The following is a 56,532-nucleotide window of genomic DNA, read 5'->3' as shown; positions in this document are numbered from 1 at the left end:
GTCTGGGCTCCCAGCACCGGCCAGGTGGTCCGCAACCTGGTCACCGACCCGTACTCCACCGCCCTGACCACGGACTCCGCCTACAGCCTGGCCGTGGACCTCGCCGACCCCAAGCTGGCCCCGGCCGGCTGGCGCGAGCTGAAGAAGCCCGCGCCCGTCCCCTTCACCTCCGCGCAGATCCAGGAACTGCACATCCGCGACTTCTCCGTCGCCGACACCACCAGCACCCACCCCGGGCAGTACCTGGCCTTCACCGACACCGCCTCGGCGGGCATGCGCCACCTGCGCGAACTGGCCGCCGCCGGCACCTCGTACGTCCACCTCCTGCCCGCCTTCGACATCGGCACCATCCCCGAGAAGCCCGCGGACCGCACCGAGCCCGCCTGCGACCTGAAGGTCTACGCCCCCGACTCCGAGGAGCAGCAGGCCTGCGTGGCCGCGGCGGCCGCGAAGGACGCGTACAACTGGGGCTACGACCCGCTGCACTACACCGTCCCCGAGGGCTCGTACGCCAGTGACCCCAACGGCACGGCCCGCACGGTGGAGTTCCGCCGCATGGTGCAGTCCCTGAACGGCGCGGGCCTGCGCACCGTCATGGACGTGGTCTACAACCACACCGTGGCCGCCGGCCAGTCCGACAAGTCGGTCCTCGACCGCATCGTCCCCGGCTACTACCAGCGGCTGCTGGCCGACGGCTCCGTCGCCACCTCCACCTGCTGCGCCAACACCGCACCCGAGAACGCCATGATGGGCCGCCTCGTCGTGGACTCGGTGGTCACCTGGGCCAAGCAGTACAAGGTCGACGGCTTCCGCTTCGACCTCATGGGCCACCACCCGAAGGCCAACATCCTGGCCGTGCGCGCCGCCCTCGACGCGCTGACCGTCGCCAAGGACGGGGTCGACGGCAAGAAGATCGTCCTCTACGGGGAGGGCTGGAACTTCGGCGAGGTCGCGAACGACGCCCGCTTCGTGCAGGCCACGCAGCAGAACATGGCCGGCACCGGCATCGCCACCTTCTCCGACCGGGCCCGCGACGCGGTCCGCGGCGGCGGCCCCTTCGACGAGGACCCCCGCGTCCAGGGCTTCGCCTCCGGCCTGTTCACCGCCCCCAACGCCTCCCCGGCGAACGGGACCCCGCAGGAGCAGCGCGCCCGGCTCCTGCACGACCAGGACCTGATCAAGGTCGGGCTGACCGGCAACCTGGCCGCGTACGCCTTCACGGACTCCACCGGCCGCGCGGTCAAGGGCGCCCAGGTGGACTACAACGGAGCCCCCGCCGGATACGCGGCGGCCCCCGGCGACGCCCTCGCCTACGTCGACGCCCACGACAACGAGACGCTCTTCGACGCCCTCGCGTTCAAGCTCCCCGAAGGCACCTCCACGGCCGACCGGTCCCGCGCCCAGGTCCTGGCGATGTCCGTCGCCGCCCTCTCCCAGGGCCCGGCCCTCTCCCAGGCGGGCACCGACCTGCTCCGCTCGAAGTCCCTGGACCGCAACTCCTACGACAGCGGCGACTGGTTCAACGCCGTCCACTGGGACTGCAAGGACGGCAACGGCTTCGGCCGCGGCCTGCCCCCGGCGGCCGACAACCGCCCGAAGTGGACCTATGCGAAGCCCCTGCTGGCAGCGCCCGCACCCGGCTGCGCGGAGATCGGCGGCGCCTCGTCCGCGTACCGGGACCTGCTGAAGATCCGTACGACGGAACCCGCCTTCGCCCTCACCACCGCCGAGGCCGTCCAGGCGGAGCTGGCCTTCCCCCTCTCGGGGGCCGAGGAGACCCCGGGCGTGATCACGATGACCCTGGGCGACCTGGTCGTGGTCTTCAACGCCACCCCCACCGCCCAGACCCAGCGGGTCCCGGCCCTCGCGGGCACGGCCTACGCCCTGCACCCGGTCCAGGCCTCGGGCGCGGACCCGGTGGTCCGGCAGGCGGCGTACGACCCGACGAAGGGAGAGTTCGCCGTCCCGGCCCGCACCGCCGCCGTCTTCAAGCGGGGGTGACGGGGGAGGGGCGGGTCAGGCGGGGTCGACCAGCGTGAGCTGATCGAGCCGCTTCTCCAGCAGGATCACCCCGTACACCCGCCCGTCCTTGCCCTCTTTGTTGGGAAACTCCCCGACCACCCGGTAGCCCGCGGACTGGTAGTACGCGAGCAGCCGGGGGTTGGTGGAGACGCAGTCCAGCCGCGCCCGTTCGCGGCCGGTCCTGGCGATGCGCCGCTCGGAGTGTTCGAGCAGCCGCCGGCCGGTCCCGGCGGGCGCGGCTTCGCGTTCGACCATGAGCCGGTGCACGTAGCCGGCCACGGGCGGCTGGATGCCCCAGGCCTCCTCGTCGGACCACCACAGCTCGTAGGCCCCGACGGTGTGCCCGTCGCCGTCGGAGGCGAGCCACACCTCGCCGCCGCGCATGATCGCCCGGAAGTGCGCGGGGTCCTTGTCCCCGGGCTTCCACTGCTCGATCCCGTGCGCGGCCATCCAGCGGGCGGCCTGGTCGTACAGCGCCACCAGCGTGTCGGCGTCCTTCTCCTCGGCCTGCCGGAACACGATCCCGTCGTCAATGATCACGCGGGCATTATTGCGCGCTATTCGATCAAGAGCAGCTGATCAACGCGGAGCGGGCAGCGAGGGGCCGGACGCCGAGGGGCCGGATCCCGTGGTGCCGGATCCCGTGGTGCCGGATCCGTGGGGGACGAGGGCCGCCAGCCGCCCCACCAGTTCCCCGAACGGCCCGTCGGCCGGCTCGTCCGCGAGGATCCGTACGAGGATCCCCGCCATCTCCGCGTCGTAGGCGGCGCTCACCGCGGCCAGCGCCGCGAAATCGTGCACGAGCTGCAGTTCCAGCTCGGCGCGCGGGATCCGCCGGCCGTCCAGCCAGATCAGCGCCGTCGACTCGGCCAGCGACACCCAGGAGCGCACCACGAGTTCCAGCCGGGCGGGCGGAGCCTCCTGCCCGACGCCCAGGTGCGCGAGGATCTGCTCGTACGCCGCCTGGCGGACCTCGTCGATCATCGCGTTGGCCCGGCTGCTGCCGACCGCCGGACCGCCCCGCATCAGCGCCGAGAACCCGGGCCCGTGGTCGTCGACGAAGGCGAAGAACCGCCCCATGACCCGGAGCAACCGGGCCCCGAGCGGCCCCTCCTGGGGCTCCTCGAAGCGCAGCGCGAGCTCGTCGGCAGCCCGCCGCAGCGCAGCCTCGTAGAGGCTGAGCTTGCCGGGAAAGTAGTGGTAGACCAGCGGCCGCGATATCCCCGCGGCCGCCGCGATCTCGTCGATGGACACATCGTCGGGCGACCGGTGGCTGAACAGCTCCAGCGCCACCCCGATCAGCTGCTGCCGCCGCTCCTCGACACCCATCCTGCGCCGCACCCCGGTTGTCATGCGGACACCCTACTGCGCACCCCCGCAGCGGCCCCTTACAGGTCCAGGACCAGGCGGTCCGAGGCCGCCCGGGACACGCACAGGAGCATGGAGTCCTCGCGTTCGCCGTCCGTGAGGAGGGTGTCGCGGTGGTCGATGTCCCCCGACAGGACCCGGTGTTGGCAGGTGCCGCAGAAGCCCTGCTCGCAGGAGTACGGGGTGTCCGGGAGCTCCCGGCGGACGGCGGTCAGGGCGGACTCCGTCGCCGCCACCTCCACGACCCGCCCCGAGCGGTGGAGTTCCACCGTGAAGGGCTTCGCGTCCCCGCCCGCTGCCGTCGGGGCGAAGCGCTCCAAGTGGACCGGGGTGCCCTCCGCGGCGGCCGCCCCGACCGCCGCCATCAGCGGGGCCGGGCCGCAGCAGTACACCAGCGCGTCCGGTCCGAGCGTGCCGAGCGCGCTCAGGTCGGGGAGGCCCGCCTCGTCCTCGGGGACAACCGTGACCCGGTCCCCGTACCGCTCCAGTTCGGCCAGGAAGGGCATCGAGGCCCGCGAGCGGCCCCCGTAGAGCAGCGTCCAGTCCGCGCCCGCCGCCGTCGCCGCGCGGAGCATCGGCAGGACCGGGGTGATGCCGATCCCGCCCGCGACGAAGGCGTAGGACGGGGCCGGGACGAGGGGGAAGCGGTTGCGGGGCGGGCGGACGGGGAGCTCCGCACCCTCCACCAGCTGGGCGTGCGCCTCGCGCGAGCCGCCGCGGCCGTCCGGTACGAGCCGGACCGCGATCGTGTAGCGGCCCCGGTCTGCGGGATCGCCGCACAGGGAGTACTGGCGGACCAGCCCCGAGGGCAGCTGCACGTCCAGATGCGCGCCCGGGGTCCACTCCGGGAACTCCGCCGATTCCAGGGTCAGGGACAGCACCCCGTCCGCAGGCTCCGTACGGGCGACGATCAGGGCCGGGATCCAGCGGCGCGGCGAGTACCCCGACACCGGATTCTCCAGCGCGGGCAGGGGCCACAGGGGCGATCCGGAGTCGATGCGCCGGCCGATCGCCCGCTTCGCCAGCCAGGCGGCGCCCGCGAGCGCCGTCACCGTGAGGGCACGCTTCATCCGCGGAAACCGCCGTTCGCGCCGGGGGAGGAGGCCAGATAGGCGACGGCCTGCGCCGTGGAGCCCTCCTGCGACGGGTGGTAGGTGCGCGAGAGGTACGTCGGGATCGACTTCAGCATCGCGCCCGTGGACGGCAGGGTCCCCTTGCGGCCCGAGCGGTAGAACTGGCCCACCGAGGCCCTGGACCCGGGCGGGAGCGAGGTGTCGTGCTCCATGAAGTAGCGCGATCCGCGCTGCCACAGGAAGACCAGCGCCGTGAAGGCCGTGGCCCAGGTGCGCGCCCGGCGGCGGTAGCCGCCGTCGAGGTGCATGAACAGGTCGAAGGCCACCGACCGGTGCTCGACCTCCTCCGCGCCGTGCCAGCGCAGCAGGTCCAGCATCATCGGGTCGGCGCCGCGCCGGTCCAGTTCGTCGGCGTTGAGCACCCAGTTGCCGAGGAAGGCCGTGTAGTGCTCGATCGCGGCGATCATCGCCACGCGCTCCATCAGCCACCACTTGCGGGGGGCGCCCGGCGGCAGCGTCCGGTCGCCGAGCAGCTTCTCGAAGAGCCAGTCGATCTGCGCCGTGTAGGGCGTCGGATCCAGGCCCAGCCGCTTGAGGTGGGGGAGCACGTCGTCGTGCGCGCTCGCGTGCATCGCCTCCTGGCCGATGAACCCGACGACGTCCTCGCGCAGTTGCTCGTCCGTGATGTACGGGAGCACCTGCTTGTAGACGTGCACGAACCAGCGCTCGCCCGCCGGGAGCAGCAGGTGGAGCACGTTGATGGTGTGGTTGGCGAAGGGATCGCCGGGCAGCCAGTGGAGCGGGGTGTCCTCCCAGGAGAAGGACACGTTCCGGGCCTTCAGATCTATGTGCTCCGACGCCACGGGGGCGGGCGACGCGGGCGGCGTATTAGACATGGCGTCAATGTACTGATGGGTAGAGGGGAGGGAAACCCCTCTGCGGGGACTTCTGGCACCACACCGCCCACCCCTGTGCGCCGCACCGCCCACCCCTGTGCGCCGCACCGCCCACCCCTATGCGCCGCCCCCGGCCTCCGTGCCCGCCCCTGCCCCCGCCGCCGGGGTGGGCTCCGCCTGCCAGTTGATGGAGCCGGCTCCTCCGAGCGGGAGCCGCCCCGGGGTCAGTCCGGTGGCGTCCTTCACGGCGTGGCTGAAGTGCGCCTGGTCGTGGAAGCCCGCGAGCACCGCCACCTTCGCCAGCGGTACGCCCCGCGACTGGAGCCGGAAGGCGTGCGTCAGCCGCAGCACCCGGGCGATGGCGCCCGGCGGGTGCCCGATCTGCTCGCGGAAGCGCCGCTCCAGATGGCGCCGGCTCCAGAGCAGCTGGGCCGCGAGCCGTCCGATCCGGATCCGCCCCTGGGTGCGGTGCAGTTCGTGCCACGCCAGCATGATCTCCGGGGCGATCCGCACGGCCTGCGCGCCCCGGTGCCCCGCCATCAGCCGGGGCAGCTCCGCGTCGAGGATCGCGGCGCGCCGCTGCGCGTCGGCCTCCTCCAGCATGCGCGGCAGGTGGCGCAGTCCGCGCGGCAGCAGGTCCGAGGGGTCGAGGTCGGTCCGGTGCCACTCCGACATCGGGACGCCGAAGAGCCGGTAGGCGCCCATGGGCCGCATCCGGACGACCACCCCGCGCACGTCGCCCTCGTGGTCGGCGCGCACCGCCACCGTCGCCGGGAGGTCCACCCGGGAGGGGCTCTCGCTGTAGATGCGCTCCCCGGCCATCCCGCGGGTGCGCACGGGTGCGCCGAATCCGAAATTCACGGTGGCCACGGTATTGGGCAGCAGAATGCGTCCGCGGTGCGTGCCGGCCTTGTAGGCGTAGCTCGAATATCCGCACACAAGCCCTTTCAGGCCGTTTCCCGGAAGGAATGCGTGGCTGGAAGCCGAGGCTGGAGCTGTAGGCACGAGTGTCCTCCTTCGGATGATCTTCGGTGACGCATGGTGCCTGGGTTGCGGGTGTGTCGAAAGTCCCCTGTCAGCCATCCTTTGAACCGGACTTGACCGTTCCTTTTCGTGTCGCACATCTACAAGACCGGGCCGGCGGAACACCCCAGGATTTCCCCAGCACGACCGGACCGACTGAATGCCGGAATCCGTGTGGATCCGGAATCGGTCGGGCTGTGGAATGCGCAGAGAAATCACCGATTCAGAGGGGAAAGGTCTCATGGCACCGCGTAGCACCTTCCTGTCGGCCGCACCCGCGAAGGCCGCCGTGGCCCTGGCGATGACGGCGCTCACCCTGTTCGCCGCACCCGGCGTGGCCGGCGCCGCCTCGGCTCCGGACACCGTCCGCTCCGAGTTCGCCGCCCAGGCGCGCACCGCGGGCCTCGACGCCGCCCAGGCCAAGAGCCTCCAGAAGCGCGTCGACTCCTACCTCGGCAAGGAGAAGGGGAAGCAGGTCGCCGTCAACAAGATCACTCTGGACAAGGGGGCGGAGATCCTGCTGACCCTGCCGGGGGAGACGTACGCCCGGGAGGTGGGCGCCCCCAAGATCACATCGGGCGCGGCCGCGTCCGAGTACTGCGCCTACACCTACGTCTGCGCCTTCCAGAACACGTGGTTCCAGGGCGACAAGAAGAGCTTCTTCACCTGCAACACGCTCAACTCGATCCCGTGGGCCGGGACCGGTTCCTGGATCAACAACCAGCGTGCCGCGCTCCGCGCCAAGTTCTACCGGAGCGACAAGACCATCGGGTGGATCTCCCCGGGCGGCTACAGCGAGGACGGACAGGCGCCCTGGGGCTGGGTCTATTGGCTCAGCCCCTGCTGATCCGCCCGGGCCTGAACTGCGCCTGACCCGGGCCTGACCCGGGCCGGGCCGACCGGTGCGCCGCCAGGACCGTCCGCTGAGCCGCGGCCCTGGCGGTGCACGGCCCCGATGGGTGCCGGGGGGCATCCATCGGGGCCCCGGCCCGCCCGCCGGAGCCGGACGTCAGCGCAGCACGCCCGCCTTCGAACCGTCCGTGAGCTTGCCCGTCAGTTCCACCTGCGCCCCCGCCGGGGCCTTCACCGCCAGCCGGTTGCCCACCGCGACCCCGCTCACCTGGCCGCCGCCCACGGTCAGCGAGGCGAACTGCGCGCTGCCCGCCGCCAGTACGTACCACTGCCCGGCCTTGGACTTCCACAGCACCCCGGCCAGCACCCGCGGTTCCCGCGGCCCGCACGCCGGCGTACCCTCCGCCTTCGCCGCCTGCGCCGCCAGCGGCGCGCCCGGGGCCAGGAACTGGGCCTGCACCCGGTCCGCCGTGCCCTGCCAGGTCTCCGCCCGGGTGCACAGCCAGGTCGCCGTGCCGTCGCCCTCGGGCAGCGGCTGCTTCGCGTACGTCCACGCGTTGACCGTGCGCACCCCGTGCGAGCGCACCGAAGGCAGCAGGCAGGCGATCCGCGACCAGTCGCCCAGCTCCGCGCCCTCCGTCACGTTCCGCTCGGCGCCCGGTGCTCCCGAGGTCAGCCGGGCCGGGGTCAGCTCGCCCAGGTCGGTGATCAGCCGGGTCGCGCCGTCACCGGTCACCGCCAAGGCGTTCCAGCTCGTACAGGTGCCCTCCGGGGCGGGGCTCGGCACCGGCGGAGTGATCCCCTCCGGCGTCAGCTCCAGTCCCGTCGGGGCGTCCCCCGGCTTCAGCAGGTCCCGCTGCGTCGCGGCCGTCACCCAGGGGGCCGTCAGATAGCGGACGTTGCCGTCGACCCGGCTGAGCACCAGGGCCGCCGCCGTGTCCGCCGAGGCGCCGTCGGTCCGGGCGAAGTCGAGGGCGGCGATCTCGGTGCCGGAGCGCGGTTCGGCGTACCGCACCACGCGCAGGCCGTCGTACAGCAGGACCACGACGGCCTGGTCCACGGTCCCGGCGAACAGCAGCTGCGGGGGTCCCATCGGCGGCCCCGACGGGGTGCCGGGGGTGGCCGAGACCACGACCGAGCGGCCCGGCCGGGCCCAGACGGCCAGCGCCCGCCGCAGCAGCGCGGCATCGTCGACGCGGTCGCCGCGCGCGGGCCAGCCGGAGTAGTCGGTACGGGAGGCCGTGCGCCAGACCGTGGGCGCGACCCGGAGCAGCTGCCCGGGGTCCAGCGCCTGCTCCGCGGCGGCGTTCTTCGCGTAGAGCGGGGCCGCGGCCCCGTCGGCCCCCCACCCGCCGCCGGGCAGGGAGAGCAGTACCCCGCACGCGGCGAGGGCGATCCCGGCGGCGATCCCGGCCCGCACGAGCCGGCGGCGGCGCAGCAGGTCGGTGGGCCGGGCCTGGAGCACGCAGGGGTCGAACTCGGGGGAGGCGAACAGCTCGTCGGTCGACGGGTCCCCGGACTCCGCGACGGCGGCGGCCGGATTGACCACCCCCGCCTCGGTCAGCACCCGCAGCACCTCCGGCTCGGACAGCCGCTCCAGCGCCCGCAGGACGCACGCCGCCCGGCCGGGCCCGTCGAGGGTGGCCAGCCACTGGTCGAGCGCCAGCTCCTCGGCCCCGCCCGAGCGCGGGAACAGCCGCAGCCCCCACACCTGGGGGAGCAGCGGCGGCAGTTGGGCCCGCCGGGGCAGCGCGCGGAACGTCAGCGGGATCCCTGCCTCCAGGGCGGAGCGCAGCACGCGCAGCCGTACGTACGCGTACCCCGACTCGGGACCCGCCCCGCCCCGCTGCCCCGGCACCCCGCCCTGCACGGCGGCCTGCGCGGCGGCCGACCCGTCCCGCCGGCCGCGCGGCAGGGCGCGCTGGGCCAGCGAGTGGGCGGTGAGGACCCGGCGGTTGCGGCCGAGCGCGGGCGGCAGCACCAGGTAGGCCAGTCGCACCAGCCGGGGATAGTGCTCGACGATGGCGGCCTCGGCCTGCTCGACGTCGGGGGAGAGGGGGCGGGTGGCGGTATCCGGCGCAGTCACGTTCAGCAGAACGAGCGAATGGTCGGATGGTCACCGGGTCCCAGCGCGCATGTTCGGACCGGACCGGCCGCCCGCCCGCCCGGCGGGCCCGGACGATCAGACGGTCAGGCGGGTGCGCAGGGCCTCGACCGTCTCGTCGGGGACGCCGAGTCCCTCGCGCACGTACTTCTCCATCGAGCCGTAGCGCGTGTTCACCTCGTCCAGCCCGGCCTCCAGGTAGGAGGGGAAGACGCCGATCAGCGCCAGCGCGATGTCCGGGTCTCCGCCGGCCGCCGTGAAGCCCTCGATCATCGGGGCGAAGGCGATCCGCACCGCCGGGTTGACCGACAGGTACTCGCTCATCAGCGTCTCGTCGTCGGCGCCGAGCAGCGACAGGATGACGGTCGCGCCCCAGCCCGTACGGTCCTTGCCCGCCGTGCAGTGGAAGAGCAGCGGCCCCGACTGCGGGTCGGCGAGCTCGGTGAGGAGCAGCCGGTACGCGGACTGCGCGGAGGCGGAGCTGACCAGGGAGCGGTAGAGGCTGGTGAACAGGGCCTGCACCTTGCCGCCGCCCAGGTGCTCCTCCGCCACCACCGGGTCGGACAGGATGTCCTTGAGCTGGGCCGCGGGAATCTTCCCCGGGCCGCCGTCGCCGCCGGCGTCGGCCGCCATCTTGTCGGCCAGGGCGTCGGCTATGAGGAGCCGGGCGCCGGCCGGCACCCGGTCGGGGTGCTGGCCGCGCTCCACGCCGGTACGGAAGTCGATGACGGTGCCGATGCCCAGCTCGGCCACCGCCCGGTCGACGTCGAGGTCGAGCCGGTCGAGCTGGCCGGAGCGCAGCACCAGACCCGGGCGGACGCTGCGGCCCCCGGCGAGCGGGGTGCCGCCGAGGTCCCGGAGGTTGGCGACGGTCTTGGCGGTGGTGACGGTCATCGTGGCGGCTCCAACGTGATCAGAGAAACATGATCAGAGAATCGAATGATCAGAGAACTGGATGGCTCGGAATGAAGCGCGCTGGGTGACGCGTGTCATCCGTATGATTTTCGGAGATTTCGCTCCGGAAAGGTAATCGGCCGCCAGCGAGACCCCGAGGCCGAGCCCCAGGGCCACCAGGTGCCCGGCGTCGGTGAAGGTCCGCTCCCGCCGCAGCACCGGCCGGACGGCGAGCGCCAGCAGGCCGGCCCGGGCGGTGGTGCGCACCGGTCCGCGCGGAAGGGCCGCGGTCAGCGCCCCGAGCACGGTGTTGAACCCGTAGCTGGTGCCCACGTCCACGGCCCGCCGGGTCCCGGGGCCGGCCGTCCGGCGGAGCACCCCGTAGACCAGCAGGGTGGCCGTGACGTGCCCGAACAGGAAGGCTGCCGCCGTCCACCAGGCCCCGTAGGCGTACTCGGCGTACCCGAGGACGGCCACCAGCAGGAGCGCGTACGGCAACGGCATCGGCTCCTCGACGAGGAAGGCGCTGGCCGGCAAGGTCTCCCAGCGGCCGGCGTCCAGGTTGTCGGCGTGGGTGGAGAACCGGCGCAGCAGCCGCTCCCGCGCCACCGGATCCAGCCGCTCCAGGGCGTACGCCCCGAGCTGGACCGTGCCCGTGTACACCGCGCTCAGCGGGACCGTCAAGGACAGGGGGCTCATCGGTCCATGATCGGCCACAGGGGTGCCGTACGGCCAGGCGGGGGGCCATGGCACTATGCGCTGGTCATGCCACACAGCCCCGCGCCGATGCGCGCCCTGCGGGCCGCACTCTTCGCGGCGGTGGCCGTCGCACTGGGTGCGACGGGGCATTCGTACATGTCCGGTACGGACCTTCCCGTACTGGCCCTTCTGTCCGCATTCGGGCTGACCGGCGGACTCGCCTGGCTCACCGCCGGGCGCCGCCGCGGACCCCTCGCCATCTCGGCGGCGCTGCTCGCCGTACAGGCGGCCCTGCACCTCGTCTTCTCGGCCTCGGCCGGCGGCGGGCACCGGGCCGGGGCGGACGGGGGCGACGGCATGGACATGGGTGCTGGCACAGGCACGGAGGGCGCGGCCGCGCACGGTGCGCACGCAGTGACCGGCACGCACGGCATGTCCGGCACCCACGGCATGCCGGCCATGGACGGCACGCACGGTATGGCCGGCATGGACGGCGCGGGCGCCCTGGACGGCATGAGTGCCATGGACGGCATGACCGCCATGGCGGGCATGGGTGACATGGCCGCCGGCCACGCCCACGACGGGCTCGGCATGATCGCCGCGCACGTCCTCGCCGGGCTGTTCTGCGCGCTCTGGCTGGCCTGGGGCGAGGCCGCCGTCTTCCGGCTCACCGCCGTCCTCGCCGCCGGGGCGCTGCTCGCCGCCCGGCCGCTCTCCCGGGTCCTCGCCCTGCTCCGCGCGCGCGGCGTCCCCGTACCGCCGGCGCCGGTGTTCCGGCCCGCCCGGTACCCGCGGCCGCGCACCCTGCGCGGGGCCGTGCACGCCCACACCGCAGAGCGGCGCGGGCCGCCCGCGCGCGGACGGATCCGTATCACGGCCCCCGGCCGTCCTGCCCGCGCCTGACCGAACGGCGCGCCCTCCCCGCCGCGGGTGAGGGGGCGAGACCCGGGGCCGCTCACCCCTGTCTTCGCCAACACCTAGGACACCCATGTCTCTCGACGAGGCCGTGGTCCGCGCAACGGACCCCGACGCGCCCGAAAGCCCCGCGCCCGAAAGCCCCGCACCCGCAACCCCCGCGGCCGAACACGCGCCGCCCCGCACGCCCGGCACCTGGGCCGCCCTGCGGCCGCTGCTCCTGCGCCTGCACTTCTACGCCGGGGTGCTCATAGCCCCGCTGCTGCTCGTCGCCGCCACCACCGGCCTGCTCTACGCCGGCTCCTGGCAGGCCGAGAAGATCCTGTACGCCGACGAGCTGACGGTCGACCGAGTCGGCGCGAGCGCGCAGCCGCTGGGCGCCCAGGTGGCCGCGGCCAAGAACGCCGCCCCCCAGGGCGAGGTCACCGGGGTGTGGCCCGCCCCGGAGGCGGACGCCACCACCCGGGTGATCATGGAGAGCCCGGAACTCGCCGAGGGCGAGACGCTCACCGTGTTCGTCGATCCGTATACGGCCGAGGTCCGCGGGAAGCTCACCACCGTCGGCGACGCGCTGCCGCTGCGGGCCTGGCTGAGCGAGTTCCACTCCAGCCTGCAGCTCGGGGAGTTCGGGCGGAACTACAGCGAACTCGCCGCGAGCTGGCTGTGGGTGGTCGCGCTCGGCGGACTCGCGCTGTGGATCGGCCGCAAGCGTGCCCGCAAGGCCGCTCTCGTGGTGCCCGACCGTACGGCGACCGGCCGCCGCAAGACCCTGTCCTGGCACGGCTCCGTCGGCGTCTGGATCGTGCTCGGACTCGTGGGCCTCTCCGCCACCGGCCTGACCTGGTCGCGGTACGCCGGCGAGAACATCGGGGAACTCAAGGACGGCCTCGGCGGGGGCACCCCGGCCGTGGCCGCCAAGCTCCCCGGCGCCCCGGCCGCCGACGCCGGCGGCGAGCACGCCGGGCACGGCGCGGCCGCCGGCGACCAGGCTGCGGCCGTGCCCGCCCCGGTCGACACCATCGGCATCGACGGAGCGGTGGCGGCCGCCCGGTCCGCCGGGGTCACCGAGTCGCTGCGGATCACCCTGCCCGCCCAGGGCAAGGGCTACGTGATCAAGGAGCAGGACAAGCAGGTGCCGGTGCACCTGGACGCGGTCGCCGTGGACCCCGCCGACGGCCGGGTCATGGACGAACTCCGCTTCGCCGACCACCCGCTGCTCGCCCAGCTGACCCGCTTCGGCATCGACCTGCACATGGGCCTGACCTTCGGGCTCGCCAACCAGCTGGCCCTGGCCGTGCTGGCGGTCCTGGTGATGTTCATGGTCGTCTGGGGCTACCGCATGTGGTGGCTGCGCCGCCCGACCAAGGAGCGCACGCTCTCGGTCGGCCGCCCCCAGCCGCGCGGGGCCTGGCGGAAGCTGCCGGTGACGGTGCTGCTGCCGCTGGCCGCGGCGACGGCCGTCGTGGGCTGGTTCGTACCGATGCTGGGCATCAGCCTGCTGGTGTTCCTCGCGGGTGACCTGGTGCTGGGCTTCGCGGCGTCGAGGCGTGCCGCGAAGGCGTAGTCCCGCAGTTGCCGACCGGGCCGGGTCCCCCACCGGGGGCCCGGCCCGACCGGTTTCCGGTCAGCCCTGCCTGCTCCTGCTCAGCCCTTCTTCCAGAGCGTGAGCAAAGTGACGTAGTCGGGCATGGGGCGGAGGGGGTTGTCGGTGTCGGGCACGACCTCGGTGATGCGCAGCATCGCCAGGTTCCCTTCGCTGGTCACTGTGCACAGCACGGTGCCCTTCGTGAGCTCCTTGCCCTTCTCCAGTACGGAAGCGGGCAGCGTGGAGGCCAGCGGGTTGGTGGCGACGGCGTCCTGGCACTCCTCCGGGGTGGTGCCGGGGCTCTTGCCCATGGCTGTCAGGAAGGTCAGGCTGTCGTCGCCCCAGGCTTGGTAGGTGAGTTCCATGCCTTCGGTCTTGCCGATCTTCCCCTTGGGGGTGATCTGCGGAGCGTCCAGGTCGACGTGGGTCCCGGTGCTCATGTAGGGCCCGCGCAGGGTCAGGGGCTTGTCCTGGAAGACCGCCGTGTACGCGGCCTTCGGCGCGGCGGGGGCGGAGGACGAGGCCTTCGGCGAGGAGGGGGCGGAGGGAGCGGTGGAGGCGGGGTCCGGAGCCCCGGCGGCGGGCGCGGCCGGGGTCTCCTGCCGGACGGCGGGTGTCTTCGCGTCGTTCTTGGAGTCGTCCTCGTCCATCAGCCAGACCGCGGCGCCGGCCCCCGCGACGACGGCCAGGACGAGCGAGGCGGCGACGAGCCCGCCGCGGAACCGCTTGGGGCCCGGAGCGGGGGCGGCGGCCGGAGCCGCGGTCGGCGGTGCGGGCTTCGGCGAAGGCTTCGGCGAGGGCGTCGGACGGCCCGGCTGCGGCGGCCCGGCGGGCCGGGGCGGTGCGTACGCGGTGTCCGCGGAGTGGACGCCGGGAGCAGCGCCACCCGCACCGGGGCCCGAGTCGGCCACGGTCGGCACCGGCGGATTCTCCGCGGCCCGTACCCGGCGGGCGATCTCCAGCCCGATCGGCTCCGGGAGCCACTCGTCGAAGTCGTTCAGCGGCCGCCCGGCGAACAGTTCGCACATCGCGGCGAGCTCGTCCGTACCGATCCGCTCCGCCGGATCCGCCGTCAGGCAGCGCTCCAGCAGCGGCTTCAGCTCGGTCGGGTAGCCGCTCAGGTCCGGGGGCGTCCGGTCGGTGTTGGCGATGCGCACGCCGAGGGCCGTGGCCCCGCCCTCCCCGTAGGGATGCCGCCCGGTGGCGGCCACCGCGGCGATGAGGCCGACCGCGAACAGGTCGCTCGCGGTGGTGACCTCGGCGCCCAGTGCGTGTTCGGGGGACATGTACTGCGGCGTGCCGATGACCCCGCCGGTGCGGGTGAGCTGCGTGCTGTCGGCGGCCCGGGCGATCCCGAAGTCGATGACGTACGGTCCGGCCGCTCCGAGCAGGAGGTTGGCGGGCTTCAGGTCCCGGTGCACGACTCCCGCGGCGTGGATGGAGCCGAGGGCCCGCGCCGTGCAGCCGATCAGCTGGAACACGGTGCTCAGCGGGAGCGGACCGTGGGCGCTCAGGGCGTCGTGCAGCGAGATTCCCGGTACGAACACCGAGGCGAGCCAGGGCGAGGCGCCCGTGGTGTCGTGGTCGAGGACCGGTACGAGGTGGTAGCCCTGCACCCGGCGTGCGGCCCGGACCTCCTGCTCGAACCGGCTCCGGAAGTCCCGGTCCTGCCCGAACTCGCGGCGGATCAGCTTCAGTGCGACGGGCTGCCCGCCGCGCGTGTGCGAGAGGTAGACGGTGCCCATGCCTCCCTCGCCGATCCGGGCGATCAGCCGGTAGCCGGCGGTCTCGCGGGGGTCCTGGGGCTCAAGTGGGGCAAGTACGCTGCCGGTTCCGATGGTCACGACGGAAGAGCCTACGTCAGGGACCGGGCCTGATCAGCACGGATGTGCGAGGAAGTCCCCTTTGGGGCGGCCTGAGTTGGGCCCGCCGGGCCCGTGCTCCCCCTCGTGGGCACGGGCCCGGGCGCCGGTCCGGTCAGGGGGCGTACTTGTACCCCACCCGGCGTACGGTCTGGATCGCCCCGCGGTGGGCGGCGCCCAGCTTGCGGCGCAGCCGCGCGACGTGGACGTCGACGGTGCGGCCGTCGCCGACGTGGCCGTAGCCCCAGACGGTGGTCACCAGCTGGTCGCGGCTGTGCACCCGGTGCGGGTGTGCGACCAGGTGGGCAAGCAGCTCGAACTCCAGGTACGTCAGGTCCAGGACCTCGCCGTCCACCTCCGCGGTGCGCTGCCCGGGGTCGATGCGGACCAGGGCGTCACCGGCGTGGGCCGCGGGGCCGGCCGCCGGGCCGGGGGCCGGGGCGGCGGGAACGGCCTGGGGGGAGAAGGCGATCGGCGGCTGCTGGTCGGCCGGTACGAGCACCAGGTACCCGACCATCGGCGGCTGGCCGGGGAGGGCGGGCAGGGTGTGCGCGGGGGCGGGCAGCCACGTGGCGCCCGGCGGCAGGAAGTCCACGACGCGAGCCACCTCGTCGCGGTCCACGGCGCGCAGGCGGTGGCGCGGACTGGGCGGGAAGCTCGGGTAGGCCAGGGACGAGGTCGCGGCGGAGGCGGCAGAAGCGAAGGAACGGGTGTTCGCCATGAGTGGTCAGCTCTTTCACGCGGAGTGGTCGGCAGGAGACGTGCGTAAGGGCGTCGTCTTGTGTCGTACCGCGCAGACCGAAGGCCTGGAGGAGGTCGCTTGGAGGTCCCGGAGGCTTTAGAGGGCCGGCGCGTTCTTCGCGCGGCAACACACCCGGTCGAAATCATGGTCCTGACGGGACGGCCAGAACGGCTCGAGGTCGCTACGACCTGTCGAGGTGTGTGAGTGGCTGGCCATGACCCCATTCAAGCAGACACGGGGACGCCGGGGCAGGCCCCGTCTCACTTCGTGGATAGGAATCTCATATTCCGCGATCATGCCGCGACCGGACCTTCACAACCCCGACAGACCGTCACCCACCCAACCGCTTCCTCCACTCCATGCCCGCCACCCGAACCGCATCACGGGCGGTTCCGTCCCACACCCATGCAAGCCCCACCGCATCCAACGCCCGGACGACCTCCCGCCCCACGGCGACGGTGGGCTCATCACCCTGCGCGAAGCCCCCGTAGAGCAGCCACAGGTCCCCTCCCGCGGCCACACCCTCGGTGCACTGCGAGTGAAAGAAGACGAACCCCCGGGCGTCCTCGCGGCCCGCCGCCCGGATCTCCGCGAGGCCGCAGGAGCGACAGCAGGCGAAGTTCTCCCGCGCGGTGATGCCGGTGGCCTCGAGCGAGGCGAAGGCCCGCGCCAGCCGCTCGGGGTCGGTCTCGCCCACCCAGTCGGCCTGTTCCGCCAGCCGCTCCCGCCAGAGCCGGTCCACCAGGTGCGCGGCCTGCGCACGTGACACCGGCCGGACCCCGTCCGCGACGAGGTACTCCTCGGCGTTCTCGCTCATGGCCGCCCGGTCGTCGTAACCGCACCGCAGCCCGTCCCGTACGTACGCGGTCAGCTCCTCCTCCACCTCCGGGGCGAGCGGAGCCGTCTCCTCCACCGGGAACTCAAGCCGCTCCCAGGACGGTCCGACGGCCCAGCCCTTTTCCTGGCGGGCCCAGCGGGCCATGACGTCCACCACCTCCGCCGTCGTGCGGACGAAGGCCTGGAAGTGCCGGTCGGGGGCGCCGTCGCGGTACTCCAGTTGGTAGTCCCCGCCGGTCTCGTGCCAGACCTGGACGAACACCTCCGGCTCGTCCGGCAGCCGCTCCGCGATGAGGAAGTGGTCGCCGTCGGCGCCGATGCGCCCGACGAGTTCGGACAGCATGGGCAGCGCGGGCCGGCGGTAGGTCTCGCCGGGCTGGGTGCGGAGGGCGACGGGCAGCATGCGCCACACGATGGCAGCCGCCACTGACAGCGCGACGCCCGCCCTCCCCGGGGGGAGGGCGGGCGTCGTGGTGGTGTCAGAGGGGGTCGGCCGGGGTCAGACCAGGCCGTCCTTCTCCAGGGCGGAGCAGCAGGTGTCCGTGATGAGGCGGGTCACCACGTACGGGTCCACGTTCGCGTTCGGGCGGCGGTCCTCGATGTAGCCCTTGCCGTCCTTCTCGACCTGCCACGGGATGCGGACCGAGGCGCCGCGGTCCGAGACGCCGTAGCTGTACTCGTTCCACGGGGCGGTCTCGTGCAGGCCCGTCAGGCGCTCGTCGATGCCGGCGCCGTAGTTCTTGACGTGGTCCAGCGGCTTGCTGCCCTCGCCCAGCGACTCGGCGGCGCAGATGATCGCGCGGTAGTCCTCGCGCATCGCCTTCGTGGAGAAGTTGGTGTGCGCGCCCGCGCCGTTCCAGTCGCCCTTGACCGGCTTCGGGTTCAGCGTCGCGGAGACGTTGAAGTCCTCGGCGGTGCGGTAGAGCAGCCAGCGCGCGATCCACAGCTGGTCGGAGACCTCCAGCGGGCCGACCGGGCCGACCTGGAACTCCCACTGGCCGGGCATGACCTCGGCGTTGATGCCGGAGATGGACAGGCCCGCCGCGAGGCAGTGGTCCAGGTGCTTCTCGACGATGTCGCGGCCGAAGATCTCGTCCGAGCCGACGCCGCAGTAGTAGCCGCCCTGCGCGGCCGGGAAGCCGTTGACCGGGAAGCCGAGCGGGCGGGCGCCGTCGAAGAAGGTGTACTCCTGCTCGATGCCGTAGATCGGCGCCTGTGCGGCGAACTTCTCCGCGATCGGACGCAGCAGCGCGCGGGTGTTCGACTCGTGCGGGGTCATGTCGATGTTCAGGACCTCGCACAGGACGAGGACGTTGTCGCCGCCGCGGATCGGGTCCGGGCAGGTGAACACCGGCTGCAGTACGCGGTCGGAGGCGTGGCCCTCGGCTTGGTTGGTGCTCGAACCGTCGAAGCCCCAGATCGGCAGGGCGTCGCCGTCCGCCATGATCTTGGTCTTGGAGCGCAGCTTCGCCGTCGGCTCGGTTCCGTCGATCCAGATGTACTCAGCCTTGTAGCTCACGGGCCCCATCCTTCGGTGCGTCGCTCCGGCGCAGACCCTTCGGGTGCTGCGCTGCGTCCTGCGGATCGCGTACGGCGGTTCACGTCCCTGTGGCTCGCCTACTGCGACATTCGTTCTGCGGTGTAGACCGCAGAGTGCCCGCTTGCGATTTCTCTTCCGTTGCCCGTATGTGAACCCCGTGTTACCGAGGTTTGCGCCGCAGGTGGGCGCGGTCGAGAGGGTTGGCGTCGGAACACCCGTCCGGGTGGGGCAGACTGGGCGGGTGAGCATTTCGTACGATTTGACGTCCGCCGGAGATGCCGCCGCAGAGGCCGCTCCCGGGCCCCGCCCACGCGTCGGGCTGCTCGGCACCGGCCCATGGGCCCGCCGCACGCACGCCCCCGCCCTCGCCGCGCACCCCGGCTCCGAGTTCGCCGGAGTCTGGGGCCGGCGCCCCGAAGCCGCGGCCGAGCTGGCCCGCGAGTACGGGGTGAAGGTGTACGAAGACCCCGACGCGCTCTTCGCCGACTGTGACGCCGTGGCCTTCGCGCTCCCGCCCGACGTCCAGGCCCCGCTCGCCGTGCGTGCGGCCGCCGCCGGCTGCCACCTGCTGCTCGACAAGCCCGTCGCCACGACCCCGGCCGACGCCCGCGCGGTCGCCGCGGCTGTGGCGGAGCACCGGGTCGCCTCCGTCGTCTTCCTCACCCTGCGCTTCGCCGAGCCGACCGCGGGCTGGGTCGCGGAGCAGGCGGAGCGCACGGGCTGGTTCACCGCCGCCGCGCACTGGCTCGGCGCGGTCTTCCCGCCCGACGGAGAGCCCAGCGCCTACGCGGACTCGCCCTGGCGCCAGGCCAAGGGCGGGCTGTGGGACGTGGGTCCGCACGCCCTGTCCGTACTCGTCCCGGTCCTCGGCGACGTCACCGAGGTCAGCGCCACCCGCGGCCCCGCCGACGTGGTCCAGTTGGCCCTGCGGCACACCACGGGCGCGGCCAGCACCGCCGTGCTCAGCCTCAGCTCCCCGCGCGCCGCCGCCGGTGTGGGGCTGGAGCTGCGCGGGACCGCGGGCGTCTTCGGCCTGCCGGAGTGGAGCGACGTCCCGGGGGCCTACGGCCGCGCCCTGGACGCGCTCCTCACCTCTGCCCGCACGGGGGTGCCGGACGTACGGGGGGCGGAGTTCGGAGCCCGGCTGACGGAGATCCTGGCGGAGGCGGAGGGGCAGCTGCCGCAGTGAGCGGGAGCCGTCACTTGATGACCGCGTTGGCCGCGATGATGGCCAGTCCGATCGTGGCGTCGGCGAGGCCGATGAGCAGGGCCGAGCCGAGCTTGTAACCGACCCGGATGGCCACGAAGGCCCCCCAGGCGAACAGCAGCGCGGTGTTCACGCCGAGCCCGACGGCCGTGACCCCGTGCGAGTCCCAGTCGGCGAGTCCGGCGACGAGCAGGAGAAGGACGGTGGGAAGGGTGGCCGCGATCATGGGCCACTCGTTCCACAGCGCCCGCGCGAGGATCCGCCACCGGTGTCCGACGGAGCCGGCCTGGTGGCTGCTCATGTGGTGCGAGTACCCGTGCGCGAGCCCGGCGGTGGCGGCGGTGACGAGCACCCAGCTGGCGTCGTAGAAGGGGGTGTACTCCCCGCCCTTCTGGTCCAGCGCCGCCAGCAGCCCGGACGCGAGGACGGTCCCGTACACCCCGCCGAACATCCAGTCGGCGCCGCGCCGGGGCGGCGGGAGCGGGGGGATCGCGGACGCGGGGAGACCCTGAGGCGTCTCCGGTGTCGGAGGCGCTGCCGGTGCCGGAGACGACGGCGGCACCGGAGGCTCGCCGGGCGTGGTGGGCCGCGGGTGGTGCTGCTCGTTCACGAGGGGTCCTTTGGTGCGGTACGTGCCTTTTGTGCTGGCCCCACCCTACGAGGCGTGAGGTGGGGCCGAGGTGAAGGGCCCGGCGGGAGCGGGGAGCGCGGGGCCTCACCCCGGTGCCGCAGCGGCGGAATACCGTGGACCGCGGGCGACTTGAACCCCGCATGGCAACTCTTGGACTCATCGGAAGCGGCAACATCGGAAGCACCCTCGCGCGGCTCGCCGTGGACGCGGGGCTGGACGTGGTCCTCAGCAATTCCAGGGGACCGCAGACGCTGGACGCCCTGGTCGCCGAACTCGGTCCGCGGGCCCGGGCCGCCACTCCCGCGGAGGCGGCGGCCGCCGGCGACTGGGTCGTGGCCACCATCCCGCTCGGGAGCTACCGAGAGCTCCCCGCCGAGGCACTGGCGGGCAAGGTCGTGCTCGACACGCTCAACTACTACCCCCAGCGGGACGGGCTCTTCCCCGCCCTGGAGGCGGAGGAGGCCACCACCAGCGGGCTCGTCCAGGAACACCTGGCCGGGGCGCAGGTGGTCAAGGCGTTCAACAACATCTACTTCAAGCACCTGCTCGCCCTCGCCCGCCCGGCCGGCTCCCCCGACCGCTCGGCCCTGCCGATCGCCGGCGAGGACCCGGCCGCCCGCGCGTCCGCCACCCGCCTCCTCGACCTCCTCGGCTACGACGCGGTCGACGCGGGGGAGTTGGCCGAGAGCTGGCGCTTCCAGCGGGACACGCCCGTGTACGTCCTCCCGTACGCCGAGGACCCGGCCCGTCCGGGGGGCCTTGCCGAGGACCCCGGGACCGTTGCCGGCGCCGCGGCCGTCCGCACCGCCCTGGCCGAGGCCGTCCGGCCGGCGGGCTCCGCCGGATGAGGATCCCGACGGCCGGAGCCGCTGCCGCGGGCCCGGCCTGATCCGGAAGGGCCGGGGGTCCGCGCGACCGGCCTCGGGGCCGGCCTCGGGGCGGGTCGAACGGGTTCCTTCGGGGTGGCCTCGGGGTCTGGTCAGGGTGATCACCGATGGGCAACGCGCTCTGGACGGAGGAGCGTTGGTGTCAGAGCCCACCGAGTCGCCTTCTCCAGGAGCCAGCGATGAACGCACGCCCCCGCACCCTCCGCCGGATCGCCGTCACCGGCATCGCGCTGGCGGCCCTCGTGGTGAGTGCGGGCGCCCCGGCCGCACTGGCCGCGACCGCGGCCCACGCCGAGCGGGGTGCCGCCCACGACCCCGCCGCGCTGCGGGGCCTGTTGGCCTCACTGCCCGACGAGGTCTCCACGGGTGCCCTGGTGCGGCTGTCCGGCGCGGGGCTGCGCACACCATGGACCGGAACGGGCGGGCCGGTCGCCGCCGACGCGGACGTCCCGATCGGCAGCGTCACCAAGCTGTTCACGAACGTCCTGGTGCTGCGGCTCGCAGCCGAGCACCGGATCGGGATGGACGCGCCGGTGCGCCGCTACCTGCCCGACCTGATACCCGATGCCTACGCCGCGGTGACCGTGCGCCAGCTCATGGACCACACCGCCGACCTGCCGATGCTCACCAGTGAGTCCGCGGATCCGCGCACCATGGTGCTCGACACGTTCGCGGCGGACGCGGCCGCCCGCCCGGGCCGCACACCCGCACCGGGCACGGTCCAGCAGTACAACGGGACGAACACCTTCGTCGCCGGCCTGCTCGTGAAGCGGATATCCGGCCGGAGCTACGGGGAGGAGCTGCAGCGCCGCATCGTGCACCCCCTGGGGCTGCGCTCGACCCGGATGTCGGCGGACCCGCGGATGGCCAGGTTCTGGGCGGAGGGAGGCCTGGACTCCACCGCGGCCGACCTGGACCGCTTCATGGCGGCCCTGCTGGGCGGCCGGCTGCTGCCGCCCGCCCAGCAGCGGCACCTGTACGAGGTTCCGGACGTGCCCAACGCCAAGGGGAACAGCTGCCTGTCGCCGAGGGCCTGCTTCAGCGCGGCCGGCCTGATGCGCCACGAGACGGCCGGCGGCACGGTGGTCTGGGGCAAGACGGGCTCCGGCCCCGGCTGGTCGACCGGGGTGTTCGCCACGGAGAACGCCGGGCGGCGGCTGGTCTACGCCCACAACCCGAAGCCCGGCACCTCCAAGGACCAGCAGACAGGACGCGTGGTGGAGTTCGTGAACGCGGGCTTCACCGGCTTCACGGGCTCCGCAGGCTAGGGGGGTGTCCCTCAGGCCGTGCGGGAGAGGGCGTCGCGGACGGCCTCCTCGGAGCGGGCCACCACTGCCGTGCCGTCCTCGGCCGTGATGATCGGGCGCTGGATCAGCTTCGGGTGGGCCGCCAGGTGGCTGATCCAGGCCCCGCGGGCCTCCTCGGTCTCCTCGCGCGGCAGGTCCCGTACGCCGGTCTCCTTGGCCAGCGGGTCCGAGGTGCGGGTGATGTCCCAGGGCTCCAGACCCAGCCGGCCCAGCACCTCGCGGATCTCGGCCTCGGAGGGCACGTCCTCCAGGTAGCGGCGGACGGTGTACTCGGCGCCCTCCGCGTCCAGCAGGGTCAGTGCGCTACGGCACTTCGAGCAGGCGGGGTTGATCCAGATCTCCATGCCCGAAAGCTTAGCGAGGCGCTGCCTGGCCAGGTCCTTTGTCAGTGGTCGCCGGTAAAATTCAAGGAGAAGGACAGGACGCCAACTTGCCTTTGGGAGGCTGTAGATGGCCACTGCCATGACCCTGCACACCATCGGGCCCGTCAAGAAGAAGCCGCTGCCGGCGGGGCTGCCCCGCGAGTGGTACGAGAGCCACAACCGGCGGCTGAAGGCCATGCGGCTGGCCATATCGCTGCTCGACTCGGGCACGTATGACGCTCAGCGCGCCACCAACCGCAAGATCCGCACGATGGCCGTCCGGACGGGCATCCGCCGGCCGTCGAACGTCACCTGCAAGATGGTCCGCTCCTTCATCCGCGACGCCGGGTAACCGGGGAGCCGGGGCGGGCCGGGCCGGCCAGGGCTCAGCCCGCCCCGTGCGTACGGGGCGGCTCCGAGTCCGCCCGGAGCGGGGCGGGGGCCTCGACCTGCTGGTCGCGCGCCGCGCCCGGTGCGGCCTCCGCCTCCGCTCCGGCGAGGCCGAACACGATCGAACCGGTGATCAGGGCGACGGCTCCGGCCGCCGCGATGACCGCGGTGATCCGCTGGTTGTGCTTGTACGGTGCGTGCATCATGTGGGCCTCGGATTCCGTGCTCGAAGGGCTGGAAGACCCGAGCGAAACATGCGAATAGCCCCGAATGGGCGCTTGTCGCCGTTTGGTCATGTGATCAGTACGGCGTGGTCACCGCCCTGCTGGTGCTGTCCCCGTCCTGCTCCGCGGACGGGGACAGCACCAGCAGGGCCACGTCGTCGCGCGGTCCGCCCCCGGTGAAGGACCGCAAGTCCCGCCACACCGCCGGGGCCAGCCCCGCGGGATCGGTCGCCAGGACGGGCACGCGCGCGGCCAGCGGATAGAAGTTCCCGGCCACGTCCCGGGCCTCGGTCACCCCGTCCGTGTACAGCACGAGCCGGTCCCCGGGGGCGACCCGGAGCTCGGCCGGTTCCGCCGGGGTGGGACCGGCCAGGCCCAGGCCCAGGGGAGGCCCCGGGTCCACGTCGACCTCCGAGACCGTGAAACCCCGTAGCAGCAGGGGCGGGGGATGCCCGCACGACACGATGCGCACGAGGTCCAGCCCGGTCGGGAACTCCACCAGCACCACCGTCGCGAAGAGCTCCGCGTGCGCCACCGACTCGGCCGCCGCGTCCGCCAGCAGCCGCCGGTCCAGCCGGGCCGCCACCGTCGTGAGTTCCGCGTCGTCCAGGACCCCCTCCCGGAAGGCGCCGAGCAGCGAGGCCACGGTGCCGACGGCGGCCAGGCCGTGGCCCTGGACGTCGCCGACCAGCGCGCGCACGCCGTAGGGCCCGACCCGTACGTCGTACAGGTCGCCGCCTACCAGGGTGCCGATCTGGGCGGCCCGGTAGAGGCCCGCGCAGCCGACCGCACCGACCCGTTCGGGGACCGGCGGCAGGACCGCGAGCTGCGCCGCCTCCGCGACCGTGCGCACGCTCACCAGCTGGGCGTCGCGGCGTCTTCGGACCCAGGCGACGACCACGCTGAGCAGCCCGATCACCGCGACGGTCGCGAGGTCGGAGCCCTGGGCGTGGGCGATGCCGAGCGAGGGCAGGCCGACGAGGACCAGCACCACCGCGGCGAAGACGGCCGTCCCGGCGGCCCCGTAGGCGAAGGCGGCGACCGGGGGGAGCCCGGCCAGGAAGTAGCCCAGCTCGACGTCGCCCGGGGTGATGCGCTGGACGAACACCAGCACCACGAGGGCCACCGCGGGCGCGAGGCGGGCCCAGCGCGGCGGCGGTGTCCCGCGCAGCCAGCCCGGTTCCTCGCGTCGGCGTCTCACCCCTCCACCCTGATCCCGGCACCGGGGGCGCGCACGCCGGGTGGCTCCTTCCGGCGGTGCCCGCGACAGTGGTGGCGTGACGGAAGCGGATGGCGCGGCGGCGCAGAGCGCGGCGATCAGTACCCGGCTGAACTGGCTGCGCGCGGGGGTGCTCGGCGCGAACGACGGGATCATCTCCACGGCGGGCCTGGTGGTCGGCGTCGCCGGCGCCACGACCTCACGGGCGGCGATCCTGGCGGCGGGCGTCGCCGGGCTGCTGGCGGGCGCGCTGTCGATGGCGGCGGGGGAGTACGTGTCGGTCAGCTCCCAGCGGGACTCGGAGAAGGCGGCGCTGGACCTGGAGCGGCGGGAGCTGGAGGAGTCGCCGGAGGAGGAGCTGGAGGAGCTGACCGGGCTGCTGGTGGGCAGGGGGCTGAGCGAGCCGGTGGCGCGGGAGGCCGCGCAGCAGCTGACGGAGCGGGACGCGCTGCGGGCGCACGCCCGCGTGGAGCTGGGGATCAACCCCGACGAGCTGGCCAACCCCTGGCACGCGGCGGCGGCGAGCCTGGTGGCGTTCACGGTCGGGGCGCTGCTGCCGCTGCTGGCGATCGTGCTGCCGGGGGCGTCGGGGCGGGTCCCGGTGACCGTGGTCGCGGTGCTGCTCTCCCTGACCCTGTGCGGTGTGCTCAGCGCGAAGCTGGGCGGGGCGCCTCCCGCCCGGGCGGTCCTGCGCAACGTCGTCGGCGGCGCCCTGGCCATGGCGGTGACCTACGCGGTCGGCACCTGGCTGGGCGCAGCCACCTGAGGGCCCCGGGCCCGCTCCGCCCCCGCCCCGCCCGGGGCGGAGCCCCCGTGGGGGCCGGGGCGCTGCCAAGATGGGCGCATGCGTATCGCAGTCACCGGTGCCACCGGGCTCATCGGCAGCGCCCTCGGGCGGTCACTGAAGGCCGACGGACACGAGGTCGTGCGCTTCGTGCGGCGCGAACCCGCCGGGCCCGGCGAGGCGCGGTGGGACCCCGCGCGGGGGTACGTGGACCCGGCCGGACTCGCCGGCTGCGGAGCCGTCGTGCACCTCGCCGGCGCCGGGGTCGGCGACCACCGCTGGACGGCCGCCTACAAGCGGGAGATCCGCGACAGCAGGGTGAAGGGCACGGCCGCCGTCGCCGCGGCCGTCGCCGCCATGGAGGAGCCGCCCGCGACGCTCGTCTGCGGTTCCGCCGTCGGGTACTACGGGGACACGGGCGACCGGATGGTCGACGAGGACGCCCCGGCGGGGGAGGGGTTCCTCTCCGAGGTCTGCGTCGCCTGGGAGGCCGCCGCCGCGCCCGCCCGGGAGGCCGGGATCCGGACCGTGTACGCCCGTACCGGACTGGTCGTCTCCGCCGAGGGCGGGGCCTGGGGGAAGCTGTTCCCGATCTTCAAGGCCGGGATCGGCGGCCGCCTCGGCAACGGCCGCCAGTACTGGTCGTACATCTCCATGCACGACGAGATCGCCGCCCTGCGGCACATCCTCGACACGCCCGCCCTGTCGGGGCCGGTGAACCTGACCGCCCCGGAGCCCCTGACCAACCGCGAGGTCACCGCCGCCATGGGCCGCGTCCTGCACCGCCCGGCGGTGTGCGCCGTGCCCGCGCCGGTCATGTGCGCGGTGCTCGGGGAGTTCGCCCAGGACGTGCTGGGCAGTCAGCGGGTGCGCCCCGCCCGGCTGCTGGACTCCGGGTTCGTCTTCCGGTACCCGGGGATCGAGGAGTCGATCAGGGCCGCACTGGAGGCCTGAAACGCCCCGGAGCTCTGGGGGAGCGCCCGGCGCACACTTCGAGGCGCAGTTACGCCGAATGCGACCGTCGTGCGACCGGAGTTGACCGCATCACCCGTAATGGTCCGACCAACTCGGGTTCCGCTGGACTCCGTTGGGGGAAGGAGGTTCCCCACACAGCCGGGCCGACCTCGGGGAGGGGCACGTGCTCAACAGCGCACACGCACACCATGCGGACGTGGTCATCGTAGGAGCGGGAGTCTCCGGACTCGCGGCAGCGCACCACCTGATCGCGGCCGGGGTCACGGTCATCGTCCTGGAGGGCGCGGCCGATGCCGGCGGCCGGATGGCCACCGAGACCGTGGACGGCTTCCGGCTCGACCGGATCGGCCAGCTCCTCAACACCGCCTACACCGAACCGGCCCGCACCCCGGGCCTGGAAGGCCTGGTCCTCAAGACCTTCGCTCCCGGCGCCCTCGTCCACAGCGACGGCAAGGCGCTGCGCGCCGGCGCCCTCACCCCCGCCCGGGCCCTGACCAGCGGCTCCCTCGACCAGGCCCGGATCGGCGCGGCGCTCGCCCGCCTCGCCGCCCTGCCCGAGGAACGCCTGCTGGCCCGCCCCGAGCGCACCGCGCACGCGGCCCTGAGCTCCAGCCGCCTCGGTACGACGCTGCGCCCGCTCCTCGCCGCGCTCCTGCGCGACCCCGGACTCTCCAGCTCCAGCCGGGTCGCCGACCTGGCCCTGCGCACCTTCGCCCGCGGCCGCCTCGCCGTACCCGAGGGCGGCGCCGCCACCCTGCCCGGACTGCTCGCCGCCGCGCTGCCGCCCGGCACCGTACGCACCGGGGTCCGGGTCCGCTCCGTCGCCACCAACCTGGTCACCACCGAGGAACACGGAGACTTCAGCTGCCGCTCCGCGGTCCTGGCCACCGGCGCCCGGGCCGCCGCCGAACTGCTCCCGGGCCTGCGCGTGCCCGCCTTCCACCAGGTGACCGTGATCCACCACGCCACCACCACCCCGCTCCCCTGGGACGGCTCGCTGCTCCTGGACGGGGACCCGGACTGGCCCGTCGCCCACACCGCCGTGATGAGCGCGGTCGACCCGACCCGGGCCCCCGCCGGCCGCAGCCTGGTCACCACCACCGTCCTCGGCCCGCCGCCGCCCACCCGCACGGTCGCCTCGCGGCTGGCCCGGCTCTACGAGACCGCGACCCGGGACTGGCAGCTGCTCGCCGTCCACCACACCCGCGAGGCCGTACCCGCCATGCCGCCGGGGCAGGACACCCGGCGCACCGTCAGGGTCCTGGCCGGGCTGTACGTGTGCGGCGACCACCGGGACACCAACACCGTCGAGGGAGCCCTGCGCTCCGCCCGCCGCGCCGCCGCCGCCGTCCTGCGCGACTTCGGCATCCCCGTCCCGACCGCCCCGCAGGCCACCCTCCCGCTGGCGGCCTGAGGCCCAGGACGCCCGAGGACCCCGGAGGGGCTGGTCCGCCCGCAGGGCGAAGATCAGCCCCTCCGGCGTTCGAGGAGCGGGGTCCGGGGCGGAGCCCCGGGAACGGACCCGCAGGGATTCCACGGCGCGGCCGCCCGCCGGGCCCCGCACCGCAGCCGACCCGCAGGGTCAGGACAGGGCAGCCACGCGGTCCCGGTACCCGCGCACCGCGGACGCGTCCCGGTACGGCTCCAGCCGCCGCTCGAAGTCCCGTACGTACTCCACCGCCCGCACCGACCGCATCTCCATCGCCTGCTGCGCCGCCTCCGCGCCCAGCGCGCACGCCTGGTCCAGCTCGCCCAGCCCCAGCCGCGCCGTGGCCAGCACCACCCGGCAGAACAGCCGCGACCGCGCGTACGAGGGCGCCCGCAACTGCAGGGACCGCTCCGCGTGCTGCGCGGAGGCCCGGTACTGCTGCAGGTCCCGGTGGCAGTGGCCGAACTCGTCCGCGAGCTGCGCCTCGTCGAAGTCGCGTGCCCAGTGCGGCACGTCGTCCCCTGGCCGGGCCGCGCCCAGCGCCCGCTCGGCCCGCACCAGCGAGGCCGTCGACGCCCTGACCTCCCCGAGCACCGCGTGCCCGCGCGCCTCCGCCGCGTGCAGCAGCGCCTGCACCACCGGCGGCGGCCCGGAACCCACGCCCTGCTGCGCCACCCGGGCCAGCTGCACCGCCTCCCGGCCGTGGCCGAGGTAGACCGCCTGCCGGCTCATCGTGATCAGCACGTACGCCCCGTACGGCCGGTCCCCGGCGGCCTGGGCCAGCCGCAGCGCCTGGACGAAGTACCGCTGGGCGAGCCCGTGCGCGGCGATGTCGTACGAGGTCCAGCCCGCGAGCCGGGTCAGATCGGCGGCCGCGGAGAACAGCCGGCGCCCGGTGGTCTCCCCGTAGGTGCCGCGCAGCATCGGCTCGGCCTCGTGCTCCAGGTACCGCACCAGGGCCTGGCGGGCGTGGCCGCCCCCGTAGGCGTGGTCCAGGGTGCGGAACAGCTCGCCCACCGATCTGAGCGCCGCGATGTCACCGCCCGTGACCCGCTGCCCGGGACCGCGGTCGATCTGCCGCTGCCGGGGCACCGAGGCCCGCCCGGGCACGGCACGGCCCTGATCGAGGCGGCCCGGTTCCGGGCGGCCCTGCTCGGGAACGCGCGGGGCGGCCTGCTCCGCGCCCCGGCCGACCCGCTCGTCGGCCCGCCCGATCAGCCAGTCCCGGCTGGGCACGACCAGCCCGGCCGGGGTGAAGGCGATCTTGCGCAGTTCGGCGTGCGAACCGGAGTCCTTGCGCCACAGGCCGCTCGCGATGTCGACGGCCTCCTCGGGGGTGGCCGCGAACTCCAGCCCCGCGTACACCGGGGCGCACGCGTCCAGGCCCAGGTCCTGGGCCGACAGCCGCCGTCCCAGGCGCCGGGTGAACACCTCCGCGATCAGCGCCGGGGTGGTGCCGCGCGGCTGCTGCCCGCGCAGCCAGCGGGTCACGGAGGTCTTGTCGTACCGCAGATCGAGACCGTGCTCCAGCCCGAGCTGGTCGACGCGGCGGGCGAGCCCGGCGTTGGAGAACCCGGCCTCGGCGATCAGCGCCGAGAGCTGCCGGTTGGGGACGCGCTGGGCAGGTCGTTCCGTCATCGGCTCCACGGTCTCCTGACGTGACGGACCGGAGACCCGGCCCTGTGAACGGCGTGAATGTAGCGGCGAACCTCGCCCGTACCGCCCTCTCTGTCCCACATTCATCCGATCGTGTGCAGAACCGGTGGGTCTCTTTACGGACGGACCCCCTCCACCCGCGTACGCTGCGCCCCATGACCCGCCGGCCCACCGGGGACCCGCACCCCGGCAGCTGCGCGCGCCCCGACGGCGACGGCAGCCACGCAGAGTCCACGGCTGCCCCGCACGTGCCCGAGCTGACCGCGCCCGAGCTGACCGAGGCGGAGTGCCGGCGTTGCGGGACCTACATCGCGGGCCTCGACGGGCGCTACGCCTGCGGGGTCTGCGGCTGGGTGAACGACCACACCGAAGGGCACCGCCGGCTGCCCCGGGCGGACGAGGACCCGGACCTGCCCCCGAAGGGCCGCAGGAGGCCGAAACAGCTCCCCGGGACGGGCGGCTGACGGGGCCCGCGGGGGCCGCCGTACCCTTGCCTGGTGCGATAGGTGCACACAGCAAGTTCGTCGGCAGGTTCAACGAGGAGGCGCCGCGGTGGCTGAGCTTGGGTTTGTCCGCATGGGCTTCGGTCCGGAGGCCGTCGAGTACACGGTGGCCTGGGAAGAGCAGCGCCGGGTGCACGCGGCCCGCTTCGCGGACGAGATCGAGGACACCTGCCTGCTGCTGGAGCACCTGCCGGTCTACACGGCCGGCCGGCGCACCGCCGAGAGCGAGCGCCCGCTCGACGGCACGCCCGTCGTGGACGTGGACCGCGGCGGCAAGATCACCTGGCACGGCCCGGGCCAGCTGGTCGGCTACCCGATCATGAAGCTGCCCCGCCCGGTCGACGTGGTCGCCCACGTCCGCCGCCTGGAGGACGCGCTGATCCGCACGGCCGCCGAATTCGGCCTGGAGACCACCCGCGTCGAGGGACGCAGCGGCGTCTGGGTCCTCGGCGACCCGGTGGAGGAGCGCCCGAAGATCGGCGGTCTCTCGCTGGACTTCGACCCGCGGCTGCACGACGAGGAGTTCGACCCCCGGCTGAACGGCCCCGAGTACGCCCCGTCCAACGCCGGCCAGCGCCGCGAGGACCGCAAGCTCGCCGCGATCGGCATCCGGGTCGCCAAGGGCGTCACGATGCACGGCTTCGCGATCAATGTGAACCCCGACAGCACCTGGTTCGACCGGATCATCCCCTGCGGGATCCGGGACGCCGGTGTGACCTCGCTCTCGTACGAACTGGGCCGCGACATCACCATCGCCGAGGTGCTGCCGGTGGTCGAACGGCACCTGAAGGACGTGCTGGAGCAGGCGGAGCTGCGGCCGCGGGAGATAGAGACCGCCGCGACCTGATCCCCGGGGGACGCCGGGGAATGGGTCGGGCCGCCCGCAGGTTGGCCGACGTAAGAGCTATGAAATTACGGGCGTACCCTGGTGGGCGCCGAAGAATCGAAGTCACAGGGAGCCGGTCGTGTCCGCAGTCGCACCCGACGGACGCAAGATGCTGCGCCTAGAGGTCCGTAACGCCCAGACGCCCATCGAGCGCAAGCCCGAGTGGATCAAGACGCGGGCCAAGATGGGTCCCGAGTACACCAAGATGCAGGCCCTGGTGAAGGGCGAAGGACTGCACACGGTGTGCCAGGAAGCCGGCTGTCCGAACATCTACGAATGCTGGGAGGACCGCGAGGCCACCTTCCTCATCGGTGGCGACCAGTGCACCCGGCGCTGCGACTTCTGCCAGATCGACACGGGCAAGCCCGAGGCGCTGGACCGCGACGAGCCCCGCCGCGTCGGCGAGTCCGTCGTCACGATGGACCTGAACTACGCCACCATCACGGGCGTCGCGCGCGACGACCTGGTCGACGGCGGTGCCTGGCTCTACGCGGAGACCGTGCGCCAGATCCACCAGCAGACGGCGGAGCGCGCGGCCGGCCAGACCAAGGTCGAGCTGCTGGCCCCGGACTTCAACGCGGTCCCGGAGCTGCTCGAAGAGGTCTTCGCCTCCCGCCCCGAGGTCTTCGCCCACAACATCGAGACGGTGCCGCGCATCTTCAAGCGCATCCGCCCCGGCTTCCGCTACGAGCGCTCGCTCGACGTCATCCGGCAGGCCCGCGCCTACGGCCTCGTCACCAAGTCCAACCTGATCCTGGGCATGGGCGAGGAGCGCGAAGAGGTCTCGGAGGCGCTGAAGGACCTCCACGAGGCGGGCTGCGAGCTCATCACCATCACCCAGTACCTGCGGCCCTCGCCGCGCCACCACCCCGTCGAGCGCTGGGTGAAGCCGGCCGAGTTCGTGGAGCTGGCGAAGGAGGCCGAGGAGATCGGCTTCTCCGGAGTCATGTCCGGCCCGCTGGTCCGCTCCTCGTACCGCGCCGGACGCCTCTACCAGCAGGCGATGGAGAAGCGCGCGACCGTCTGAGTGACGCGTGGTGCGCAAGGTATGTGAACTCGCGCACAAAGTCTTACTTCCGGGTAACACCGCATCGATGCGGCCCCTAGGCTCTTGCTAGCGAGAGTCCGGTGGGCCGCATCAAGGTTTCATCACTGTTTGACCAGTCGGTCATGCCCTGGTAACACCAGTCAGTGACGATTGTTCGACGCACCGCACACACGCTTGGCCACCCCCGACGTGAGCACCGTGAAAGGGTCGACACCATGCAGGCCGCGCCCGTACGCGCCATCGCCATTCCTTCCTTCACCGACGCCGTCCGCGGCCTGGAATCGCTGCTCATGAGCGGTGCCCGCCGGAACGCCTGGACGGCCGTCCTCGAAGACCGCCGCAGGGCCAAGGACCGGGTCGAAACCGAGCACGTACTCGAGGCCGCGGCGACCCGGACCGAGAAGGCCACGTAAACTTCGCTGCATGGCGAGGAAGTCAAACGCAGAGACTGCTGCGAACCCCGGGCGACTGAAGCAGATCGCCCTGACGTACAAGATGACGCGCAAGGCCGACCCGAAGGTCGGTCTGATCGTCGCGGGCGTGGGAATCGTCACCTTTGGTGTCTTTCTTGCGATCGGCTTCCTGATCGACCACCCGGTCTACCTGGGCATCCTGGGCTTCCTGGTGGCGTTCCTGGCGATGGCGATCATCTTCGGACGGCGAGCCGAGACGGCCGCCTTCGGACAGATGGAGGGACAGCCGGGCGCGGCCGCGGCCGTACTGGACAACGTGGGCCGGGGCTGGACCACCACCCCCGCCGTCGCGATGAGCAAGCAGCAGGACATCGTCCACCGTGCCGTGGGCAAGGCCGGCGTGGTCCTGATCGCCGAGGGCAACCCGAACCGGGTGAAGCCGATGCTCGCGAACGAGAAGAAGAAGCTGGCCCGGATCATGCCCGACATCCCGGTCCACGACTTCATCGTGGGCAAGGGCGAGGGCGAGGTGCCGCTCAAGAAGGTCCGTACGACCCTGATGAAGCTGCCCCGCGTGCTCTCCGGCCCCCAGATCACCCAGGTCAACGACAAGCTGCGGGCCATGGGCGACCTGCTCAGCAACATGCCGATCCCGAAGGGCCCGATGCCCAAGGGGATGCGCATGCCGCGCGGCGGAAAGATGCGCTGATCCGCTTTTCGTATACGACACAGAGGGGCGCCCCGGGCCGATGGCCCGGGGCGCCCCTCTGTGTCGGTCGTGTCGGTTCCTTCTGCCGTCTCAGATCCTGACCTGCACGGCGCCGCTGAGGCGGTCGTGGAGGCCGCGGCCGTCGCGGTCCCAGACCAGGGCCGGGATCAGCAGGGCGAGCAGGGCGGTGCGGAGCAGGACCCGGCCGAATCCGAGCGGGCCGCCGTTCTGCGAGACGACACGGAGGCCCAGAATCCGCTTCCCGGGGGTGAAGCCCACCGTGCCGACCGTCAGGACCACCAGGGTGACGAAGACCGCCAGGGTCCAGTTCCCCGAGCCGTTCCAGTCACGGCCCGTGATCAGGCTGTACGCGATCAGCTGGCAGGCCAGCCAGTCGATGGCCACGGCGCCGAGCCGGCGGCCGAAACGAGCCACCGAGCCGGGCCCGTGCTGCGGCAGGCCGAGCTGCTTGCCGGGGTACCCGAAGTCGGCACCCATCTCCTCCGCGGCCTCGCGGGGGCCGGAGAGCCAGGATCCGATTGCTTGCCTCTTGTCCACGCCAACACGGTACCCGTGCCGTCTGACGCCGTTCCGACGGGACCCTGGTTAACTTGTGCGAAACAAATGGGTCATGCTTGAGAAACCCCGTCTGCTTATGGTCGGGTCAGCGTGCGGCACCGCACTGACGCACCACTAGCTATAAAACCCGCCCCTGCCCCGGGGCCGGGAGTAGGAGGAGTTGGATGTTCAAGAACGCCGACGAAGTGACGCAGTACATCCAGGAGAACGACGTCAAGTTCGTTGACGTCCGCTTCTGCGACCTGCCTGGTGTGATGCAGCACTTCACCATCCCGGGGCGGGCGTTCGACCCGAACGAGGAGCTCGCCTTCGACGGCTCCTCGATCCGCGGCTTCCAGGCGATCCACGAGTCCGACATGGCGCTGCGTGCCGACATCACCACCGCGCGCCTGGACCCGTTCCGCAAGGACAAGACGCTCAACATCAACTTCTTCATCCACGACCCGATCACGGGCGAGGCCTACAGCCGCGACCCGCGCAACGTCGCGAAGAAGGCCGAGGCGTACCTCGCCTCCACCGGCATCGCCGACACCGCGTTCTTCGGCCCCGAGGCCGAGTTCTACGTGTTCGACAGCGTGCGCTTCGCGACCTCCGCGAACGAGAGCTTCTACCACATCGACTCCGAGGCCGGTGCCTGGAACACGGGCTCCGAGGAGAACAACCGTGGTTACAAGGTCCGCTACAAGGGTGGTTACTTCCCCGTAGCCCCGGTCGACCACTTCGCCGACCTGCGCGCCGAGATCTCCCTCGAGCTGGACGCCCAGGGCCTCCAGGTCGAGCGTCAGCACCACGAGGTCGGCACCGGTGGCCAGGCCGAGATCAACTACAAGTTCAACACGCTGCTCGCCGCGGCCGACGACCTGATGCTCTTCAAGTACATCGTGAAGAACGTCGCGTGGAAGAACGGCAAGACCGCGACCTTCATGCCGAAGCCGATCTTCGGCGACAACGGCTCGGGCATGCACGTGCACCAGTCGCTGTGGGCGAACGGCGAGCCGCTGTTCTACGACGAGGCCGGCTACGCGGGCCTGTCGGACACCGCCCGCTACTACATCGGCGGCATCCTCAAGCACGCCCCGTCGCTGCTCGCCTTCACCAACCCGACGGTGAACTCGTACCACCGCCTGGTCCCGGGCTTCGAGGCGCCGGTCAACATGGTGTACTCGCAGCGCAACCGCTCCGCCGCGATGCGCATCCCGATCACCGGCTCGAACCCGAAGGCCAAGCGCGTCGAGTTCCGCGCCCCGGACCCGTCCTCGAACCCGTACCTGGCGTTCGCGGCGCTGCTCCTCGCGGGCCTCGACGGTGTGAAGAACAAGATCGAGCCGATGGAGCCGATCGACAAGGACCTCTACGAGCTCTCCCCGGACGAGCACGCGAGCGTCCCGCAGGTCCCGACCAGCCTCGAGGACGTCCTCAAGGCCCTCGAGGAGGACCACGAGTACCTCCTGGCCGGCGGTGTCTTCACCCCCGACCTGATCGAGACCTGGATCGACTACAAGCGCACCCACGAGATCGCCCCGATCGCGCAGCGCCCGCACCCGCACGAGTTCGAGCTCTACTTCGACCTCTAAGCCGTGCCGTGGTCGTGCTGACGCACTGATCGACCGAAGCCCCGCCCCCTTCCGTGAGAGGGGGGCGGGGCTTCTGCGTTGCGGCGCCGCGGCGCTAGCGTCGGGGCATGGATGACGTGTGGAAGACCATCGGGGCGCTCGCGGCGCGGTTCGACGAGCACGACCGGGAGCGCGGGGTGGCCCGGGAGGAGAGCGCGACCCTGCAGGTCCTCAAGATCGGCGAGGAGTTCGGTGAGGCGGCGCAGGCCGTCATCGGGGCCAGGGGGACCAATCCCCGCAAGGGCGACTCGCACACCTGGAGCGACGTGGAGGCGGAGGTCGCCGACGTCGTCATCACCGCGATGGTGGCCCTGGCGCGGATGCGGCCCGACGCTCCCGCCTTCCTCGCGGAGCACCTGAGGGCGAAGTCCGAGCGGTTCCTCTGAGGGGCGCCGCCGGCCGGGCCGGCGGGGCGGGCGGCTCAGGGCGTCAAGGGCGCCGCGTCAGGGGCATCGCGCCCGTGAGGTCGCGCAGGCAGCGGATCGCGAGTTCTGCGGGGGAGCCGGGGCCGGAGGGCGGGGCGTCCGTGGCCGACCAGAGTTCCAGGGCGATGCGGATCGCGTCCGTGGCCGCCGCGGCGAGGAGGCGTACGGCGAGGGGCTCGGCCTCCGGGCCGGCGAGCCGGGCCACGATCGGGACCAGGCGCTCCTCGGAGTCCTGGTTGACCCGGTACCAGACGGCCCGCAGCGCCTCGTCGGTCGCCGCGGCGCGCAGCAGGCCGCGGGTGACCTCCAGGCCCTCTTCGAGGGCCTGCGGGCCGGTGAGGGAGCGGGTGACGGCGCGTTCCAGGGCCTCGGTGAGCGGGGTGCCGGGGTCCTCCTCGGCGAGCAGGGCGCGCCAGGCGTCGCCCCCGCCGGCGAGCAGGGGGCCGACGGCCTCCTGCTTGTTGCGGAAGTAGCGGTAGAAGGTGCGCAGTGCGACGCCCGCCCGGTGGGCGATGTCCTCGGCGGTGGTGCCGTCGGGGCCGTGCTCGGCGAAGAGTTCGCAGGCGGCGCGGGCGATGTCGAGCTGGGTGGCCGCCTTGCGGCGCTCGTTCAGCGACTGGGCTCCGGGGCCGGCCTGGGGAGAGTACGGACGAGGGGATCTCACCGGGGAAGGATACCTCGGACCCGTGCATCAATTACATGTTTTGACAGTCTGGCAAAACGTGTCATCCCGGGAGTACGCTCGTCCCCATGAACCGTTACGAAGGACGTCGCGTCCTCATCACCGGCGGTGGCTCCGGCATCGGCCAGGCCACCGTCCACCGCATCCTGTCCGAGGGCGGCCGCGTCCACACCGTGGACGTCAACGAGGCCGGTCTCAAGGCCACCGCCGACCAGGCGGCCGCCGACGGGCACGCGGACCGCCTCACCACCGCGGTCCTCGACATATCCGACGAGGCCGCGGTCAAGGCGGGCATCGCCGCCGCCGTGGACTCCCTCACCGGGATCGACGTACTGGTCAACGCCGCGGGCATCCTGCGCTCCGCGCACACCCACGCGACCACGCTCGAATTCTGGAACAAGATCATCTCGGTGAACCTGACCGGTACCTTCCTGGTCATCCGGGAGTCGCTCCCCGCGCTGCTGGCGGGCGACCAGCCGGTCGTCGTCAACTTCAGCTCCACCTCGGCGTCCTTCGCGCACCCCTACATGTCCGCCTACGCGGCCAGCAAGGGCGGCATCCAGTCCATGACCCACGCGCTCGCCGCCGAGTACAGCAAGCAGGGTCTGCGCTTCGTCGCCGTCGCGCCGGGCTCCATCGAGAGCGGCATGACCACCGGCACCGGCCCCGGCCTGCCCGAGGACACCGACTGGAGCCTGTTCGCCAAGCTCGCCCCGGCCCTCGGCCAGGGCTTCGCCGGCCCGCAGACGGTCGCCGGCGTCGTCGCCATGCTGGGCTCCGAGGACGGCGCCTTCATCACCGGTACGGAGATCCGCATCGACGGCGGCACGCACTACTGAGCAGGTGGGGCGTCAGCCCCTGAAGCGGTCCCACAGCCGGGGGAAGCGCTCCGCGAGCACGGCTTCGTTCTCGAAGTCGAGCGCGGCGCCCTCCGGCTCGGCCGCTTGCAGCGGGATCCCCAGATCCGGCGCGACCGCCCCGGTCAGCTGCTCGTACGCCTCGTCCGCGGCGTACCCCAGCTCCTCGCCGTCCCCGTCGATGTCCTCGTCGAACTCGCCGAGGAGCTCCGCCAGCTGGTCGGGATCGTGCACCCCGCCCTCGAAGACCTCCCGCCCCTGGCCGATCAGCCAGCACCGGAAGTAGTCGAACGCGTCGTCGCTGGCCCCGTCGAGCAGCACCCACGCCGCGCCCCACAGGTCCCAGGTGTACGCCCGGTTGTACCGCGACTCGAAGTGCCGGGCGAAGTCCAGGACGGAGTCCGGGTCGAGCTGCGCCAGCCGCTCCACGAGCAGCTCGGCGTGTTCCTCGGGGTCGCCTTCGGCGGCCTCGCGGGTACGGTCGACCATCTCCCAGAACTCCGTCTCGTCCATCACCGCTCAAGCATCACGGGTACGCCCCCGTGCCGCCACCGCGCGTGCCGCGAAAGGCCGGTCCGTGCCCCCGCACGGCCGCATACTCGGACCGGAACCGGCGCACGCGACCGCGCCGGGCCGGGAGAATCCGAGAGGGCCGAGGGAAGGGGCACGCGGATGCGGGGGGAATTACTCGGGGGCCGGTACCGGCTCGGGGAGCGCCTCGGCGGGGGAGGCATGGGCGAGGTCTGGGCCGCCGAGGACGTGAGGATGCGCCGGCCGGTCGCCGCCAAACTCGTCGACGCCGTGCCGGGCCGGTACGCGGACCAGGTCGAGCGGCGCTTCGTCCACGAGGTGCGCTCCGCGGCCAACCTCCCGCACCGGCACACCGTGACCGTCCACGACTGCGGAGAGGACGTCGTGGCGGGCCGCCGGACCCTCTACCTGGTCATGGAGCACGTCGACGGCCGGGACCTGCGGGCCGTCTTCCACTCCGGCCCGCGCCCCGCCTGGTACGAGGTCGTGGACTGGGCCGCCCAGATCGGCTCCGCGCTCGCCGCCGCGCACGGGCGCGGCATCCTGCACCGGGACATCAAGCCGCAGAACGCCATGCTCACCGGCGAGGGCGTCGTCAAGGTGCTGGACTTCGGCCTCGCCAAGATCCTCCGTGAGAGCCTGCGCCTCGGCGAGCTCACCGCCTCCGGCACCGCGCTGGGGACGCTCCCCTACATGTCCCCCGAGCAGTGCCGCGGAGACCGGGGGATCGACCACCGCACCGACCTCTACAGCCTCGGCTGCCTGCTCTACGAGGGCTTCACCGGCCGGCCGCCCTTCACGGACCCGGCCCCGCACGTCCTGCTCCGGCAGCAGCTCTACGAGGCTCCGCCCCCGCTCACCGCCCGGAACGCGCCCGGCGTCCCGCCCGGCATGGCGGACCTGGTGGCGAGCCTGCTCGCCAAGGACCCCGCGCGGCGTCCGCCGGACGCCGCCACCGTGGTGGCCCGGCTGCGCGCGCACCTCCCCGGCGCGGGTGCGGAGCCGGGCACGCAGCCCCGTACGGCCCGGGCCGAGGAGGAGGCCGCGGAGCTGCTGCGCAGGACCGAGCGGGAGGTCGGGGAGGTGCGCGCCCGTATCGAGCGAGACGTCCGGCACGTGCGCGAGCAGGCCGCCGAGGACGTGACCCGGGCCCGGGCGGCCGCCCGGAAACTGCTCGAAGAGACCCGGGCAGCCGCGCGTACCGTGCTGGACGATGCCAAGGCCCGGGCCGACGCCATCGTGCGGGAGGCGGAGGTGGAATCCCGGCGCCTGCTCGACGAGGCCCGGGCGCGCGCCGACGGGCTCGCGCCCGCTCCGGCCCGGCAGGATCCGTAGCAGGAGGAAGGGGCCCGAGGAAAGCGGAAGGCGGCCCGCTCCCGAAGGAGCGGACCGCCTCACGGTCGTTCAGTGCACCGGCCGTCCGGGCCGCCAGGGCCTACAGGCCGTAGCGCTCCCGGGCCTCCTTGATGGAGGACGCCGGGACCTCGCCGCGGCGGGCGAGCTGGGCCAGCGCGGCCACCACGATCGACTGGGCGTCGACACCGAAGTGGCGGCGGGCGCCCTCGCGGGTGTCGGAGAGGCCGAAGCCGTCCGTGCCCAGCGAGGTGTAGTCCTGCTCGACCCACTGGCTGATCTGGTCCGGGACCTGACGCATCCAGTCGGAGACGGCGAGCACCGGGCTGGTGACGCCTTCCAGGGCGCGGGTGACGAACGGGGTGCGCATCTCTCCTCGAAGGAGGGCCTCGTCGCACTCGAGCGCGTCGCGGCGCAGCTCGCCCCAGGAGGTGGCGGACCAGACGTCGGCGGCCACGTTCCAGTCGGCTGCGAGCAGCTTCTGCGCGTCCAGCGCCCAGTGGATGGCCGTACCGGAGGCCATCAGCTGGATCTTCGGGGCGTCGGCGGCCGGGGCCGCCTCCGCCAGGTCCGCCGCCGTGTTGAAGCGGTAGAGGCCCTTGAGGATGCCCTCCTCCACGCCCTCGGGCATGGCCGGCTGCGGCTTCGGCTCGTTGTAGACCGTCAGGTAGTAGAAGACGTCTTCCGGCTTCTCGCCGTACATCCGGCGCAGACCGTCCTTGACGATCACCGCGATCTCGTACGCGAAGGCCGGGTCGTAGTTGAGCGACGCCGGGTTCGTGGACGCGATCAGGTGCGAGTGGCCGTCCGCGTGCTGCAGGCCCTCACCGGTCAGGGTGGTGCGGCCGGCGGTGGCGCCGACGATGAAGCCCTTGCCGAGCTGGTCGGCGAGCTGCCACATCTGGTCGGCGGTGCGCTGCCAGCCGAACATCGAGTAGAAGATGTAGAACGGGATCATCGGCTCGCCGTGCGTCGCGTACGACGTGCAGGCGGCGATGAAGTCGGCCATGGCGCCGGCCTCGGTGATCCCCTCGTTGAGGATCTGGCCGTCCTTGGCTTCCTTGTAGTACATCAGCTGGTCGCGGTCGACCGGCTCGTACGTCTGGCCCAGCGGCGAGTAGATGCCGGCCGACGGGAAGAGGGACTCCATACCGAAGGTGCGGGCCTCGTCGGGGACGATCGGCACCCAGCGCTTGCCGGTCTCCTTGTCCCGCATCAGGTCCTTGACGAGCCGGACGAAGGCCATGGTGGTGGCCATCTCCTGCTTGCCGGAGCCCTTGAGCAGCGGGGCGAAGGAACGGTCCGCGGGGGCGGGCAGGGCCACGTGCTTGACCTTGCGGGCCGGGGCCGGGCCGCCGAGCGCCGCGCGGCGCTCGTTCAGGTACTGGACCTCGGGGCTGTTCGCACCCGGGTGGCCGTACGGGACCTGGCCGTCGGCGAAGGCGCTGTCCGGGATCGGGAGGCCAAGGAGGTCACGCATGTCCTTGAACTCGTCGATCGTCAGCTTCTTCATCTGGTGGTTCGCGTTCTTCGACTCGAACCCGGCGCCCAGCGTGTAGCCCTTGACGGTCTGCGCGAGGATGACCGTCGGAGCACCCTTGTGCTCCAGCGCGGCCTTGTACGCGGCGTAGACCTTGCGGGGCTCGTGGCCGCCGCGGGAGCTGTGGAAGCACTCGGCGATCTTCGCGTCGGAGAGCACGCCGGCCAGCTGCACGAGCTCGGCGTTGGCGCCGAAGAAGTGCTGGCGGATGTAGGCCACGTCGCGGGTCGCGTACGTCTGGAACTGCGCGTCGGGTACCTCGCGCAGGCGGCGTACCAGCGCGCCCGTGGTGTCGAGCTGGAACAGCTCGTCCCAGGCGGAGCCCCACAGCGACTTGATGACGTTCCAGCCGGCGCCGCGGAACTGGGCCTCCAGCTCCTGGACCACGCGGAAGTTGGCGCGGACCGGACCGTCGAGGCGCTGCAGGTTGCAGTTGATGACGAAGGTCAGGTTGTCGAGCTGCTCGCGGGAGGCGAGGGCCAGGGCGGCGGTCGACTCGGGCTCGTCCATCTCGCCGTCGCCCAGGAAGGCCCAGACGTGCGAGTTGGCGGTGTCCTTGATGCTGCGGTTCTGCAGGTAGCGGTTGAAGCGCGCCTGGTAAATCGCGGACAGCGGGCCGAGGCCCATGGACACCGTCGGGAACTCCCACAGCCACGGCAGGCGCCGCGGGTGGGGGTAGGACGGCAGGCCGTTGCCGCCGGACTCCTGGCGGAAGTTGTCGAGCTGCTGCTCGGAGACGCGTCCGTCGAGGAACGCGCGGGCGTAGATGCCGGGGGAGGCGTGGCCCTGGATGTAGAGCTGGTCGCCCGATCCGTCGGCCTCCTTCCCGCGGAAGAAGTGCTGGAAGCCGGTCTCGTACAGCCACGCGGCGGAGGCGAAGGTGGCGATGTGGCCGCCGACGCCGTACTTGGAGCCGCGGGTCACCATGGCGGCCGCGTTCCAGCGGTTCCAGGCGGTGATCTTGGCTTCCATCGCCTCGTCACCGGGGAACTCCGGCTCCGCGGCGGTGGGGATGGTGTTGACGTAGTCCGTCTCGAGCAGCTTCGGCAGCGCGAGGCCGGCGGCCTCGGCGTGCTGGAGCGTACGACGGAGCAGGTACTCGGCGCGGCGCGTACCGGCGGCCTTGGCGACGGCGTCGAGGGAGGCCGCCCATTCGGCGGTCTCCTCGGTGTCGCGGTCCGGGAGCTGGTCGAGCTCGCTCGGAAGCTTTCCTACGGGGTCGGACATCGGTGTGCGCCGCCTTCCGGACAAAGGAGAGGTGGTGAAGAAATCCCTGACGGGCAGGACAGGGTCGTTGGACCCGGGTGGGGTCCGCGGATGACTGTAAGGCGCTGATCGATGATCGATCAAATGAATGTGACGTAGAAACGTCAATCTGACAAAAGTCGGCACCGGGTGCCATGAAAACGGGCACCCGGTGCCGGTCAAAACGGGACGAGACGGGCGCTCGGACGGGTCTCGGGCGGAGTCTCGAAGGGCGAGATCAAGCCCGCGGCGCGCACCCCAGAACATGCCGCTTCACGAGCAGGCCGATGTCGGGGTCCTGGTTGCGGAAGGCGTCCACGAGGGCTTCGTGCTCCTCGGCGTAGGACTTCTGGACGGTTCCCAGCCACCGGATGGACAGGGCCGTGAAGACCTCGATGCCCAGGGACTCCCAGGTGTGCAGCAGCACGCTGTTCCCGGCGGCCCGCACCATCTCCCGATGGAAGCCCACGGTGTGCCGCACCTGGGCCGTGCCGTCCGCGCTGCGGTCGGCCTCCCACAGGGCCGCCACGTGCGGTTCCAGGGCCGTGCAGTCGGCCGCCAGCCGGGGCGCGGCCAGCTCGGCCGCGATCTGCTCCAGGCCGGCCCGGACCGGATAGATCTCCTCCAGGTCCGCCGCCGACAGGTTCCGTACGCGCACGCCCTTGTTCGGCGCGGACTCGATCAGCCGCAGCGTCTCCAGCTCGCGCAGGGCCTCGCGCACGGGCGTCTGGCTGACCTCCAGCTCCACGGCGATCCGGCGCTCCACGATCCGCTCACCGGGCTTCCAGCGCCCGCTGACGATCCCCTCCACGATGTGCTCGCGGATCTGCTCGCGCAGCGAGTGCACGACGGGTGGGGTGATCATCGGGGCTTCATCTCCTGAGGGGTGTGCAGGGGCATGCGGGGCCTTGATGCGTAGACAATACGGCGGAGCCGCTCGTCGCGATGCGTTCCTGGTCAGGGGCGCAGCGTGAGGCTGGTTACAGCGGCCGACCGGAGGGGCCCAGGGTACGACGACGGCGCCCCCGCCCGGGACGTGCATCCCGGGCGGGGGCGCCGTGCGCGACAGCCGTGAACCGCTGCCGCAGAGGCCTTACAGGCCGAGCTCGACCTCGAACTCGCCGGCTTCCAGGATGGCCTTGACGGCCGAGAGGTACCGGGCCGCGTCCGCGCCGTCCACCAGGCGGTGGTCGTAGGACAGGGTCAGGTACGTCATGTCGCGGATGCCGATGTTCGTGCCCTCGGCGGTCTCGATGACCACCGGGCGCTTGACCGTCGCGCCGATGCCCAGGATGGCGACCTGGTTCGGGGGCACGATGACCGTGTCGAACAGCGCACCGCGCGAGCCGGTGTTGCTGATGGTGAAGGTCGCGCCCGACAGCTCGTCCGGCGTGATCTTGTTGCCGCGGACCTTGGAGGCCAGGTCGGCGGTGGCCTTGGAGATGCCCGCCAGGTTGAGGTCACCGGCACCCTTGATGACCGGGGTCATCAGGCCCTTCTCGGAGTCCACGGCGATGCCGATGTTCTCCGAGTCGAAGTAGGTGATGGTGCCCTCGTCCTCGTTGATCCGGGCGTTGACGACCGCGTGGGCCTTCAGCGCCTGGGCCGCGGCCTTGACGAAGAACGGCATCGGGGACAGCTTGACGCCCTCGCGGGCGAGGAAGCCGGCCTTGGCCTTCTCGCGCAGCTTCATGATCTTGGTGATGTCCACCTCGACCACGGAGCTGAGCTGCGCCTGCGAGTGCAGGGCCTTCATCATGTTGTCGCCGATGACCTTGCGCATGCGGGTCATCTTGACGGTCTGACCGCGGAGCTCCGAGACGGCGGCGGCCGCGGGGGCCTTCGCTGCCGGGGTGGCGGCCGGAGCCGGGGCGGCAGCGGCGGCCTTGGCGGCCTCGGCGGCGGCCAGGACGTCCTGCTTGCGGATGCGGCCACCGACACCGGTGCCCGAGACCGCGGACAGGTCGACGCCGGACTCCGTGGCGAGCTTGCGCACCAGCGGGGTCACGTAGGCGCCCTCGTCACCGGCGGAAACCGGGGCGGCGGGGGCGACCGGAGCCGGAGCGGCGACCGGAGCCGGAGCGGCCACGGGAGCCGGAGCGGCAACCGGGGCGGCGACGGGCGCCGGGGCGGCCGCGACCGGAGCCGGGGCAGCCACGGGGGCCGGGGCAGCCACGGGAGCCGGAGCGGCGACCGGAGCCGGAGCGGCGGCGGCCGGAGCGGCCGCGGGAGCCGCGCCCGCCGCACCGATGACGGCCAGACGCGCGCCGACCTCGGCGTTCTCGTCCTCGGCGACCAGGATCTCCAGCAGAACGCCGGCGACCGGGGCGGGGATCTCGGTGTCGACCTTGTCGGTCGAGACCTCCAGCAGCGGCTCGTCGGCCTCGACCGACTCGCCGACCTGCTTCAGCCAGCGGGTGACGGTGCCCTCGGTGACGGACTCGCCCAGGGCGGGGAGTACGACATCGGTACCGGCGGCGGCCGGAGCGGCAGCGGCGGGGGCCTCGGCGACCGGGGCCGGAGCGGCCGGAGCCTCGGCAACCGGAGCCTCGGCGACCGGGGCCGCGGGGGCCTCGGCGGCCGGAGCGGCGGCCGGGGCCGGAGCGCCGGAGCCGTCGTCGATGACGGCCAGCTCGGCGCCGACCTCGACGGTCTCGTCCTCGGCGACCTTGATGGAGGCCAGGATGCCCGACACGGGGGACGGGATCTCGGTGTCGACCTTGTCGGTCGAGACCTCGAGCAACGGCTCGTCGGCCTCGACGCGCTCGCCCTCGGCCTTCAGCCAACGGGTGACAGTGCCCTCGGTGACGCTCTCACCGAGCGCCGGAAGGGTTACGGAAACCGACATGGTTTCAGTTGCTCCTAACGAAAGTGCGGAAGTGGTCGTCGCGCCCAGTGACGATTAGTCGTGTGCGTGCAGGGGCTTGCCGGCGAGCGCCAGGTGCGCCTCGCCCATCGCCTCGTTCTGCGTCGGGTGCGCGTGGATGAGCTGCGCGACCTCGGCCGGCAGTGCTTCCCAGTTGTAGATCAGCTGGGCTTCGCCGACCTGCTCGCCCATCCGGTCACCGACCATGTGGACGCCGACCACGGCACCGTCCTTGACCTGGACGAGCTTGATCTCGCCCGCGGTCTTCAGGATCTTGCTCTTGCCGTTGCCCGCCAGGTTGTACTTGAGGGCCACGACCTTGTCCGCGCCGTAGATCTCCTTGGCCTTGGCCTCGGTGATGCCGACGGACGCGACCTCGGGGTGGCAGTACGTGACGCGCGGCACACCGTCGTAGTCGATCGGGACGGCCTTGAGGCCGGCCAGACGCTCCGCCACCAGGATGCCCTCGGCGAAGCCGACGTGCGCGAGCTGGAGGGTCGGGGCGAGGTCGCCGACGGCCGAGATGGTCGGCACGTTGGTCTGCATGTACTCGTCGACCACGACGTAGCCGCGGTCCATCGCGACGCCCTGCTCCTCGTAGCCCAGGCCCTGGGAGACGGGGCCGCGGCCGATCGCGACCAGCAGCACCTCCGCCTCGAAGGTCTTGCCGTCGGCCAGGGTGACCCGCACACCGTTCTCGGTGTACTCGGCCTTGTCGAAGAAGGTGCCGAGGTTGAACTTGATGCCCCGCTTGCGGAACGCGCGCTCCAGCAGCTTGGAGCTGTTCTCGTCCTCGACCGGCACGAGGTGCTTGAGGCCCTCGACGATGGTGACGTCGGTGCCGAAGGACTTCCACGCCGAGGCGAACTCGACGCCGATGACGCCGCCGCCCAGGACGATGGCGGACTCGGGCACGCGGTCCAGGACCAGCGCGTGGTCCGAGGAGATGATGCGGTTGCCGTCGATGACCAGGCCGGGCAGCGAGCGCGGCACGGAGCCGGTCGCCAGGAGCACGTGGCGGCCCTGGATGCGCTGGCCGTTCACGTCGACGGACGTCGGCGAGGAGAGGCGGCCCTCACCCTCGATGTAGGTCAGCTTGCGGGAGGCGACAAGACCCTGCAGGCCCTTGTACAGGCCCGCGATGATGTCGTCCTTGTACTTGTGCACACCCGCGATGTCGATGCCCTCGAAGGTGGCCTTGACACCGAACTGAGCGGCTTCGCGGGCCTGGTCCGCGATCTCGCCCGCGTGCAGCAGAGCCTTCGTGGGGATGCAGCCGTTGTGCAGGCAGGTGCCGCCGAGCTTGTTCTTCTCGATCAGGGCAACGTCCAGACCCAGCTGGGATGCGCGCAGCGCCGCGGCGTAACCGCCGCTGCCGCCGCCGAGGATCACTAGGTCGAAAACGGTGCTGGCGTCGTTCGCCACGTCACGTCCTCCATGCATGTGCGCCGAGCACCGGTCCTCTGTGACCGGGCGGCGGCTGGTATACGGCCGCTTTTGTTTCGGCCCTGTGGTGGGGGCCCTGTCCTGCCGAGAACCCATCTTCGCATTTGTCGGCGGAACGCGGGACGCCGGGCCTGCCCTGCGTCAGGTCCTTCCGCCCGAACCGGGGGTTACCGCAGCGTAGAAACCTACGGATTTCGTTGGCAGCGAACAGGCCCCGGCCGTGATCAGAAAATCTGATCACGGCCGGGGCCTGCGTGGAGCGGGGCCGTCAGGCGTCAGCCCAGGTCGCCCGTGGCCGTGCGCTCGGCCAGCCGGACCAGGGTCCGGACGGCGGAGCCGGTGCCGCCCTTGGGGGTGTAGCCGTACGGGGCGCCCTCGTGGAAGGCGGGGCCCGCGATGTCGAGGTGGGCCCAGGTGATGCCCTCGCCGACGAACTCCTGGAGGAAGAGGCCGGCCACCAGGCCGCCGCCCATGCGGACACCCATGTTGGCGATGTCGGCGGTGGGGGAGTCCATGGACTTGCGCAGGTCCTCGGGGAGCGGCATCGGCCAGGAGGCCTCGCCGACCTCCTCGGCGATCTCGTGGATGGAGGTGCGGAAGGCGTCGTCGTTGGCCATGATGCCGAAGGTGCGGTCACCCAGGGCCATCACCATGGCGCCGGTCAGGGTCGCCACGTCGACGATCGCGTCCGGGTTCTCCTCGGAGGCCTTGGTCAGCGCGTCGCCCAGGACCAGGCGGCCCTCGGCGTCCGTGTTGAGCACCTCGACCGTCTTGCCGCTGTACATGCGCAGCACGTCGCCGGGCTTGGTGGCCGAGCCGGAGGGCATGTTCTCAGCGAGCGCGAGCCAGCCGGTGACGTTGACCTGGAGGCCGAGCTTGGCGGCCGCGACGACGGAGGCGAAGACGGCGGCGGCGCCGGCCATGTCGCACTTCATCGTCTCGTTGTGGCCGGCCGGCTTCAGGGAGATGCCGCCGGAGTCGTAGGTGATGCCCTTGCCGACGAAGGCGAGGGTCTTGTCCGCCTTGGAGTGGGTGTAGGAGAGCTTCACCAGGCGCGGCGGGTTCTCGGAGCCCTTGCCGACGCCCATGATGCCGCCGTAGCCACCCTTGACCAGGGCCTTCTCGTCCAGGATCTGGACCTTGATGCCGTTCTCCTTCGCAGTCGCACCGGCGACCGCTGCGAAGGCCTCGGGGGTGAGGTCGTTCGGCGGGGTGTTGACGAGGTCACGGGCGATGTTGATCTCGGTCGCGACGATCGTGGCGCGCTCGACCGCGGCCTTGTGCTCCTTGTCGCGCGGCTTGGCGCCGAGCAGGGCGATCTCGGCGAGCGGCTGCTTCGGGCCGCCGTTCTTGGAGCCGGCGGCCTTCTTCTCGCCGCCCTGGTACGCGGTGAAGGCGTACGCGCCCAGCAGCGCGCCCTCGGCCACGGCCGTGACGGCGGAGGCATCGTCCAGGGGGAGCGCGAAGGCGGCCTTCTTGGTGCCGTGCAGGGCACGGGCGGCGGCGCCGGCGGCGCGGCGCAGCGCCTCCTCGTCGTAGGACTCGTCCGTGTCGGGAAGGGCGCCCAGCCCGACCGCCAGCACGACCGGGACCTTGAGGCCGTCCGGGGCCGGCAGCTTGGTGGTCTCGCCTTCGGCGCCCGAGGCACCGAGCGCGTCGAGCACGGCGGCGAGCTTGCCGTCGTACGCCTTGTCCACGGCCTCGGCGCCCGCGGCGACGACGGGGCCCTTGGGGCCCTTCGCCACGCCGACGACGAGGACGTCGGCGCGCAGCGTCGCCGGTCCGGCAGTGCTGAGAGTCAGAGCAGTCACGGTGGTGAATTCTCGCTTCCGTTTTGGTGGTGTGGGCCGAGTGGGTGGACGGCCGTCCGTAGCGATCGTATTCGGGCCCGATGGCCGCCGGAAACGAGCCTACGCGCACGTACTGGTCCGCACGTCACTCGAAGGTTTGGCAAGTTGTTCGATCTAGAGGTCGCCAGGTTCACCCATCTGTGGACTCTGTTCCACGTTTGCCTCTCAGGCCTCACGCGGTCCGAAACACTCGGACCACTCTCGCAAGGGGACGCGGGGTCCCTTTGCATCATTTCCACAGAAGCCTCCCCGGTCTGGCCCCATGCCACAGGCCGAAGTCGAGGATCTGCGGGGGGAAAGGCCGAAATGGTCCACAAGAACCGGATGAACAGGCTCGCCGCCGTCTGCCTCGCGGCCGCCATAGCATCCGTCGTAGTACCCGGAGCAGCCGCGCAGGCCGCGGTGACTCCGAGGATCGACCTGCGGGTGCTCGTCGTCGACGACGGCGGGAGCTCGGTCGAGGCGATCACCGCGGAGCTCCGCGACACGGGGGTTCCGTACACCCGCATCGACCTGGGCAGCGGGAGCCGCCCGGTCGTGAACGCGGCGTTCCTCGCCGACACGGTCGACGGCCGGCCGCGCGCCAAGTTCCAGAGCGTGGTCCTGCCGAACGAGAATCCGTTCGGAGCGGGCTCGGCCGAGATGGCCGCCCTCGCCGCGTACGAGACGACGTACGGGATCCGCCAGGTCGACGCGTACACCTGGGCGCACCCGGGCGTCGGCCTGGAGTACACCGACAACGGCGGCTACAGCGGGACCCTCGACGGCACCCGGGCCGCCGTCACCGCCGCCGGCAAGGCGGGCCCCTTCGCCTACCTCGGCGGGCAGGTGGACTTCGAGGACAACTCGCCGCTGATCCCCGAGAGCTACGGGTACATGGCCAAGCCGCGGACCGGCTACACCAGCTACCTCGACGCCCCGGTCGGCTCCGGACGGGCTTCGCTCGTCGGCGAGTACACCCACGACGGGCGCAGCGAACTGGTCGTCACCTTCGGCTACAACCAGTACCAGCAGCAGTTCCGGCTGCTGGCCCGCGGCATCGTCGAGTGGATGACCCAGGGCGTCCACCTCGGCCAGGAGCGCAACTACTTCGCGGTCCACGTCGACGACGTCTTCGCGCCGGACGCCCGCTGGAACAAAGACCTGAACTGCACCCCCGGCGACTACGCCTGCGCCGGCGGCGAGGGCCAGGAGTCCACGATCCGGATGACGGCCGCCGACGCCGTGTACGCGGCGCAGTGGCAGACGTCCAAGAACTTCAAGCTCGACATGCTCTTCAACGGCGGCGCCGGCGAGGAGTGGAAGGCCGAGAACGGCGGCGTCGACGCCCTCACCGCCCAACTGGTCGCCGACCGGGCGAAGTACCGGTGGATGAACCACACCTACACGCACCCGTTCCTCGGCTGCGTCCAGGACACCACCACCATCCCGTGGACCTGTACGAAGAACAGCGCCGGCGCGATCAACTACATGAGCCGCGCCGAGATCTCGGCCCAGATCCGCGACAACAACAACTGGGCCGCCGCCAAGGGCATCACCACCGACCGCACCGAACTGGTCACCGGTGAGCACTCCGGCCTCAAGACCCTCCCGCAGCAGCCCCAGGACAACCCCAACCTGGCCGGCGCGCTCGCCGACAACGGCGTGAAATGGGCGGGCAGCGACAACTCCCGCGAGCCCGCGCAGCGGCCCGTGGGCGCCGCACTGACCGTCCCCCGGTACCCGATGAACGTGTACTACAACACGGGCACCAACGCCGAGATGGCCGACGAGTACAACTGGATCTACACCAGCCGCGCCCACGGCGGCAGCGGCATCTGCGAGGACAACCCCGGCACCTCCACCTGCCTGCCGGCCCCGCTCGACGCCGCCACGGGCTACCTGGACTACATCGTCCCGGCCGAGGCCAGGACCGCCCTGCGGCACGTCCTGAACAACGACCCGCGCCCGCACTACGTCCACCAGTCCAACCTCGCCGAGGACCGCACCCTCTACCCGGTGCTCAACCAGGTCCTCGACACCTACCGCACCCTGTACGCGCCCTCCGCGCCGATCGTGAACCAGAGCATGAAGGACACCGGCGTCGAGCTCCAGCGCCGCGCCGCCTGGAACGCGGCGGTCGCCGCCAACCAGGTCACCGCCTACCGCATCGGCAAGGTCGTCACCGTCAAGGCGCCCTCCGGAGTCGTGGCCCCGGTCACCGCGCCCACCGGCACCAAGAAGCAGCTCGTGCTGGGCACCGCGGACTTCGGCACCGCCTACGCCGGCTCCCGCTCCGCCTGGACGGCGCCCGAGCTGCTCCAGAGCGCCGTCACGCTGAACACGCCCTGACGGTCCGCCTGCCCTGACCAGCCGGGCACGCACGGACAAGACAGCCACGCGTACCACCTAGCGCCGGCGCTCCGCGAACCACGGGCGCCGGCCCCTTTTCCGTCCTTGGGGGGACACACCGCATGAGCCATGGGCGCCATGTCACCATGCTCACCGAAGGCACCTACCCGCACGTCCACGGGGGCGTCAGCACATGGTGCGACCAACTGGTCCGCGGCATGCCGGAGGTCGACTTCAACGTCATAGCCCTGACCGGCTCCGGACGCGAGCCGGTCACCTGGGAACTGCCGCGCAACGTCTACCGCCACACCAGCGTTCCCCTCTGGGGCGCCCCGCCGGCCCGCAGACTCCGTTCCGGCCTGCGGGGCAGGACCAAACGCGGATTCGCCGAGACCTACGAGACCTTCCTGCTCTCCCTGCTCGACCCCGCGCGCGGCGGATTCTCCGAATCCCTGCGCGAACTGGCCCTGCTGGCCCGCTCCGGGCGGCTCGCGGCGGCCCTGCGCTCCGAATCGGTCCTGCGCCTGCTGATGACCGTCTGGACCCGCCCCGGCCTGGTCACCGCCGACGCCGAGCCCACCATCCACGACGCGCTCACCGCCACCGACCTGCTGGAACACGCACTGCGCCCGCTGTCCGTGCGGATCCCGCCCGACAGCGTCGCGCACGCCGTCAGCAGCGGACTGGCCACCCTCCCCGCGCTCGCCGCCAAGTACCTCGACAAGGTGCCCTTCCTCCTCACCGAGCACGGCATCTACCTCCGCGAGCGCTACCTCGGCTACCGCAGCGCCGAGCAGCGCTGGCCCGTCAAGGCGCTCATGCTCGGCTTCTACCGCGAGCTCAACACCGAGGGCTACCGGCAGGCCGACCTGATCACACCGTGCAACCAGTACAACCGCCGCTGGGAGGAGCGCGGGGGCGCCGACTCCGAGCGGATCCGCACCGTCTACAACGGCGTCGACCCGCACGCCTTCCCCGAGGCCGGCCCCGAACCCGAGGTGCCCACCCTCAGCTGGTGCGGCCGCATCGACCCCATCAAGGACCTCGAAACCCTCCTCCGCGCCTACGCGTTCATGCGCGAGGAGCTCCCCGCCCTGCGCCTGCGCCTCTTCGGCCCGGTCCCGGCGGGCTGCGAGGACTACCAGCTGAAACTGGAGAAGCTCGCCGCCGAACTGGGCGTGGGCGACGGGATCACCTACGAGGGCCGCATCGACGACGTGGCCCGGGCCTACGGAGCCGGCTCCGTCGTGATGCTCTCCTCCATCAGCGAGGGCTTCCCCTTCTCCATCATCGAGGCCATGTCCTGCGGCCGCACCACCGTCTCCACCGACGTGGGCGGAGTCCGCGAAGCCGTCGGCGACACCGGGCTCGTCGTCCCGCCGCGCGAGCCCGAGACCATGGCCCGCGCCACCCTCGCCCTGCTCCGCGACGACGAACGCCGCGCCGAGCTGGGCCGGATGGCCCGCAAGCGGGTGGTGGAGAAGTTCACGCTCCACCAGTCCGTGGACGGCTTCCGCCACATCTACCGCGAACTCGCCGGCCAGCCCCTCCTGCCCGTCCACGCGGGCGACGAATGGACCCAGCGCCTCGCCGACCCCTGGTACAAGGAACTCGCCGCCGACGGGAGCCTGTGGTGAGCGGATCCCTCTGGCTCAAGCCGCCCGGCCCGGACGGGAACCGGGTGGCCGTCGGCCACGCGGCGGCCGCCGGGCGCGGTACGGCCCCCGCCGCCGAAGCGGCCGACACCCTGCCCGGCATCCCCCGGCCGCGCCGCGAAGGACGCGAAGGACGCGAAGGGGGCGAAGGACGCCACGGGCCGGCCGCCGACCCGATGGACGAACTCGCCGAGCGCCTCGGCCCGCTCATCGCCGCCGCCGTCCACCCCGACGAGATCGCCGCCGTCCTCGAATCCGACGGCATGACCGACGAGCACATCCGCCTCGCCTACGGGCGCCAGGACTCCTTCGCCCTCGCCGAGGAGCTCTACGCCCAAGTACCGCGCTCCTTCCCGGAGCCGGGCCGCGTCCCCGACCCCTGGAAGGTGCCCCTCACCGCCTGCCTCCTGCGCGGGGTGATCTTCGCCCTGCCCGGGCTCGCCTACCTGCTGGGCGCACCCCTCCTGGAAGGCCCCAAGGACCGGCTGGGGCTGCCGGCCGGGACGCTCACCCTGCTCGCCGGGGCCCTCATCGGCTGGGTCTGGGACCAGACCCTGTCCCACCGGGCGTACTCCTGGCTCGGCCTCGGCGACCGGGCCGCCGCCGGGCGGACCCTGCTCGCCGGAGCCCCCGCGGGGGCCCTCCTGGGGACCGCCGCCGCGCTGGCGGTACCCGGCGGGCCCCCCTTCTCCTACGCCTTCGCCGCCGGTCAGGCCCTCTACGTCGGGGCCGCCACCGTGCTGCTCGTCCTCGGGCGGGAGCGGCTGCTGCTGGCCGCGCTCGCACCGATGGCTGCCGGGGCCCTGCTCACGCTCCTCGTGGAACTGCCCGTCCCGGTCCGGGTCCTCCTGCTGACGGCCTCCCTCCTGGCCGCCTGCGCGCTGGCCGTACGGGAACTGCCGCTGGCCGACGGCGTACGGGCCCTCGTGCTCCGCGTCCGCGGCTGGACGGAGCGCCGGCCGGGCGAACGGGGCCCGGTGCGCTGGAAGATGCTGCGCGGCGCCGAGGAGGAGTACGGGCCGCGCGGACCCCGGCTCGGGGACTCCGTCCCGTACGGGGTGTTCGGCCTGGGCACCGGTCTGCTCGTGCTGTACGCCGCCCTCGGGGAGGTCCTCGCCGGGGGACCCGCCGAAGCGGTCGCGGCCCCCTCGGCCGTGGCCCTCACCCTCAGCATGGGCCCCGCCGAATGGCTGCTCCACCGGTTCCGCAGCGGCAGCCTCGCCGGGCTCCGCGCGGCCCGCTCACCCCGCCGGTTCCGGCTGCGGATGCTCTCCACCCTGGCCCGGTGCCTCGCCGCCTACCTGGCGGTGCTGCTGGCCCTCGGCCTCACCGGAACCCTGCTCTGGCCCGGAGCGCCCGGCCTGACCGGAGTCCGCGTCGCCACCCTGCTGCTGCTCGGCGCCGTGATGTGGACAGGGCTGCTCCTGCAGTCCTTCGGGGCGGTCCGGCCCGCCGCGGTGGTCTGCGCCTCGGCCGCCGTCGCGCAGAGCCTTGCCCTGCTCCTGGGACTCGGGCAGCCGCGCGCCGTGCAACTGGCCGTCGCCGGAGCCGCGGCGCTCGCGCTGGGCACCCTGGTCTGCCTGCTCCTCGGCCGGGCCACGGCCCACCGCTGACCCCACACCGCACACCCCCGACGCACGTGACCCCGTACGAGAAGAAGGACCTCATGCTCCTGGTGCCCCTCTACGAGCACCCCGCCGACCGCCCCGAGTACTGGGAGCGGCTCATCCGCTCCGCCGGCCGGCTGCACTCCGTGGTGCTCAACCCCGCCAGCGGGCCCGGCGAGGCCCCCGACGAGCGGTTCGCCGCCGTCGCGGAAAGGCTGCGCGGGGCCGGGGTGCCCGTCCTGGGGTACGCCGACACCGACTACGGGCGGCGCCCGCACGCCGCCGTGGTCCAGGACCTGCTGCGGCACCGCGACTGGTACGCCACCGACGGGACCTTCCTGGACCAGGCCGCGGCCGGCCCGAAGTTCCTGCCGCACTACCAGCGGCTCGCCGTCGCGGCGCGGGCCGCCGGGGCCCGTACCGTCGTCCTCAACCACGGAGTGCACCCGCACCCCGGCTACGCCGAACTCGCCGACCTCCTCGTCACCTTCGAGGGGCCCTGGGACGCCTACCGGGACGCGGCCGCCGTTCCCCCGTGGACCGCCGACCACCCCGCCCACCGGTTCTGCCACCTCGTCTACGCCGTCCCGCCGGGCGCCCCGGCCGCCGAACTCGCCGGGCGGCTGGCCGCCCAGCGGGGGGCGGGGGTGCACTGCGCGGTCCCGGGGACCGGCGCGCACCCGTGGGGGACCCTGCCGTACGCCCTGGAGGCCACCGGATGAGACCTACGCCGACCCGCCTGCCCGCCCGCCGCCTGCCCGCCCTCGGGGCCGTCGGCCTCCTCGCCGTACTGCTGCTCGCGGCCTGTACCTCCGGCCCGCAGGACGACGAGGAGCAGCCGGAGGACTTCTCGCCCGCCCCGGCGCCCGGGGAGCGCTGGCAGCCGGCGCCCGGGGTCAGCTGGCAGTGGCAGATCACCGGGAAGCTGGACACCTCGGTGAAGGCGGCGGTCTACGACATCGACGGATTCACCACCACCAAGGAGCAGGTCGCCGAACTGAAGGCGGCCGGCCGGCGGACCATCTGCTACCTCTCCACCGGAGCCTGGGAGGACTTCCGGCCGGACGCCGGGTCCTTCCCGCCGTCGATGCGCGGCGAGGGCAACGGCTGGGAGGGCGAGCGCTGGCTGGACATCCGGCGGCTCGCGGAACTGGAACCGCTGATCGCCAAGCGGTTCGACATGTGCCGGGACAAGGGCTTCGACGCGGTGGAGCCGGACAACATGGACGCCTACCGCAACAAGTCGGGCTTCCCGCTCACCGCCGGCGACCAGCTGAACTACAACCGGCTGATCGTGCGGCTCGCCCACGACCGGGGGCTGTCGGTCGGCCTGAAGAACGACCTGGACCAGATCCCGGAACTGGTGGGGGACTTCGACTTCGCGGTCAACGAGCAGTGCGCCCAGTACGACGAGTGCGCCCGGCTGACCCCGTTCATCGCGGCGGGCAAGGCCGTCTTCCACGTGGAGTACGAGCTCCCGGCGAGCCGCTTCTGCGCGGCCACGCGCGCGCTGAAGCTCAGCTCGCTGGAGAAGAAGTACGACCTCGGCGCCTGGCGGAAGGCCTGCTGACAGCGGGCCGCCGACAGCCGACAGCCGACGGCCGCCCGCGGCTAGCCCACCGGCAGGATCGCGTGCACCCGGTAGCCGCCCCCGAAGCGGGGCCCGGCGAAGCAGGAGCCGCCCAGGGCCACGGCCCGCTCGCGCATGCCGAGCAGGCCGTGCCCGCCGCCGGGGTCGCGGGGCTCCGGGGCGGGGTCCGCCGCGGAGCCGCCGTCGTCCAGTACGGTCACCTCCACCGAGCCGCCCACCCGCACCACGCTGACCTCGGCACCGGCCCCGGGACCCGCGTGCTTGCGGACGTTGGTCAGCGCCTCCTGGATGACCCGGTAGGCCACCAGGTCCACGGCGGCGGGCAGCGGCACCGCAGCGGCCGGGCCCAGCTGGACCATCACCTTCACCGGGAGCCCGGCGTGCCGGAAGGTGTCCACCAGGTCGTCGAGGACGGCCAGGCCGGGCGCCGGCTCGGTCGGCGCCTCGGGGTCGCCGGACTGCCGCAGCAGCCCGACGGTCGCCCGCAGCTCGTTCAGGGCCGACCGGCTGGCGTCCCGTACGTGCGCCAGGGCCTCCTTGGCCTGGTCCGGACGCTTGTCCATGACGTGGGCGGCCACCCCCGCCTGCACGTTGACCAGGGCGATGTGATGGGCCACCACGTCGTGGAGGTCCCGGGCGATCCGCAGCCGCTCCTCGGCGACCCGGCGCCGGGCCTCCTCCTCGCGGGTCCGTTCGGCGCGCTCGGCCCGCTCCTGGATGGCGTCGATGAACGCCCGCCGGCTGCGCACCGCGTCCCCGGCGGCCGCGGCCATGCCGGTCCAGGCGAAGATGCCGAGGTTCTCCTGCGCGTACCAGGGCAGGGGTCCGGCGAGCATGGCCACGCCCGTCAGCCCGGCCATGGTGAGCAGGCCGAGCTTCCAGGTGGTGGGCCGGTCGGTGCGCGAGGCCACCGTGTACAGGGCGATCACCGTGCACATGGCGACGGGTGCCCGCGGCTCGCCGGTGGTCAGTTCCAGCAGCGAGAGCCCGATGGTGACCGCCAGCACCGTGCGCGGCCGCCGGCGCCGCAGCACCAGGGCGCCCGCGCCGAGCACCATGAGGACGAGCGAGAACGGCTCGGGGGTGCGGGTCCCGAAGGTCGGCCCGTGCTCCCCGTGCGGGTTGGCGAAGGATCCGACGACCATCGCGACGAGCGCCCCGAGCGCCAGTACGGCGTCGGTGGCCAGCGGATGCTCCCGCATCCACTGCCGTGTGGGGGCGAGCGGCCCGAGGTGTGTCGTCACCCCGATACGGTACGGCCCCGCGCGCGTTCTCAGACCCGGGGCGGCGGGACGGGAGGCGCCCCGGGCGGGGCCGGG

52 protein-coding genes (2 of these 52 only partly in view) are annotated in these 56,532 nt (G+C 72.7%); 25 read left to right on the top strand and 27 right to left on the bottom strand.

Annotated features, from left to right (window positions below):
- A protein-coding gene (pulA, locus tag ACZ60J_RS15000; protein WP_469682025.1) for a pullulanase-type alpha-1,6-glucosidase crosses the window boundary here: on the top strand, positions 1-2,001 show its final stretch. Its footprint begins 3,381 nt before the window's first position; the window shows 2,001 of its 5,382 coding nt (coding positions 3,382-5,382); its start codon lies off the left edge, out of view; it ends in the stop codon at positions 1,999-2,001.
- A gap of 15 nt (positions 2,002-2,016) precedes the next feature.
- Here pulA and ACZ60J_RS14995 read toward each other — a convergent pair whose 3' ends face one another.
- From ACZ60J_RS14995 to ACZ60J_RS14975, 5 genes are all read right to left on the bottom strand, one after another.
- Positions 2,017-2,562, bottom strand: a complete 546-nt coding sequence (locus ACZ60J_RS14995; RefSeq protein ID WP_469682023.1) for a GNAT family N-acetyltransferase — start codon at positions 2,560-2,562, stop codon at positions 2,017-2,019.
- A 39-nt stretch (positions 2,563-2,601) separates the two neighbouring features.
- Entirely contained in the window at positions 2,602-3,375 is a 774-nt protein-coding gene (locus ACZ60J_RS14990) for a TetR/AcrR family transcriptional regulator (RefSeq protein ID WP_469682021.1), read from the bottom strand.
- Between the two features lie 35 nt (positions 3,376-3,410).
- Positions 3,411-4,460: a PDR/VanB family oxidoreductase gene (locus ACZ60J_RS14985; RefSeq protein ID WP_469682019.1), complete on the bottom strand. Its 1,050-nt coding sequence runs from the start codon at positions 4,458-4,460 to the stop codon at positions 3,411-3,413.
- Entirely contained in the window at positions 4,457-5,359 is a 903-nt protein-coding gene (locus tag ACZ60J_RS14980; RefSeq protein WP_469682017.1) for a metal-dependent hydrolase, read from the bottom strand. The genes ACZ60J_RS14985 and ACZ60J_RS14980 overlap by 4 nt, the downstream gene beginning before the upstream one ends.
- 117 nt (positions 5,360-5,476) lie before the next feature.
- Complete coding sequence (locus ACZ60J_RS14975) at positions 5,477-6,220, bottom strand: helix-turn-helix transcriptional regulator (RefSeq protein WP_469682015.1); 744 nt, start codon at positions 6,218-6,220, stop codon at positions 5,477-5,479.
- A 403-nt stretch (positions 6,221-6,623) separates the two neighbouring features.
- On the opposite strand from ACZ60J_RS14975, the gene ACZ60J_RS14970 reads away from it, so the two are divergent.
- Positions 6,624-7,229, top strand: a complete 606-nt coding sequence (locus ACZ60J_RS14970) for a peptidase inhibitor family I36 protein (RefSeq protein ID WP_469682013.1) — start codon at positions 6,624-6,626, stop codon at positions 7,227-7,229.
- A gap of 162 nt (positions 7,230-7,391) precedes the next feature.
- Here the strand turns inward: ACZ60J_RS14970 and ACZ60J_RS14965 are convergent, their stop codons facing one another.
- From ACZ60J_RS14965 to ACZ60J_RS14955, 3 genes are all read right to left on the bottom strand, one after another.
- The gene (locus tag ACZ60J_RS14965; RefSeq protein WP_469682011.1) at positions 7,392-9,320 is read right to left on the bottom strand and encodes a hypothetical protein; all 1,929 of its coding nucleotides are present in this window, start codon (positions 9,318-9,320) and stop codon (positions 7,392-7,394) included.
- A 96-nt stretch (positions 9,321-9,416) separates the two neighbouring features.
- Positions 9,417-10,232 carry a tyrosine-protein phosphatase gene (locus ACZ60J_RS14960; protein ID WP_469682009.1) on the bottom strand — a complete coding sequence of 272 codons (816 nt, stop codon included), beginning with the start codon at positions 10,230-10,232 and terminating at the stop codon, positions 9,417-9,419.
- 33 nt (positions 10,233-10,265) lie between these two features.
- On the bottom strand, positions 10,266-10,931 hold the full coding sequence (locus ACZ60J_RS14955; RefSeq protein WP_469682007.1) for a rhomboid-like protein: 666 nt from the start codon (positions 10,929-10,931) through the stop codon (positions 10,266-10,268).
- A gap of 66 nt (positions 10,932-10,997) precedes the next feature.
- On the opposite strand from ACZ60J_RS14955, the gene ACZ60J_RS14950 reads away from it, so the two are divergent.
- On the top strand, positions 10,998-11,834 hold the full coding sequence (locus tag ACZ60J_RS14950; RefSeq protein ID WP_469682005.1) for a hypothetical protein: 837 nt from the start codon (positions 10,998-11,000) through the stop codon (positions 11,832-11,834).
- Between the two features lie 85 nt (positions 11,835-11,919).
- Positions 11,920-13,410, top strand: coding sequence for a PepSY-associated TM helix domain-containing protein (locus ACZ60J_RS14945; RefSeq protein ID WP_469682003.1), 1,491 nt, complete (start codon positions 11,920-11,922; stop codon positions 13,408-13,410).
- An 80-nt stretch (positions 13,411-13,490) separates the two neighbouring features.
- Here ACZ60J_RS14945 and ACZ60J_RS14940 read toward each other — a convergent pair whose 3' ends face one another.
- The 4 genes from ACZ60J_RS14940 to glnII form a co-directional block, all read right to left on the bottom strand.
- Positions 13,491-15,275, bottom strand: a complete 1,785-nt coding sequence (locus ACZ60J_RS14940; RefSeq protein WP_469682001.1) for a serine/threonine-protein kinase — start codon at positions 15,273-15,275, stop codon at positions 13,491-13,493.
- A gap of 133 nt (positions 15,276-15,408) precedes the next feature.
- On the bottom strand, positions 15,409-16,014 hold the full coding sequence (locus ACZ60J_RS14935; protein WP_469681999.1) for a winged helix-turn-helix domain-containing protein: 606 nt from the start codon (positions 16,012-16,014) through the stop codon (positions 15,409-15,411).
- A 352-nt stretch (positions 16,015-16,366) separates the two neighbouring features.
- Entirely contained in the window at positions 16,367-17,275 is a 909-nt protein-coding gene (locus tag ACZ60J_RS14930) for a DUF6891 domain-containing protein (RefSeq protein ID WP_469681997.1), read from the bottom strand.
- A 96-nt stretch (positions 17,276-17,371) separates the two neighbouring features.
- On the bottom strand, positions 17,372-18,391 hold the full coding sequence (gene glnII, locus ACZ60J_RS14925; RefSeq protein WP_469681995.1) for a glutamine synthetase: 1,020 nt from the start codon (positions 18,389-18,391) through the stop codon (positions 17,372-17,374).
- Between the two features lie 280 nt (positions 18,392-18,671).
- Between glnII and ACZ60J_RS14920 the strand changes: the two genes are divergently transcribed.
- On the top strand, positions 18,672-19,601 hold the full coding sequence (locus tag ACZ60J_RS14920) for a Gfo/Idh/MocA family protein (protein WP_469682441.1): 930 nt from the start codon (positions 18,672-18,674) through the stop codon (positions 19,599-19,601).
- 10 nt (positions 19,602-19,611) lie between these two features.
- Here ACZ60J_RS14920 and ACZ60J_RS14915 read toward each other — a convergent pair whose 3' ends face one another.
- Positions 19,612-20,229: a hypothetical protein gene (locus ACZ60J_RS14915; RefSeq protein WP_469681993.1), complete on the bottom strand. Its 618-nt coding sequence runs from the start codon at positions 20,227-20,229 to the stop codon at positions 19,612-19,614.
- Between the two features lie 161 nt (positions 20,230-20,390).
- Between ACZ60J_RS14915 and ACZ60J_RS14910 the strand changes: the two genes are divergently transcribed.
- Entirely contained in the window at positions 20,391-21,098 is a 708-nt protein-coding gene (locus ACZ60J_RS14910; RefSeq protein ID WP_469681991.1) for an NADPH-dependent F420 reductase, read from the top strand.
- A 218-nt stretch (positions 21,099-21,316) separates the two neighbouring features.
- Positions 21,317-22,405, top strand: a complete 1,089-nt coding sequence (locus ACZ60J_RS14905; RefSeq protein ID WP_469681989.1) for a serine hydrolase domain-containing protein — start codon at positions 21,317-21,319, stop codon at positions 22,403-22,405.
- A gap of 11 nt (positions 22,406-22,416) precedes the next feature.
- On the opposite strand, the gene ACZ60J_RS14900 is transcribed toward ACZ60J_RS14905, so the two are convergent.
- Complete coding sequence (locus ACZ60J_RS14900; RefSeq protein WP_407839484.1) at positions 22,417-22,788, bottom strand: ArsC/Spx/MgsR family protein; 372 nt, start codon at positions 22,786-22,788, stop codon at positions 22,417-22,419.
- A gap of 106 nt (positions 22,789-22,894) precedes the next feature.
- Here ACZ60J_RS14900 and ACZ60J_RS14895 point away from each other — a divergent pair, with 106 nt between their 5' ends.
- On the top strand, positions 22,895-23,158 hold the full coding sequence (locus ACZ60J_RS14895) for a hypothetical protein (protein ID WP_254383401.1): 264 nt from the start codon (positions 22,895-22,897) through the stop codon (positions 23,156-23,158).
- Positions 23,159-23,192: 34 nt separating this feature from the next.
- On the opposite strand, the gene ACZ60J_RS14890 is transcribed toward ACZ60J_RS14895, so the two are convergent.
- Together ACZ60J_RS14890 and ACZ60J_RS14885 are read right to left on the bottom strand one after the other, a co-directional pair.
- The gene (locus tag ACZ60J_RS14890) at positions 23,193-23,402 is read right to left on the bottom strand and encodes a hypothetical protein (RefSeq protein WP_469681987.1); all 210 of its coding nucleotides are present in this window, start codon (positions 23,400-23,402) and stop codon (positions 23,193-23,195) included.
- A gap of 94 nt (positions 23,403-23,496) precedes the next feature.
- Entirely contained in the window at positions 23,497-24,621 is a 1,125-nt protein-coding gene (locus ACZ60J_RS14885) for a PP2C family protein-serine/threonine phosphatase (RefSeq protein WP_469681985.1), read from the bottom strand.
- Positions 24,622-24,697: 76 nt separating this feature from the next.
- Here ACZ60J_RS14885 and ACZ60J_RS14880 point away from each other — a divergent pair, with 76 nt between their 5' ends.
- The 3 genes from ACZ60J_RS14880 to ACZ60J_RS14870 all read left to right on the top strand — a co-directional run bounded on the left by ACZ60J_RS14880 (position 24,698) and on the right by ACZ60J_RS14870 (position 27,812).
- A complete protein-coding gene (locus ACZ60J_RS14880; protein WP_469681983.1) occupies positions 24,698-25,405 on the top strand; it encodes a VIT1/CCC1 transporter family protein in 708 nt (235 codons plus the stop codon).
- A 78-nt stretch (positions 25,406-25,483) separates the two neighbouring features.
- Complete coding sequence (locus tag ACZ60J_RS14875; RefSeq protein WP_469681981.1) at positions 25,484-26,377, top strand: TIGR01777 family oxidoreductase; 894 nt, start codon at positions 25,484-25,486, stop codon at positions 26,375-26,377.
- 184 nt (positions 26,378-26,561) lie between these two features.
- Entirely contained in the window at positions 26,562-27,812 is a 1,251-nt protein-coding gene (locus ACZ60J_RS14870) for an FAD-dependent oxidoreductase (RefSeq protein ID WP_469681979.1), read from the top strand.
- Positions 27,813-27,980: 168 nt separating this feature from the next.
- Here the strand turns inward: ACZ60J_RS14870 and ACZ60J_RS14865 are convergent, their stop codons facing one another.
- Complete coding sequence (locus ACZ60J_RS14865; protein WP_469681977.1) at positions 27,981-29,465, bottom strand: regulator; 1,485 nt, start codon at positions 29,463-29,465, stop codon at positions 27,981-27,983.
- Positions 29,466-29,638: 173 nt separating this feature from the next.
- On the opposite strand from ACZ60J_RS14865, the gene ACZ60J_RS14860 reads away from it, so the two are divergent.
- The 5 genes from ACZ60J_RS14860 to ACZ60J_RS14840 all read left to right on the top strand — a co-directional run bounded on the left by ACZ60J_RS14860 (position 29,639) and on the right by ACZ60J_RS14840 (position 33,042).
- On the top strand, positions 29,639-29,947 hold the full coding sequence (locus ACZ60J_RS14860; RefSeq protein WP_469681975.1) for a hypothetical protein: 309 nt from the start codon (positions 29,639-29,641) through the stop codon (positions 29,945-29,947).
- A gap of 88 nt (positions 29,948-30,035) precedes the next feature.
- The gene (gene lipB / locus ACZ60J_RS14855) at positions 30,036-30,833 is read left to right on the top strand and encodes a lipoyl(octanoyl) transferase LipB (RefSeq protein ID WP_469681973.1); all 798 of its coding nucleotides are present in this window, start codon (positions 30,036-30,038) and stop codon (positions 30,831-30,833) included.
- A gap of 118 nt (positions 30,834-30,951) precedes the next feature.
- Positions 30,952-31,899, top strand: a complete 948-nt coding sequence (gene lipA, locus ACZ60J_RS14850) for a lipoyl synthase (protein WP_469681971.1) — start codon at positions 30,952-30,954, stop codon at positions 31,897-31,899.
- A 236-nt stretch (positions 31,900-32,135) separates the two neighbouring features.
- Complete coding sequence (locus ACZ60J_RS14845) at positions 32,136-32,333, top strand: SCO2195 family GlnR-regulated protein (RefSeq protein ID WP_250743563.1); 198 nt, start codon at positions 32,136-32,138, stop codon at positions 32,331-32,333.
- A 10-nt stretch (positions 32,334-32,343) separates the two neighbouring features.
- Complete coding sequence (locus ACZ60J_RS14840; protein WP_250743562.1) at positions 32,344-33,042, top strand: DUF4191 domain-containing protein; 699 nt, start codon at positions 32,344-32,346, stop codon at positions 33,040-33,042.
- 90 nt (positions 33,043-33,132) lie between these two features.
- Here ACZ60J_RS14840 and ACZ60J_RS14835 read toward each other — a convergent pair whose 3' ends face one another.
- A complete protein-coding gene (locus ACZ60J_RS14835) occupies positions 33,133-33,600 on the bottom strand; it encodes an RDD family protein (protein WP_469681968.1) in 468 nt (155 codons plus the stop codon).
- A 185-nt stretch (positions 33,601-33,785) separates the two neighbouring features.
- Between ACZ60J_RS14835 and glnA the strand changes: the two genes are divergently transcribed.
- Together glnA and ACZ60J_RS14825 are read left to right on the top strand one after the other, a co-directional pair.
- Complete coding sequence (glnA, locus tag ACZ60J_RS14830) at positions 33,786-35,195, top strand: type I glutamate--ammonia ligase (RefSeq protein ID WP_469681966.1); 1,410 nt, start codon at positions 33,786-33,788, stop codon at positions 35,193-35,195.
- A gap of 107 nt (positions 35,196-35,302) precedes the next feature.
- Entirely contained in the window at positions 35,303-35,620 is a 318-nt protein-coding gene (locus ACZ60J_RS14825) for a MazG-like family protein (protein WP_469681964.1), read from the top strand.
- Between the two features lie 43 nt (positions 35,621-35,663).
- Here ACZ60J_RS14825 and ACZ60J_RS14820 read toward each other — a convergent pair whose 3' ends face one another.
- Complete coding sequence (locus ACZ60J_RS14820; RefSeq protein WP_469681962.1) at positions 35,664-36,323, bottom strand: TetR/AcrR family transcriptional regulator; 660 nt, start codon at positions 36,321-36,323, stop codon at positions 35,664-35,666.
- 86 nt (positions 36,324-36,409) lie between these two features.
- Here ACZ60J_RS14820 and ACZ60J_RS14815 point away from each other — a divergent pair, with 86 nt between their 5' ends.
- On the top strand, positions 36,410-37,180 hold the full coding sequence (locus tag ACZ60J_RS14815; RefSeq protein ID WP_469681960.1) for an SDR family NAD(P)-dependent oxidoreductase: 771 nt from the start codon (positions 36,410-36,412) through the stop codon (positions 37,178-37,180).
- A gap of 12 nt (positions 37,181-37,192) precedes the next feature.
- Here the strand turns inward: ACZ60J_RS14815 and ACZ60J_RS14810 are convergent, their stop codons facing one another.
- Positions 37,193-37,711, bottom strand: coding sequence for a DUF4240 domain-containing protein (locus tag ACZ60J_RS14810; protein ID WP_469682439.1), 519 nt, complete (start codon positions 37,709-37,711; stop codon positions 37,193-37,195).
- A gap of 159 nt (positions 37,712-37,870) precedes the next feature.
- Here ACZ60J_RS14810 and ACZ60J_RS14805 point away from each other — a divergent pair, with 159 nt between their 5' ends.
- A complete protein-coding gene (locus ACZ60J_RS14805) occupies positions 37,871-39,064 on the top strand; it encodes a protein kinase domain-containing protein (protein ID WP_469681958.1) in 1,194 nt (397 codons plus the stop codon).
- 100 nt (positions 39,065-39,164) lie between these two features.
- Here ACZ60J_RS14805 and aceE read toward each other — a convergent pair whose 3' ends face one another.
- The 5 genes from aceE to ACZ60J_RS14780 form a co-directional block, all read right to left on the bottom strand.
- Positions 39,165-41,849: a pyruvate dehydrogenase (acetyl-transferring), homodimeric type gene (gene aceE, locus ACZ60J_RS14800; protein WP_469681956.1), complete on the bottom strand. Its 2,685-nt coding sequence runs from the start codon at positions 41,847-41,849 to the stop codon at positions 39,165-39,167.
- A gap of 256 nt (positions 41,850-42,105) precedes the next feature.
- Positions 42,106-42,729, bottom strand: a complete 624-nt coding sequence (locus tag ACZ60J_RS14795; RefSeq protein WP_469682437.1) for a GntR family transcriptional regulator — start codon at positions 42,727-42,729, stop codon at positions 42,106-42,108.
- Positions 42,730-42,960: 231 nt separating this feature from the next.
- Positions 42,961-44,715 carry a 2-oxoglutarate dehydrogenase, E2 component, dihydrolipoamide succinyltransferase gene (gene sucB / locus ACZ60J_RS14790; RefSeq protein WP_469681954.1) on the bottom strand — a complete coding sequence of 585 codons (1,755 nt, stop codon included), beginning with the start codon at positions 44,713-44,715 and terminating at the stop codon, positions 42,961-42,963.
- Between the two features lie 54 nt (positions 44,716-44,769).
- Positions 44,770-46,158, bottom strand: a complete 1,389-nt coding sequence (gene lpdA / locus ACZ60J_RS14785) for a dihydrolipoyl dehydrogenase (RefSeq protein WP_382971808.1) — start codon at positions 46,156-46,158, stop codon at positions 44,770-44,772.
- A 296-nt stretch (positions 46,159-46,454) separates the two neighbouring features.
- Positions 46,455-47,990, bottom strand: coding sequence for a leucyl aminopeptidase (locus tag ACZ60J_RS14780; RefSeq protein WP_469681952.1), 1,536 nt, complete (start codon positions 47,988-47,990; stop codon positions 46,455-46,457).
- A 345-nt stretch (positions 47,991-48,335) separates the two neighbouring features.
- Here ACZ60J_RS14780 and ACZ60J_RS14775 point away from each other — a divergent pair, with 345 nt between their 5' ends.
- The 5 genes from ACZ60J_RS14775 to ACZ60J_RS14755 all read left to right on the top strand — a co-directional run bounded on the left by ACZ60J_RS14775 (position 48,336) and on the right by ACZ60J_RS14755 (position 55,192).
- Positions 48,336-50,360: a hypothetical protein gene (locus tag ACZ60J_RS14775; protein ID WP_469681950.1), complete on the top strand. Its 2,025-nt coding sequence runs from the start codon at positions 48,336-48,338 to the stop codon at positions 50,358-50,360.
- Positions 50,361-50,482: 122 nt separating this feature from the next.
- A complete protein-coding gene (gene pelF / locus ACZ60J_RS14770; RefSeq protein WP_469681948.1) occupies positions 50,483-51,997 on the top strand; it encodes a GT4 family glycosyltransferase PelF in 1,515 nt (504 codons plus the stop codon).
- Positions 51,994-53,628: a hypothetical protein gene (locus ACZ60J_RS14765; protein ID WP_469681946.1), complete on the top strand. Its 1,635-nt coding sequence runs from the start codon at positions 51,994-51,996 to the stop codon at positions 53,626-53,628. Before pelF ends, ACZ60J_RS14765 begins: the two co-directional genes overlap by 4 nt.
- Before the next feature lie 53 nt (positions 53,629-53,681).
- Positions 53,682-54,344 (top strand): spherulation-specific family 4 protein, encoded by a 663-nt coding sequence (locus ACZ60J_RS14760; protein WP_469682435.1) that lies wholly within the window; start codon positions 53,682-53,684, stop codon positions 54,342-54,344.
- Complete coding sequence (locus tag ACZ60J_RS14755; RefSeq protein ID WP_469681945.1) at positions 54,341-55,192, top strand: endo alpha-1,4 polygalactosaminidase; 852 nt, start codon at positions 54,341-54,343, stop codon at positions 55,190-55,192. The genes ACZ60J_RS14760 and ACZ60J_RS14755 overlap by 4 nt, the downstream gene beginning before the upstream one ends.
- 41 nt (positions 55,193-55,233) lie before the next feature.
- Here the strand turns inward: ACZ60J_RS14755 and ACZ60J_RS14750 are convergent, their stop codons facing one another.
- Both ACZ60J_RS14750 and ACZ60J_RS14745 read right to left on the bottom strand, forming a co-directional pair.
- Positions 55,234-56,415 (bottom strand): sensor histidine kinase, encoded by a 1,182-nt coding sequence (locus ACZ60J_RS14750; protein ID WP_469682433.1) that lies wholly within the window; start codon positions 56,413-56,415, stop codon positions 55,234-55,236.
- Between the two features lie 71 nt (positions 56,416-56,486).
- Positions 56,487-56,532, bottom strand: partial view of a hypothetical protein gene (locus ACZ60J_RS14745; RefSeq protein ID WP_469681943.1) — the 3' portion only. 698 nt of this gene lie beyond the right edge of the window; 46 of the gene's 744 nt are visible here — the last part of the coding sequence; its start codon lies off the right edge, out of view; it ends in the stop codon at positions 56,487-56,489.

It is taken from the genome of Streptomyces sp. NPDC104226, assembly GCF_055584085.1.
The sequence above is the reverse complement of the archived record's forward strand: the minus strand, read 5'-3'. Positions and strand labels throughout refer to the sequence as shown.

Bases quoted from the DNA above. Each gene is read 5' to 3' on its own strand.
- ACZ60J_RS14990 (WP_469682021.1), bottom strand. From the start codon at position 3,375: ATGACAACCGGGGTGCGGCGCAGGATGGGTGTCGAGGAGCGGCGGCAG.
- ACZ60J_RS14985 (WP_469682019.1), bottom strand. From the start codon at position 4,460: ATGAAGCGTGCCCTCACGGTGACGGCGCTCGCGGGCGCCGCCTGGCTG.
- ACZ60J_RS14980 (WP_469682017.1), bottom strand. From the start codon at position 5,359: ATGTCTAATACGCCGCCCGCGTCGCCCGCCCCCGTGGCGTCGGAGCAC.
- ACZ60J_RS14970 (WP_469682013.1), top strand. From the start codon at position 6,624: ATGGCACCGCGTAGCACCTTCCTGTCGGCCGCACCCGCGAAGGCCGCC.
- ACZ60J_RS14960 (WP_469682009.1), bottom strand. From the start codon at position 10,232: ATGACCGTCACCACCGCCAAGACCGTCGCCAACCTCCGGGACCTCGGC.
- ACZ60J_RS14955 (WP_469682007.1), bottom strand. From the start codon at position 10,931: ATGAGCCCCCTGTCCTTGACGGTCCCGCTGAGCGCGGTGTACACGGGC.
- ACZ60J_RS14950 (WP_469682005.1), top strand. From the start codon at position 10,998: ATGCCACACAGCCCCGCGCCGATGCGCGCCCTGCGGGCCGCACTCTTC.
- ACZ60J_RS14945 (WP_469682003.1), top strand. From the start codon at position 11,920: ATGTCTCTCGACGAGGCCGTGGTCCGCGCAACGGACCCCGACGCGCCC.
- ACZ60J_RS14935 (WP_469681999.1), bottom strand. From the start codon at position 16,014: ATGGCGAACACCCGTTCCTTCGCTTCTGCCGCCTCCGCCGCGACCTCG.
- ACZ60J_RS14930 (WP_469681997.1), bottom strand. From the start codon at position 17,275: ATGCTGCCCGTCGCCCTCCGCACCCAGCCCGGCGAGACCTACCGCCGG.
- ACZ60J_RS14910 (WP_469681991.1), top strand. From the start codon at position 20,391: ATGGCAACTCTTGGACTCATCGGAAGCGGCAACATCGGAAGCACCCTC.
- ACZ60J_RS14905 (WP_469681989.1), top strand. From the start codon at position 21,317: ATGAACGCACGCCCCCGCACCCTCCGCCGGATCGCCGTCACCGGCATC.
- ACZ60J_RS14900 (WP_407839484.1), bottom strand. From the start codon at position 22,788: ATGGAGATCTGGATCAACCCCGCCTGCTCGAAGTGCCGTAGCGCACTG.
- ACZ60J_RS14895 (WP_254383401.1), top strand. From the start codon at position 22,895: ATGGCCACTGCCATGACCCTGCACACCATCGGGCCCGTCAAGAAGAAG.
- ACZ60J_RS14890 (WP_469681987.1), bottom strand. From the start codon at position 23,402: ATGATGCACGCACCGTACAAGCACAACCAGCGGATCACCGCGGTCATC.
- ACZ60J_RS14875 (WP_469681981.1), top strand. From the start codon at position 25,484: ATGCGTATCGCAGTCACCGGTGCCACCGGGCTCATCGGCAGCGCCCTC.
- ACZ60J_RS14865 (WP_469681977.1), bottom strand. From the start codon at position 29,465: ATGACGGAACGACCTGCCCAGCGCGTCCCCAACCGGCAGCTCTCGGCG.
- ACZ60J_RS14860 (WP_469681975.1), top strand. From the start codon at position 29,639: ATGACCCGCCGGCCCACCGGGGACCCGCACCCCGGCAGCTGCGCGCGC.
- ACZ60J_RS14845 (WP_250743563.1), top strand. From the start codon at position 32,136: ATGCAGGCCGCGCCCGTACGCGCCATCGCCATTCCTTCCTTCACCGAC.
- ACZ60J_RS14840 (WP_250743562.1), top strand. From the start codon at position 32,344: ATGGCGAGGAAGTCAAACGCAGAGACTGCTGCGAACCCCGGGCGACTG.
- glnA (WP_469681966.1), top strand. From the start codon at position 33,786: ATGTTCAAGAACGCCGACGAAGTGACGCAGTACATCCAGGAGAACGAC.
- ACZ60J_RS14825 (WP_469681964.1), top strand. From the start codon at position 35,303: ATGGATGACGTGTGGAAGACCATCGGGGCGCTCGCGGCGCGGTTCGAC.
- ACZ60J_RS14815 (WP_469681960.1), top strand. From the start codon at position 36,410: ATGAACCGTTACGAAGGACGTCGCGTCCTCATCACCGGCGGTGGCTCC.
- ACZ60J_RS14810 (WP_469682439.1), bottom strand. From the start codon at position 37,711: ATGGACGAGACGGAGTTCTGGGAGATGGTCGACCGTACCCGCGAGGCC.
- ACZ60J_RS14805 (WP_469681958.1), top strand. From the start codon at position 37,871: ATGCGGGGGGAATTACTCGGGGGCCGGTACCGGCTCGGGGAGCGCCTC.
- aceE (WP_469681956.1), bottom strand. From the start codon at position 41,849: ATGTCCGACCCCGTAGGAAAGCTTCCGAGCGAGCTCGACCAGCTCCCG.
- sucB (WP_469681954.1), bottom strand. From the start codon at position 44,715: ATGTCGGTTTCCGTAACCCTTCCGGCGCTCGGTGAGAGCGTCACCGAG.
- ACZ60J_RS14775 (WP_469681950.1), top strand. From the start codon at position 48,336: ATGGTCCACAAGAACCGGATGAACAGGCTCGCCGCCGTCTGCCTCGCG.
- pelF (WP_469681948.1), top strand. From the start codon at position 50,483: ATGAGCCATGGGCGCCATGTCACCATGCTCACCGAAGGCACCTACCCG.
- ACZ60J_RS14760 (WP_469682435.1), top strand. From the start codon at position 53,682: ATGCTCCTGGTGCCCCTCTACGAGCACCCCGCCGACCGCCCCGAGTAC.
- ACZ60J_RS14755 (WP_469681945.1), top strand. From the start codon at position 54,341: ATGAGACCTACGCCGACCCGCCTGCCCGCCCGCCGCCTGCCCGCCCTC.
- ACZ60J_RS14750 (WP_469682433.1), bottom strand. From the start codon at position 56,415: ATGCGGGAGCATCCGCTGGCCACCGACGCCGTACTGGCGCTCGGGGCG.